The organism is Vibrio harveyi NBRC 15634 = ATCC 14126 = KCTC 12724, assembly GCF_001591145.1.
Taxonomy (GTDB): Bacteria; Pseudomonadota; Gammaproteobacteria; order Enterobacterales; family Vibrionaceae; genus Vibrio; species Vibrio harveyi.
The window spans coordinates 1-57,671 of the sequence record NZ_BCUF01000027.1 but is presented as its reverse complement, the minus strand read 5'-3'; the positions used below and the strand labels follow the sequence as shown (position 1 = coordinate 57,671).

Here is a 57,671-nt window from a genome sequence, read left to right as displayed (position 1 = left end):
TCTGCCTCCCCTGAATTTAACTTGAGAGGTTGAGCGCTCTTAACTTCAGTTCGACCAACGTGAATCTCATAGCCTTTCACGTCTGCTGTCTTACCGTTTAGGCAAAGCTGCGCTTGTGTATGCGTTAACTGTTTACTGTCGGTTAGAGTTGTAGTGATGTCTAACAAACCAAGACCTTCACTACAACCAGGCTGACCCTCTACGCCATTTGGGTCGTCAATTACGTTGCCAAGCATCTGGTAACCACCACAAATGCCAATGACTTTGCCACCCAGACGGATGTGACGTTGAATATCTTTATCCCAGCCTTGGCTACGTAGATAATCCAAATCGTCTCGAACTGACTTAGTACCCGGCAAGATCACGAGGTCGGCTTTGTCGATCTTTTCGCCCTTGCCAACGTAGCGAAGGTTAATGTCTGGATTAAGACGCAACACATCAAAATCGGTGTGATTACTAATGCGGGTTAATACTGGTACCACAACATTGAGTTTCACTTGTGAAGACAGCTCTTGCTGTGCCGTAATGGCATCTTCTGCTTCGAGGTTTAGCCCGTGAAGATACGGCAATACACCCAGTACAGGCTTGCCCGTTTTCTCTTCTAACCAATCAAGACCAGATTCAAGCAAGCTGATATCGCCACGGAAGCGATTAATCACAAAGCCTTTGACGCGAGCTTGTTCAGATTTGGATAGTAACGCTAGCGTCCCATACAGATGGGCAAACACACCACCACGGTCGATATCCGCGATAATAATAACGGGTACGTCGGCTTCTTCTGCAAAGCCCATGTTGGCGATGTCATTTTCTCTTAAGTTAATCTCTGCCGGACTGCCCGCTCCTTCAATCATGACGGATTGGTATTCATCCACCAGTTTTGAAAATGAGTCCAATACGGTTCCCATTGCCACTTTTTTGTAATCATGAAATCCGACAGCATCCATGTTCGACAAAGCTTTACCTTGTAAGATGATCTGTGCACCTGTATCGCTGTTCGGTTTGATTAGCACTGGGTTCATGTGAACGGTTGGTTCGACATTACACGCTTGCGCTTGCACTGCTTGAGCACGCCCAATCTCCCCACCATCTTTGGTTACTGCACTATTTAAGGCCATGTTCTGTGGCTTGAATGGGGCAACCTTTATCCCTCTACGGGCTAGTACACGGCATAAACCTGCCACAAGGACGCTTTTTCCGGCATCAGAAGTCGTGCCTTGTACCATTAATGAAGGGATTGGTGATTTCATGAACGTTTAATAAGAGAAAAAAGAAGGTGAACAATCATAACGTTATCTCAGTATCGGACTCAAGAAAATGAATCGAATATGAATGTTCGAATCAGTAATGGTTCAAATACGGTTTGTTTTAATAGCACCATCAAAAACGAACACCTATATAGAGAAACCAAATTATGAAAAATACTGTAATCGCTACTATCGCTGCACTTGCTATCGCTCCTACTGTTGCAATGGCTAAAGACCACAACCACGGTCAATCAAGCATCCAATTTAATGGACCTGTAACGGTAGAAAAGGTAGATGCGTTGATCAAAGAATCAAGCATGTTTACAGAGAAAGACGTTGTCGTAGAAGGCAATCTACTACGTCAAACTCGTGCTGACCAATTTATCTTCAGCGATGGCTCTGGCGAAATCATGGTTGAATTGGATGATGATATTCGACTAACAACTCCTATTGACCAAACGACAAAAGTACGTCTATTCGGTGAGTTTGAAGGCGGAAGCAAACCGGAAATCGAAGTCGAACATTTAGTTGTGATGTAGTTCTGCCCGTTCAACGCCAATTTGGGCAATAAAACATTGATCATGCGCACTTTGTCCTAGTGCATAGGGTGACGGGAAACACCTATAATGATATTTTGTAAATCTTGGTCTGCATTTTGCAGACCCTTTTTTCGTTCGTATTATTTTTTGCCGGAGACACCCATGCTAGGTAAAGCTCTAAAGGTAGCAACCTTTGGTTTGTGCGCTGTTTTGCCACTTGCCGCACACGCTAACAATTTCAATTACAACATGATGGAATTCCGCATGGGTACAAGCCCAGGCACGTTTGGCGGCGAAGTCACAACATACTTTACAGAAAACACGCATTTTATTGGACGCGCAGACAGTGAGTTCAGTGGTGACTGGGACATCGCCGGTGGTATTGGCTTTAATGGTCCGGCAGGTCAGTTTGCTGATATCTATGGTCAAATGCTGGTTCACAACATTAAAAAAGACAGTGGTGATCTTGTCGGTGACGAATGGAAGACCGAAGTTAACATCGGTACTCGCGTTTGGTTTATGCAGAACATCGAATTGCACGGACGAATTGGCCAATTAATCGATAATGATGATTCAAAAACGATTTACAACCTTGGTGCAAGGTTCCATTCGACTCAACAGTTATCTTTAGGTGCTGATTTGAAAGATAACGGTACTTACGGTCAACAACTTGTGTTGTCAGCGCGTTTCGCTTACTAACTTCTACAGGTTAACCAAGCGAACTAAAACTCGGTTAACTTATTGAAAAAATCAAAAAAGCCTCTCAGTTGAGAGGCTTTTTTTTGTTTCAGTTTCCAAACGATGAACTACTTACCGCTTGGTTTGTTTTGAACGTATTTTTTTGATACATCCACAACAGCGACATCTCGGAAAAAGCTACGTCCTAAGAGCATCGGAAACTTCATATGTCCACGCTCTGTTAGAGTAAACTCGGTTTGCTCTTTTAGGTCGCCTACCTGGATGTAAGCAACAACAACTGGACGTTTATCAACATCTTCCGAAGAAGACTGACGTATCTTTGCCCAACGCTCTACTGGAAGTTTAAATTCTTTACTTGCTTTACCGTTGATATCGATTTTGAACTGAACCCAATCTTTACCATCACGCTCGAACGGAACCACTTCGGTTGCGCTGATAGAAGACGTTGTTGCTCCTGTATCAATGCGAGCTTTAAATGTGCGGTCAATCGCTGGTACGTAAACCCATTCTTCTGCACCAAGGACCAGCATGCCATCAGGCGTTTTTTGAACCTTAGCTGGCTTTTCTGGTTTTGGCTCCGGCTTTTTCTCAGGTTTTGTTTCCGGTTTTTGTTCCGGTTTCACCTCAGGTTTTGGCTCGATTTCAGGTTTTACGTCCGGCTTCTCTACCGGTTGCTCCACAACTGGCGTTTCTGGCTCAGCAGGCTCAGTGGTTGTCGGTGTAGATGTACAAGCAATAAGACCGCCGCTCATCATTAGCGGCAGAATCAGTTTCCAGTTCTTCATTAACTCTCCCAATTAACGTTGAGATACTTTTTGGATCGCGTCAGCAACGTAAGGAATATGAGTTTCGGTCAAACCAGCGATGTTAATACGACCATCACCGACACCATAAATGCCATAATCTTCACGCAGTTGCGCCATTTGGTTTTCACTAAAGCCTAGCACAGTAAACATGCCTTTGTGGCTCTCGATGAAATCAAATTGATCTGTATTATGGTTGTTTCTCAATTCGTTACACAAAGTTTGACGAAGATTCAGCAAGCGTTGCTGCATTTCGTTCAATTCTTGTTTCCAAACTGAAGTAAGGTTGGCATCTTGAAGAATGGTTTTCACCAATGCTGCACCGTGATCTGGCGGCATAGTGTAAGTTGAACGTGCTAACGTCAGAAGCTTACCTTTTGCATTCGCCACGTCTTGCGTGTTTTTACCGATCACAATCGCAGCACCAGTACGTTCACGGTACAAACCAAAGTTCTTAGAACATGAGGTTGTGATCAGCATTTCTTCTACGTTGTCAGCCATAAAGCGGAGACCTTTTGCGTCTTCCTCTAGACCGTCACCAAAGCCTTGGTAAGCAATATCCACAAATGGGGTAAAACCGTTCTTTTGCGAAAGCTCTGTAATTGATTGCCACGCAGAAAAATCAATATCTGCACCCGTTGGGTTGTGGCAACAGCCATGCAGAAGCACGACATCAGAAGGACCTGCTTTAGATAGGTCTTCTAGTATTTTCGTTGTATCAACTTGTTTCGTTTCTGGCGAGAAGTAATGGTAGAACTTCACCTTAAGTCCAGCCGCTTCCATCACTGGCTTGTGGTTTACGTAGCTTGGGTTTGAAATCCAAACCGTCGTATCTGGTTGTGCAACCTTCATTAGGTCACCCAGCATACGCAACGCACCGCTTGCACCGGGCGTTTGAATCGCTGCCACACGATCTGTTGCTGACGTACCCGTCAGAAGTAGATCGATCATGCTTTGGTTGAATTCTTCACAGCCTGCAAGCCCAACGTAGGATTTGGTCTTTTGGTTTTCGACAACCACTTCTTGTGCCATTTGAATGGCTTTCATGATTGGCGTTTCACCAGCGCTGTTTTTGTACACGCCAATACCAAGGTCAACCTTGTTTGGACGTTCATCGCCGCGGTATGCGACGGAAAGAGATAAAATAGGATCTAATACGGGAGTTGGTAGATTAGAAAACATGAAAGTCATAACCCTTTGAAATTCAAGTATCGAACCTCACGGTAACACTTTCGTTAAAAATGGCGAAATGATTTTTCACACATTTCGCCAATTAGAGTACAAAATTCTGGTGCCTAGGGAATTTTATGAACTCAATCGGTCATAAAAAGAACGATTCACTCATTGAAGTTTGAGTCTAGCTTACCGTTTTTCCTAAATTCGCGCGGAGTCATGTTGGACCAAGCTTTAAATCGTGTACTGAAATTTGCGCCTGTTGGGTACCCTACTATTTCACCGATGTGCTGAATTGACCACTCTGTTGAGCGCAACAAACGCGCGGCATACTCCATTCTCATACGAGTTAAGTGTGCCATTGGGCTTCGCCCAAACTGTTGCTGGGTCAAACGATGCAAGTGGGGTTCAGAACATGGGTACAGGGCTGCAAGTTGTTCTACCGTCCATTCTTTATGGAGTTGTCTCTGAACCAAATCGAATACGCGGCGCAACTTTAACTGGTTGCGTGATATGGAATCTGAGTGCGGCATATTCAGCATGAGCTCTAACTGGGCAACACTGTGTGCGCCAACTTCACTACCGTAATCGATAGGTAGATTGATACTTCGCAATAGAGTCTGAATACAGAAATACATCACTTCTGGCGCTGGTGTAAGTTGATACTCAATCTCGTCATTCACCATTGACCATTCTTTATCTTGGGAAAGAAACACCCACGCGATTTGCCACGTTTCGTCTTCCATTCCAAAGCCATTTTCGATACCTGCTGGCACGATCACTAACGATCCTGGCTCCAGTTCATAACGACAGGCTCCGCTCTCCAACCAGCCTTTGCCACGAACCGTGTACAACAACATGTGTTTCTTCTGGTTTTTTCGATAAACGGAAAAGAACTCTCGACAAGTAGCAATTCCACATTGGACGATGCCTCTTTCTTCAAGAGCAAGCACGCGAGTGTGGTCGATGAACTCTTGATAGGTCTTTTCTGAAATGGTGTAACGTTCTTGCTTCTCTTCCATGATTCGATGGCTCACAAATGCACTCACGGCAAACGTGTTCTATCAAACCACCGATAAACACTGGATAGTTTGACAAAACTTTTGGATGTCTTCGAAAAATACACCGCCAAATCATACGGATAAACTACTCGCATTGTTCTTAGAGGAGAAATGCGATGCTCTTAACACGTCAATACATAGACAAAGCATTTTGGAAAAAACTGATTGCGCTCGGCGTTCCTGTATCGCTGCAATCCATGCTGTTTTCACTGCTCGGCGCAGTGGACATTTTTATGGTGAGTCAGTTAGGTGAATCGGCAACAGCGGCGGTTGGCGTTGGTAACCGAATCTTTTTCTTTAATCTCGCCGTGGTGTTTGGATTGTGTGGTGCAGTAACGGTTTTAGCCTCTCAATATTATGGCTCTGGAAACCTCTCTGGCATACGCAGAACACTCGCCCAATCCTGGTTTATTTCGCTGGTAGTTACTTTGCCATTCATTTGGCTGTACGTGGTTTATGACAAAGAAATCGTCTCTTTTATGGCGGACGATCCTGAGTATGTTGGTTATGCGAGAGAATACTTAGTCATCACAGGCTTGAGTTTGATAGGCACGGCTGTTGTCGTTCCTATTGAGTCGGTGTTGAGATCCGTCGGTGAGGCAAAGATGCCGACTTACGTCAGTATTGCCGCTATCATCGTGAACGTTTTCCTCAATGCGGTTTTGATCTTTGGCTTGCTAGGATTTCCACAATGGGGTGTATTTGGGGCTGCAGTCGGTACTTTTATCTCACGCTTTTTCCAAACTGCGGTGCTGGTTTACTTCTTTTGTCGTCGGTATTCACATCTGCTCCCTACTCGCTCAGATTGGCGTGAAGGCACAGTAAAGAAGTATCGAAACAAATATTTCAAAGTTTCTATGCCAATGCTGATCCACGATGCGTTGTGGACTGGCGGTTTGATTGTCTACAGCATCATTTATGGTCAGTTGGGCGTAACAGAACTGGCGATTATCTCGTTCCTATCACCAATTGAAGGCGTATTAATTTCAACCTTTATGGGATTCGCTGTTGCCGCTTCTGTACTGTTGGGGAATGACATTGGTGCCCAACAATATGACCGTGTAGAGAAAACCGCTTGGTGGTATGTATTAACGAGCGCAGTGTTGGCAACCATTTTGTTCTTTGCCGTATGGATTTGTTCACCTTTGATTTTGAATTTGTTAGAGATGAGCCCGCTCACAGACAAACAAATGGCGTTAAATGTATGTTTGGTACTCGCATTAGGCATGATACTGCGAGTGTTTAATATGGTTGGTATCGGAGGCGTATTAAAGAGCGGCGCTGATATTCGCTATAGCATCTTCATTGACACGTTTGGTCAATGGGCGATTGGTATACCGCTTACCTACTACACTGGGATGGTGTTAGGTTTACCACTGCATTGGGTGTTGATGTCCCTACTGGTCGAAGAATTAGTAAAAGGCATTCTAACGACTCACCGAATTCAGTCTAAGCGATGGATTAATAACATGGTTGATGATGACACTAGTGTGACAGCGTAACTGCATCGTTATGCTATAGTTGTTGAGTTGAGCTCAAAACAGAACGACTTCATCAATCAAAGCTTAAAAAGAACTCACACCAAAAGGGCACATTCGAAATATCCGAATGTGCCCTTTTTATGTTTGGCTTTTCTTGAGTTGGAACGCTTAAAGCTCAGTAAATCGATGGATAATTTGATTCGAGCTGCCTCGCCATTCTAGGTTGAGGTCTCGTTTATCTTGCTCGTATTTGCCATCGATTAATGTGTCGATGTATTGCGTCACTTCGCGCTGCGCATCGTCTAGCTCTTCAAGCGTGTAACCTGTCCAAACCCAAATATCTTTGCCTGGGCACTCTTCTCTTACTCGTTTTACAAGCTTAAGAATGTGCGGCACGTTCGCTGGATGCAAAGGATCACCACCAGACAGAGATAAACCACGACGTTTGATGCGTGTGTCGTTTAGGTCTGCAATGATTTTGTCTTCCGCTTCTTGCGTGAAAAACACACCAGAATCCAAGCGTTGCGTCGACTGGTTATAACAGCCGCGGCACTGGTGTACACAGCCCGACACAAACAGCGTGCAGCGTGTACCTGGTCCATTAACAACGTCGATTGGATAGTATTGGTGGTAGTTCATAATCGTGCCTTGTTTTGCTGGCTAGAAAAGAAAATCAACCCACGACAGGTTGATTTTCATTATTAGGTTTGAGCTTAAGTGAACCTTACAGGTGCTTAACTCGACGCTTCACTTCTTCTTGCTTACCGAAGTTAAACGGACGCGCATCTGGGCTGCCTAGGTAGCCACAAACACGGCGTGTCACTGACACTTTGGTTGAATCGTGGTTGCCACAGCTTGGGCAAGTGAAACCTTTACTTGTACAGTCAAACTCGCCGTTGTAGCCACACTCGTAACACTCATCAATTGGCGTGTTTGTACCGTAGTAAGGTACGCGGGTGTAACTGTAGTCCCATACGTTTTCTAGTGCTTCAACGTTACGTTGCATGTTCGGGAACTCGCCGTAACAGATAAAGCCACCGCTTGAGATTTCTGGGTAAGGCATCTCAAAGTCGATCTTGTCGTACGGGTTCACCTTCTTCTCAACATCTAGGTGGAAGCTGTTGGTGTAGTAACCCTTGTCTGTTACACCTTCAATTACGCCGAATTCTTTCGCGTCGATGCGGCAGAAACGGCTACATAGGTTCTCACTTGGCGTTGCGTATAGGCTGAAACCGTAACCAGTATCTTCTGCCCAACCGTTTACTGTGTCTTTCAAGTGCTTGATGATTGCTACTGCTTTTTCACGCAGCACAGCGTCATCGTAAACGTGCGCTTCTGTACCGAATAGCGCGTTAATTGTCTCGTGTACACCGATGTAACCAAGAGAAATAGACGCACGACCGTTTTTGAAGATATCTGCGATTGAGTCGTCAGCTTTCAGGCGAACACCACACGCACCTTCCATGTAAAGGATTGGTGCAACACGTGCTTTCACGTTTTCTAGACGAGTGATACGTGTCTCTAGCGCTTTACGAGCAAGACGTAGGCGGTCGTTTAGAAGCTCGTAGAATTTCTCTTCGCTGCCGTTTGCACGAATAGCGATACGAGGAAGGTTCAAGCTTACTACGCCAAGGTTGTTACGACCTTCGTGAATCAACTCGCCGTTTTCTTCGTAAGTACCAAGGAAGCTACGACAGCCCATTGGCGTTTTGAATGAACCCGTTACTTCTACTACTTTGTCGTAGTTAAGAATGTCTGGGTACATACGCTTAGACGCACACTCAAGCGCAAGTTGCTTGATGTCGTAGTTTGGATCTTCTGATTTGTGGTTCAGACCATCTTTGATACCGAATACCAGTTTAGGGAATACCGCCGTTTTACGGTTCTTACCTAGACCTGCAATACGGTTCTTCAGAATAGACTTCTGGATAAGGCGTGATGCCCAGCTTGTACCAAGACCAAAACCAAACGTAACGAATGGGGTTTGACCGTTCGCTGTGTGTAGCGTGTTTACTTCGTATTCTAGAGATTGGAACGCGTCGTAACATTCTTTTTCAGTGCGTGCTTTTGCGAACTCTTCTGGTTCAGCAATGTTCCACTCTTTTGCGATCTCTAAGTGTTTCTCGTAGCTTGTGATTACGTACGGTTCTAGAACTTCATCAATACGGTTGATGGTTGTACCGCCGTAAATGTGGCTCGCTACTTGAGCAATGATCTGTGCCGTTACTGCTGTTGCAGTCGAGATTGATTTTGGCGTATCAATCTCAGCGTTACCCATTTTAAAGCCGTGCGTTAGCATGCCTTTAAGATCGATAAGCATACAGTTAAACATTGGGAAGAACGGAGCGTAATCCAAATCGTGGTAGTGAATGTCACCCACTTCGTGTGCTTGAACCACATCGCGAGGAAGGATGTGTGTCTTCGCGTAGTGTTTCGCTACGATACCAGCCAACAAGTCACGTTGAGTCGGAATCACTTTACCGTCTTTGTTCGCGTTCTCGTTGATTAGGTCTAGGTTGCTTTCTTCAATCAGACCTTCGATTTCGCGAGTCAATGCGCTTTGTTTTTCACGAGCGATGTCGCGATCGTGGCGGTATTCGATGTAAGAACGTGCTAGGGCTTTGTAAGGACCTTGCATGAGTTCATTCTCGACTAAGTCTTGAATCTCATGGATGTGAACTTCATCGTGATCCTGAAGCTGTAACTCAACTGCCAGAGCAACATTTAGTGCATAAATGGCGACATCTTTGTCTTTGTTTTCCGCTGCTGCTTCTACTGCTGCTTGAATACGGTCCCTGTTAAACGGAGCTCTTGAGCCGTCACGCTTGATTACGATTGGTTTCACTTTTTCTCCTTACCCCAAAATACTCACAGACTTATCCACAAATACACTATATGGGGTTATTTCTTATTCTGATGACACAATATATTGTGGCGTATTTAACGAGAAGCACCAATTGAAAACATTGATTTTGATCAATAAAAAATGGGTAGCGAACAAGAACAAATCGATCTTATTGGCGTTGATCTCAGTTGCGAAGAAAACTGTGAAAATTGCAAAATTGGAGCGAAATCCACTTGCTTTTTTTCGAGGTCTTATAGGATAAAGGATGGAAAGGAATGCGCTAAATAATAGGAGTGCAACAGACCAAAATGCGATCACTTTTTGTTACGACGATATTACTTTTTAGTTCTCTTTCATTCGCTCAAAATTCCATCAACTTAACCAGTTGGAATATTGAATGGTTATCTATAGATGGTGGAAAAGTTTCGAGAACACCACAAGATTTTGAAAAACTGACCCACTATGTGGATAAAACACAAGCCGACATTCTTGCTTTTCAAGAAGTCGAAAGTGCTGCTGCCATCCAAAAAGCCGTTGGCAATGATTTCACTATTTATCTGTCCGATCGTTCAAACGCCTCCAACCGACACCTTCAGTTCAATGACACCAATCAATACACCGGTTTTGCGGTACGTAATGGTATGAGCGTGTTGGACAAACCAGACTTTTCTATCACACGAGGCAACAGCAAGCTCCGCTTCGCCAGCTACCTTGTTTTGAATCCAAACCAAGACAACGAGACTCACCTACTCTCTGTGCATCTAAAAGCGGGTTGCAGTGGCGCATATCGCAATAACCGCGACTGTAAGATAGTGAAACAACAAGGACAGGCACTAGCTAAGTGGATAAAAGCGCGCGAAGACAACAAACAACAATATGTGGTGCTTGGCGACTTTAACCACAATTTGGGTTACCGAGGAGATTGGTTATGGGAAGTACTATCGGACAATACCGATGCTAAGTTAGTGACCAAAAATACCAAAGCGGAATGTAAAGTGCGTTCTAATCGTAATCCGAATAAAACCCACCAATTCCGCTCGGTGATAGACCACATTATTGTGAGTGGTGATTTAAAGGCGTCGTCTGGTGTTCAAACTGTTTTCAAAACACAAGATGTGCTCGACTACAAACTGAGTGATCATTGCCCGGTATCTACGACGCTCTCTTTTTAACGTTGATACTTTCTTTAGCGATGAACCATTCTTTTAGCGGTGAATGACCCAACCAACATTGCCGCTATAAATAGCAGGACTTGTGTATTGCCAGTGAAAAGGCTGGCAACCGCAGGACCAGGACACACACCCAATAAGCCCCAACCAATACCAAACAGTGCTGCACCACCAACTAGCTTTTTGTCTATCGTTTTAGAAGTTGGACATACAATCTCATCACCAAACACAGATTCGCTTCTTGGCTTTATTAATAAAAGATAAGCAGGAACGAACACCGCAAGTGCTCCGCCCATAACGAAGGCTAAGCTTGGGTCCCACGCGCCGGTAATATCGAGGAAGCCGATCACTTTTGCCGGATCAGCCATACCGGAAATCACCATACCAATACCGAAGAGCGCACCAGAAAATGCAACGATAGAAATTTGCTTAATACTTTTCATTACCTGAGTTTTCATAACGACACTATTCCTTACGAGACTAGTAAGACGGTTAACATGGCGGTTGCCATAAAAGTACACGTTGCGACTACAGAACGGATAGAGAAACGCCCCATCCCACAAATGCCATGACCACTTGTGCAACCATTACCGATACGTGTACCGACCCCAACCAGTAAACCAGCAACGACAACCAAACCAAGAGAGCCGCTGTACTCAGTTGGTACATACCCGCCAAGAGCATAAACAGCAAACACACCGCCCAATGCCATCGCAATTAAGAAGACAATTCGCCAAACTCGGTCCGCATTCTCAACGGCACCATTTAAGATCCCGCTGATTCCAGCGGTCTTGCCATTGAAAAGCATCAATACTACCGCTGATGCGCCAACCATGACGCCGCCCAAAAGCGACATCCAAGGAACTTCAAACATAACAATCACCCGTATAAAGTTTTGAATTACTGCTTACAGAAAACTTGGTTAAACGCCTCGATCAGCGGACCAACTCTTTCATCAGAAATCGAATAGAACACCTGCTGAGAAACCTTTCGAGCTTTGATGATGTCGTGTTTTCTCAATACGGTGAGGTGTTGTGAAAAGGCTGATTGGCTTAATGTTGAGCCTTCAAACAGTTCCCCGACCCCTTTTTCGCCTTCAATAAGCTTGCACATCACGATTAAGCGCTCTGGATGAGCCATTATTTTAAGTAGCTCACTCGCTTCGGTCGCACTTTGTAGCATACTGTCGCCCATTCTTATGCCTCTTCATCAATACGTTAAGTTTTATTAGATATTACTAATTAATGTTATTAAGTCAATGCTAATGTAGTTAAATTAACATTAGACACAGCTAAATTATTTAAGTAAGGTGTAGGCGTTTTCGATCATTCAGTAGGAGAAATCCATGAGCAAAATCGTGATTATTGGTGGTGTTGCTGGCGGTGCATCTGCAGCAGCACGCGCTCGTCGTCTTAGTGAAGACGCAGAAATCATTATGTTTGAACGCGGTCCATTTGTGTCATTTGCAAACTGTGGCTTGCCGTACCACATTGGTGGCGATATCCAAGAACGCAGCAAACTGCTTCTTCAAACGCCTGAAAGCTTTTTAGCGCGTTTCAATGTTGATGTTCGTGTGATGAACGAAGTGGTTTCAATTAACCGCCAAGATAAAACGGTTACGGTTAAGAACCTGCTTGATGGTTCAGAATACCAAGAGAGCTACGACTTCCTTCTACTGAGCCCTGGTGCAGGTCCAGTTGTGCCACCTATTCCGGGTATTGATAACCCATTGACGCACTCGCTGCGCAATATTCCAGATATGGATCACATCATTAAGACGATCGAAACCAACAAAGTGGAACACGCTACGGTCGTTGGTGGTGGTTTCATCGGTTTGGAAATGATGGAAGCCTTCCACCAGCTTGGCGTAAAAACCACATTGGTTGAAATGGCGGATCAAGTGATGACGCCCGTTGACCGAGAAATGGCCGGTTTTGCTCATGCAGAAATCCGAGAGAAAGGCGTCGACCTGCGCTTAGGCGTTGCTCTATCTTCTGTTGAATTTGTGGCGAACCAATCTGTCGCTAACATAGAAGCGGGTGAAGATGACACACACCAACACCTTCAAGGAAAACTGACGCTGTCTCTAAACAATGGTGACCAGCTTGATACCGATATCCTGATCATGGCAATTGGTGTACGCCCTGAAACAAAACTCGCGCAAGAAGCCGGTCTTCAAATTGGTGCACTAGGCGGTATTTACACCAACGAATACATGCAGACCAGCGATCCTTCTATCTATGCCGTTGGTGATGCGGTTGAAGAGAAAGACTTTGTCACTGGCGAACAAACCCTTGTTCCGTTGGCGGGACCAGCAAACCGTCAAGGTCGTATGGCTGCAGACAACATGCTTGGTCGCCAAGAAACTTACCAAGGTACGCAAGGCACGGCGATCTGCAAGATCTTTGATTTAGCCGTCGCTTCTACTGGTAAAAACGAGAAACAGCTAAAACGTGACAACATCACTTATGAAAAAGTGTATGTCCACACAGCCAGCCACGCGAGTTACTACCCTGGCGCAGAAACTGTGTCGTTCAAAATGTTGTTTGATCCAGCAACCGGAAAGATTTTAGGTGCACAAGCAGTAGGTAAAGATGGCGTTGATAAACGTATCGACGTAATGGCAGTTGCTCAGCGTGCAGGTATGACCGTAGAACAACTGCAACACCTTGAACTCACTTACGCGCCGCCGTATGGTTCAGCGAAAGATGTGATTAACCAAGCGGCGTTCGTTGCGAACAACATCATGAAAGGTGACGCAACAGCGATTCATTTTGATGAAATCGACAACCTGTCAGAAGATCAAGTGCTGCTTGATGTTCGTAATCCGGGAGAATTGGAATCCGTAGGTTTCATTGAAGGCGCGATCAATATTCCTGTCGACCAACTTCGTCAACGCATGAATGAACTGCCGAAAGACAAAGAGATCGTGATTTATTGTCAGGTCGGCTTGCGCGGTAACGTCGCTTATCGTCAACTGGTCAATTCAGGATTTAAAGCACGTAACCTACTTGGTGGTTACCGTACCTATAAGTTCGCAAGAGCTTAATCTCTGATTATAAATATCTAAGTTTAGGGCTGAAAAAAGGGGCACATAATGTGCCCCTTTCTACATTTCAGATTCGACTAATTGAATAATCTTGGTCGCTTTTTCGAAGTGATCGAGTTGATGAATTTGAATCCACCAAGTCGCCGCTTCCATCAATAACTCAGGATTGTCATTCTTATTAGCGAAAAAGGCATAAAAGGACACGCCAACATTGTCGCCTTTCTGCTCTATTTTCTTCTTACACACCTGAATGATTTTGTCTCTTAACGCGATGTTCATTGCCTTTCCCTTTCTCTTTGCGACAGCAAAATTAGCCCAAAAAATAGAATAACTGTATTTATATACAGTTATTCTTAGTAAGGCAAATAAACATAATCATCTAGATGAATATTCTCGCACGAAGACCTAATACCCAAGTGCTGCTTTTGTTCGAAAATGCTGGGTCTTTGATGTATTGAATATCCGGTGTGATTTGGATGTAGTCGTTCAACTGCATGTTGTAGTAAAGCTCGGCAGTGAACTGTTCAGAGTCATCCACACCATAAGCGTGCTCTAGGTTATCGTTAACATGGCTCCAGTTAACCGCGAAGCCTAGGTTGTTGGTTGGTTTACCTAAACCAAAGTAACCAATCCCCACCGTTAGGGAGCGATCATAAAGTGCCACATCGCCTTCCGAGAAGCCACCACGAACAAATGGCATTAATTGCTCTGTAGCAAAGTAGCTTGCTGAAAAGTTAATACCCTGCCCGCTGTCCTTATTCGTCAGGTTATGTTGCGTGTCGCCATCCAAATGCCAAGCGGTTAAATGAACGTTGTCGGTATAGATTTGGTCTTGTGACGCCGTCCAACCCAGTTCGAACGTCGTAAACAGTTTATGATCGTTGAATAAGGTGTCGAAGCCATCAAATGGTTCATCTGAACGCCCTTTACCATCGGCCACACCTGCAACCATATAGAAGTTATCAGTCAGCATGTGACCGACAGCTAAGCCGAGAATCCCATCATCCGGTAGACCAATGGAACCACCACCAGTACTGAATGCAAGGTTACTGAATCCGGTCCACGGACTGGCTAAAGCGTATGTATCAACATAGTCAGTGGTATCTAAGAAACCCACCATGAACGAGGTTTTGCCACCATTGAGCTTTTGTTTCCAATATAGGTTAGTTAGGCGAGCACCTTGATCACTGTACGCAGGACCAATCATACCTGCATAACCTAAACCGTTACCGATAAAGCTAAACTCTTTTGGTGACAAATCACTATAAGCATGGCGGTGTTCGACTTTCCAAACCAATCCGCCCGTATTTCCAGACTCAAGACCAACCAGATTCCAGCTACCATAAAAACGAGCAACACCAGCACTTGCGGTATCTTCACCGCCAGTTTGCGGGTCAGACGCCGTTAAGCCGAGCGCTTGGTAATCCAAACCAAACGTTAAGTTATGATCTTCCGCTAGTGACTCTCGCCAAGTGCGTTTTTCACGAGCATTTTCAGCAATGGTATTATCAACCGTATCAGGGCTACCAAAGTTCGCCGCGTTAATTGATGACGCCATTACAAGTGAAAGAGCGATAAAACTAAGCTTTGGAACAGTTACTTTCATGTCTGGTTTCTCATTAAATTGATTTCTAGAAAAAGAGTTTAATGATTCAGCGTTTTGAAAATTGCCATTAAGCGACAGCTCACTGCTTTTTGTATTTTCGGTGGTGTACTCTTATCGATAAGGTCGAATTGAAACCTCGTCCATCTGGTAGATGGTTTCTACGTTCGAAGCTCCGTCGGAGTATGAAACATCCGCCTTAGTCTTTTTCACATGCAGATCCCCTTTCACCCAAATTGGCTCGTAAAGAGAAGTCAGTTTCAAACCTTTCGGATAATCGACCAAAACAATCTGGTTTGCAGGTGGCGGTGGTGTATGGATGCAAGCGCCCATAGTTGGAACAAGGAAAAATTTTGTGACAACGTCATTATTAAATTCTACCGGCGTTACAAAGCCAGGAATTTCATAAGTATCTTCAGTAAGTGTTGTGTTTGGCATTGATGCCAACATACGACGATGCTGAGTAATCTCTTCGCGCTTTTTGAACAACCATTCAATGTCTAAGTCGTCAGCTTTTAAGCTGTCTTCTAATTCCTTCATGGTTTGTTTCTGTTGCTCATTAAGATTTTGAGCATCACGGTATCTTGCAAGAGAACCAAGTTCAAAAAGTTGTTGGTCTGTGAGTTTTACAAATGGGTCTTCAATCTGAGGGACATCCACTGGCAACAATTGCTCCCAGCTTAATTGATCGGCGGATACATTTGATGAAGCCAGCAAAACTAAGCCAGCCAATAGGTACTTCTTCATACGTTCCCTTGAATAGTTCTTTGTCTTTTAGAGAAAAATTTGGGGACAGTAGCGTCCCCAAATAGTCGAAAGAGTTTACTACAAGGTATTCTTGTGGATCTTGCCGTCTTTCATAATTACTTTGAATTTATCTTGGTAATCGTTAAGAATTGTGATGTCTTGCAGAGGATTCCCATCCACCAGCACTACATCAGCGTAAGCGCCCGGCTCTACAACGCCGAGTTTTCCGTATTTATATGGATTCATGCCACCCGACCAGCTTAGTACTTCTGCGGCATTCGATGTGCCCATCTTCATGATCTCATATGGTGTAAATCCGACTTTCTCCATCCAAACCATGTTATCTGCTTGGCGTGTATTGTAAGCCGGGCCAAACATATCACCGCCAGTCACAATCAACAGATCGTATTTACGCGCCCACTCAAACATCTGTTTTGCGCCTTCGTTTACTTTGGTCGCTTTGGCTTTTTGATCTGGACTGAAGAAGGTGATCTTTTCTGGTTCTGCAAAGGCTTCGAGAGACATCACCGCTTGCGCAGAAAGTGCCACGCCCTTCTCTTTCATTTTTTTGATGGTTTCCTCAGAGATAAGGAAGTTATGCTCGATAACTTTCACGCCTGCATCAATGGCACGGTTAACCGAACGATCATGATAAGCGTGAGCCATGACATAAGTGCCATAATCTTCCGCTACACCCACGATCGCTTCCATTTCTTCTTTGGAGAATTGCGTCATATGGATTGGGTCAAACTCACTTGCGACACCGCCGCCAGCCATGATCTTGATTTGAGTTGCCCCCGAACGTAGGTTCTGACGCGCAGCTCGACGAGCCTCTGTTTCACCATCAACGATATAGCCAAACCCGTGGCGTTCGAGATCGTCAACGCGTCCTGGCACATCATTGAAGCTGCCGGTATCTGCGTGACCGCCGGTTTGACTCAAGAAACCGCCCGCTGGGAATAGTCGTGGGCCTTCTAACAAACCATTGTTGATGGCTTTTGCCATACCAAGAATGTTACAGCCAGCGTCACGAGCTGTGGTAAAGCCTTGGTCGAGGTACTGCATCATGGAAACGTGAGCACGAGCCCCCATTGCCATTTGATCGTAACCATCTCGACCTACCAACATGCCTTCCTGAATACACATGTGTGAGTGCATGTCGATCAAGCCAGGGATCATGGTTAAGCCTTCGCCATTAATCGTTGTGGTTTGCTTGTCGGTTTTTATCGGTTTAGCCGAAATCTCTTTGATTAAGTTATCGACAACCAATACGTTCTGGTTTTGCAGTAGCTTCTCATCCGTGCCATTGAAAACATCAACGTTAGTAAACAGTGTCGATGCTGCATTCGCGTTTAAGGCAAATGCACAAGATAGCGCAACAAAAGAAAGGTTCTTCTTAGAAATTGTCATTATTACACCTATGTTTTTGGATAGTTGGGGTCCATTTCCTATAACCTCCCTGTTTAAACAGTGGCGTTATGAGGGCATCTATTTCAGTGATCACCAAAAACAACTGATCAGATAAAAATAAATATGAAACAGACGACTTACGTTAAAACATAGAAGTCATAATGACGACTTTCAAGGCGGTTTAATTGCCTTTACACGACAACATGCGGATATTGTTATAGAAATGTGAGTTGAGACGAAAACCTCCGATCATTCAGAGGTTTTATGTGTCAGGGTCTGTTGACCTTTCGTAATGATTTTTGCAGCAGTTTGTAGGTGTTTTATGCAAGGCAGAGGCTTTAATGTAGTTATTCTACCTGATAAGCCGATAACGCAGTAGAAAGCACCTACAAACGCTGCCCAAAGGGTTCGGCTAAAAGCGTTTTACTCTTTGTTGAGTCAATTTTACTTAGAACCACTAGGCTTCAATCGACTCGTCGCGATTAAAACACTTTTATCTCGAACAAAATTTAACCACGAAAGATAAACAGACCCTCATAATTACAACAAAGATTGGCGGTACGCTTTAGGCGTGAGATTCATCATTCGCTTAAATGCACGGGTGAAATGAGCAGAGTCTGAATAGCCTGTTTTGAGTGCAATGTGCGTAATACTCAGGTCTCGGTCCGCTAACAGTTCCAGCGTTTGTTTAAGTACTAACCCTTCGATCACTTTTCGATAAGTTGTGTTCTCGCTCGCCAGCCGTCTTTGAATGGTTCGAGCATTCATATCAATCAGTTCACCAGCAAACTGGATAGAGATCTTTCCCATCGAGAGATAAGGCGTCAGCGCCCTTGCTAATGCATCACTAAACTTATCATTCTCACCACGAAAACTCGTGTTTGGCGCCGTTTGAGATGGCGTGAAAGCAATCGGCTGGTTAATCCATTCGTTCGGAATCGAGATAGCAGTAACCGGTCTTCCAGTAAAGAACTGGGCACTTTTCATCCCAGGTAATAGATTGAATGGCTCGGCTTCTACGTCTTGAATCCCGACCTCCGCTAATCGCCACTGTGAACCCACAAGCTTTTTGAGTAGTTCATTCATAAACATGGCGGAGAACATTTCCGCGTAACGAAACCATTCTCTCTTTGCGTCCTGTTTTTCTCTGACAAGCCACCATTTACCGCCACTAGATTGGACAGAAATACTGACATTATCGGAGATCTGTTTCAGCAGTTGGGAGACTTCTTCTAACGCTGCTTTAAGTGAATGCGTTTGAGTAATTTGATTGGCAAACCTAGGAACGTAGATATCGTGACAAAGCGTCCAAGTAAGCAAGGCAAACTTCTCGGACGATGCTCGTTCACCTAAGGTTTGGAATACCGATTTTAATGCACTTTCTGGCACAAACGCATTAGAGGATTGGCTGGATAAGATATCCTGTGGCATACGTGCGGTTTCAAGTAAAGAATGAATATCACCATCAAGCTCATTGAGCATCGTGGCAAACAGTTTTACTTCTTCCGAGTGGACCAAAGGAATATCTGTATTGGGCATGCAAGCTATCATCTTAAAATACCAAGGATTATTTTAGTTTAAGCACAAACTTCCGGGCTGTCATTAATCACAATCCAAGTGCAATTTGATAATGAGAGACGACTCACTCTGAACAGAAGAGCCAACGCACATTGACATTCAACATAGAGCATTGCCTGTTCAAGAACTTGCCAATTCACGCCACAGATACGTTCTATTCACATTTAAAGCACTATTTAAAGCGCTATTTATACTTCTATGAATGTGATGATTTTCACGCTTTCTTAATCAGCAATCGTTTTCTAGGAATTTTTCCTAGTCGATCTAAGCCCTCCTCTCATGTAGTTAAAAAGAGGACTCTCTACAATCGCCAGCAGTTAAAAGAAAGCGAGCACGCAAGTGCATCACACTAATACAAGAGAGTTCACGATGTTAAAATTCCTTGAACAAGTCCGGAAGCCTACCCTAGACCTTCCAGTCGAAGCGCGTAGAAAAATGTGGTTCAAACCATTTATCCAATCTTACCTAGTGGTATTTATTGGCTATTTGACGATGTACCTGATCCGTAAAAACTTCAACGTCGCACAAAACGACATGATTTCTACTTACGGTTTGTCGATGACAGATCTAGGTTTGATTGGTCTCGGTTTCTCGATTACTTACGGTATCGGTAAGACCGTGGTTTCCTACTATGCCGATGGTAAAAACACCAAGCAGTTCCTTCCTTTCATGCTTATCCTTTCTGGTCTGGCAATGCTTGGTTTCAGTTTCAGCATGGGCGGTGGCAGCGCGAGCTTGTTCTTGATGGTAGCGTTCTACGCACTAAGTGGTTTCTTCCAAAGTACTGGTGGTCCTTCTAGTTACTCGACCATCACTAAGTGGACACCGCGTAACAAACGAGGTTCTTACCTAGGTCTTTGGAACATGTCTCACAACGTAGGTGGTGCGGGTGCTGCAGGTGTGGCTCTGTTTGGTGCTAACTACTTGTTTGACGGTCACGTGATCGGCATGTTCGTGTTCCCTTCTATCATTGCGATCATCGTTGGTTTCATCGGTATGCGCTATGGTAACGACTCTCCTGAGGCTTACGGTCTAGGTAAAGTAGAAGAGCTATTTGATGAAGCAGTCAGCGAAGAAGACGAAGCGGCTGAAGGCAATCAAATGACTAAGAAAGAGATCTTTGTGGAATACGTTCTGAAAAACAAAGTGATCTGGCTACTTTGCTTCGCAAACATCTTCCTTTACATCGTGCGTATCGGTATCGACCAATGGTCAACGGTTTACGCATACCAAGAACTTGGTCTATCAAAAGAAGCAGCAATCTCTGGCTTCACCCTATTCGAAGTGGGTGCGTTAGTCGGCACATTGATGTGGGGTTACTTATCTGACCTTGCGAATGGTCGCCGTGCGCTAGTGGCTTGTGTTTCTTTGGGTTTGATCATCGTATCACTTGAGTTCTATCAACACGCAACCAGTGAGTTCATGTACCTAGCGTCCCTATTTGTTCTTGGCTTCCTAGTATTTGGTCCTCAACTGCTTATCGGTGTTGCGGCGGTTGGCTTTGTTCCTAAGAAAGCAATCAGTGTGGCAGACGGCGTAAAAGGCACATTCGCTTACCTAATTGGTGACAGCTTCGCGAAATTGGGTCTTGGTATGATTGCAGATGGCACACCAATCTTTGGTCTTACGGGTTGGAAAGGCACGTTCGCTGCCCTAGATACCTCAGCAATGATTTGTATTGTTTTGCTTGCTTTCGTTGCTATTGCAGAAGAGAAAAAGATTCGTCAAAACAAGAAGAAGCTTGAACTCGCAGAAAACCAAGCTTAATCAAACAGCGCGCTTTGCTAGTCAAAGCGCGCTAGATCATTAAATAAACTTGGTCAATTTAGTATCATAGTAGGTTTTTATTGAGCTCTCTATATCAAAGGTGCCAAAGGATTGTCTCCTATCTAGCGCCGATTGGTATTGAGCTCATTTTCGTTTGTGTATTGCTGAAGTTTGGTATTTAAGATGATTAACGTAGCGCTTGTTGATGACCATGTCATTGTTCGTTCTGGATTTGCTCAGTTGTTGAGCCTTGAGCCAGACATGAATGTTGTAGGTGAATTTAGCTCGGTAGCAGAAGCTCGAGTGGGATTACCTGCGTGCAAGCCAAGTGTAGTTATCCTAGATATCTCGATGGCAGACGAAAGTGGGCTTACCCTACTCTCCGAAATCCCTTCAGGCATTGCTTGTGTCATGCTTAGCGTGCACGACTCTCCCGCAATGGTTGAAAAGTCACTTAAACTCGGCGCAAAAGGTTACCTAAGTAAACGTTGTAGTCCTGACGAGTTGATTCAAGCCGTACGAACCAGTGCTTTGGGCGGTTGTTATTTAACGCCTGATATTGCGTTGAAGCTCGCGACACCAAGTGACAAAGCGGCAACGCTGACTCAACTGACTCGCAGAGAAAACGAAGTGTGCCAATTGTTGGCTCGTGGTTTGGATGTGAAGTCTATCGCTACTGAGCTTGGATTAAGCCATAAAACCGTTCACGTTCACCGTGCAAACGCCATGGATAAGCTTGGCGTGAAGAACAACGTTGAGCTCGCCAAACTGTTCTCGCAAGAGTCGTTTTAATGCGTAGCTACACCATCACCTCCATTTGCGGTTTATTCATGACAGGATGCTCGTGGTTCTGTCTGTGGGTGATCGCTTATTACTTTGTGAACGATGCAGAGCTTGCGATCTTGTTGTTCCCCTTCGCGTTGCGTTTGGGACTAACACTGCACACGCGTACAAAGTATTGGGCAACGATTTATCTCGCCGAATGGGGATTGACCGTTGCTCTTGCTCTACTTCTTGAACAGCCGCAATGGCTAATGGTGTTGGTTGCCAGCTTCCTGAGCATGCCGGTTGTTTACCTTGCTAAGCGTTATTGCAAAGGCGATCAGAACCAGCATTTAGCGGTTATGGCGGTCGTGTTGCTCGTGACGTCCTGTATTAACGTACTAGCGGTTGGTTATCATGTTCAATCTGTCTACATGGCATGGTTAGCGAGCATTGCTGGCGGTTTGTTAGTTCTGCCAATGTGCTATTTGCTTTGGAACTATCTCTTCCAAAGCCCTTGGTCACCGCTGACCTCGAATTTGTTAGCCAACGAAGTTCAGTTCAAAGTTCGTCATATTCTGCTATACAGTGTGTTGTTGATTGCCAGCATTTTGGTTCAAACCAGCCTGCCGGATGAGTTAAAACGCTTCGCACCTTTCTGCATGGCAATCCCAATCATTGTGCTTGCGCTACGCTACGGCTGGCAAGGTGCACTGCTTGCGACCATGTTAAATAGTATCGCGCTGATTGCTGCGCGAAGCGGTGTTTCGAATCTGGAAATCACTGACCTTCTGTTATCCCTTTCGGCACAAACCTTAACTGGCATCATGCTCGGTTTAGCGGTGCAGAAACAAAAAGATCTTAACCAAAAGCTTCGTGGCGAATTATCGAGAAACCAAACCTTGTCTCGACAGCTCATTCAAGCGGAAGAGTCGGTGCGTCGTGACGTGGCAAGAGAACTGCACGATGAAATTGGTCAGAACATCACAGCGATCCGTACCCAAGCGAGCATCATTAAGCGGGTCGATAACGCTGAAATGAACACACGCTGTGCCGATATGATCGAGAACCTATCACTCAATGTTTATGACACCACCAAACATCTGCTGAGCAAACTGCGTCCGAAGATGCTCGATGATTTGGACTTAAAAGACTCCGTTAACCAGTTAACCCGTGAAATGGAGTTCGACAATCATGGCACTCGCGTTGTGCTTGATTGGCAAGGTGACTATGAGTCTTTGGGCGACACGCTAAAAGTCACCCTATTCCGTTTATGCCAAGAAGCATTAAACAACGCAGCTAAATACGCGAATGCGACGTCTATCGTTATCGAGCTCTCTATTAAGGAGAACATTTCGTTGAACATCGCTGACAACGGCATTGGTTTCAAAACCGAAGACTGCATGAAAGGCATGGGCGTTCGCGGCATGCAAGAACGCGTGCAAGCACTTGGCGGCAAAATGTATATCTACTCTTTGAACGATCATGTGGATGGCACGCAAATCGCCATCACATTACCTAAGGTGTAACGAGCATGTTTGGATTATTTCAGTCTCCGAGCTATAACCAAGCTCCCCTTAGCAAAGACCAAGTGGACGAACGCTACCGCTATTGGCGTCTACACATCATGCTGGGTATGTATCTTGGTTATGCAGGCTTTTACTTCACTCGTAAAACGTTTAACTACGCTGCTCCCGCGATGATTGCTGATTTAGGTTTAGATAAAGCCGATATCGGTATGATTGGTACGCTTTTCTACATCACCTATGGTTTATCGAAGTTTATCTCGGGCACCATTTCTGACCGTTCTAACCCTCGCTTTTTCATGGGTGTCGGTTTAATCGCGACGGGTCTTATCAATATTGCGTTTGGCTTCTCTAGCTCTTTGGTTGCACTCGCTGCACTTTGGGTGATGAACGCTTGGTTCCAAGGTTGGGGTTGGCCTTCGTGCTCTAAGTTACTTACGACTTGGTATTCGCGCTCAGAACGTGGTTTCTTGTGGGCAATTTGGAACACCGCCCATAACGTAGGCGGCGCTTTAATTCCCCTACTCGTTGGATTTCTTACATTCCATTACAGCTGGCGAGAAGGCTTTATCGTACCGGGCGTTATCGGCGTCATTCTTGGTGTCATTGTTTGTTGGCGCTTGCGCGATAAACCGACCACTCAAGGACTGCCAACGGTTGGTCAATGGCGTGATGACAAGTTAGAACTCGCGCAAGAAAATCACGGGCAAGGTCTGAGTTATAAAGAAATCCTCAAACAATACGTGTTCAACAACAAGTACATTTGGTTGCTCGCATTTAGCTATGTACTGGTTTACATCGTGCGCACCGCCATCAATGACTGGGGGAATTTGTACCTGACAGAACAACACCACTACAGTCTAATCAATGCCAACGCAGCATTGTCGATGTTTGAAATCGGTGGCTTTGTTGGTTCTCTAGTAGCTGGTTGGGGATCGGATAAACTGTTCGGTGGTAACCGAGGTCCAATGAACCTCTTGTTTGCTGCAGGCATATTCCTATCTGTCGCAGCGTTGTGGTTGATGCCATTAACCAACTTTGCGTTCCAAGCTGCGGGGTTATTCTCAATTGGCTTCTTCGTATTTGGTCCACAAATGTTGATTGGAATGGCAGCAGCGGAATGTTCACACAAAGATTCCGCTGGTGCTGCAACGGGCTTTGTTGGTTTGTTTGCTTACATGGGTGCCGCACTTTCTGGCTACCCATTAGCATTGATTCTTGAAGAATACAGCTGGACTGGATTCTTTATCACCATCTCGGTATGCGCAGCCGTTATTGGCTTGCTGTTGTTACCGTTCTTACAGGCTCAACCTTCAAGAAAGCCGCTCGCTCCCAAGCTTAGGTTGTAGACACCTGATTGTAGAAGCGACTTCTACACCTCTTAGGGTGAGTTAACCACTCACCCGCCCAATCTCCACTATTTTTTGCTTCCGATTCAGTTCGGAGGGTTTTCTACGGGTAAAATTCATGAATTCGAATACTATTTCATCAAAATGCTTCTTCAAAATGGACAATAAGATCCAAAACTACGACTGGGGAAGCCGCACGGCTATCCACGATTTATTTGGCTTTGCTAACGAAGCTCAACAACCTCAAGCCGAGGTTTGGATGGGTACGCATCCGAATGGTTGCTCTATCGTTAAACAAGGAAGTAATACTGCTTCGAGTACAATGGTTTCATTATCAGAATTGATCAATCAGGACCCGTCAGCGTTTCTATCCCAAAGTACGGCAGACGCCTTTGGTGACCTACCTTTCCTATTCAAGATTCTTGCAGCAGATAAAGCCTTGTCAATTCAAGTGCACCCAAACAAGCAAGATGCTGAGATCGGTTATGCAAAAGAACAAGAGTTAGCTGTACCGCTGAGTGCATTCAATCGGAATTACAAAGATGCCAACCACAAGCCAGAACTGGTTTACGCCCTAACGGAATATCAAGCAATGAACGGCTTTCGTCCGTTTGATGAAATCATCGCTGAGTTCCGCCTGTGTGACATTCCTGAAATCAACGGCTACTTAGAACAACTTGAGCGCAATCCCAACCAAGAAGGGTTGTGTCAGTTCTTCGTAGAGATTCTTTCCATGGAAGAAGCACGCAAGGTTCACGCAGTAGATCACTTATTAAGTTACGCAGCAGCTAACCAAGTACGCCCGGTGTGCGAATTGATTTTAGACCTTGCTGCTCAGTACCCGAATGACGTGGGTTTGTTTGCCCCTTTACTGCTGAATGTTATTACGCTTAAACCCGGTGAAGCCATGTTCTTAAGCGCAAGAACACCTCATGCTTACATTAAAGGCACCGGTCTGGAAATCATGGCGAACTCAGACAACGTACTTCGCGCTGGTTTAACACCAAAACACATGGATGTGGAAGAACTGGTTAAGTGTACCGACTTCATCCCAAAACCAATGAATACGCTACTAACCCATGCAGCAATCAACGGCTGTGAGCATTACTTCCCTGTTCCTGTACAAGACTTCAAATTCTCTGTCTTCCAACAGCCGAAAGATCAACAAGTTGAGATGAGCAGTGCGGAAATCTTGATGCCGATCGATGCGGACGTGACGCTACTTGCAGAAAGCGGTGAAACATTGGTGCTTGGCAAAGGGCAATCGGCTTTCATTCCAGCTTATGTAGGAAGCTACACAATCCGTTGTGAAGGTCGCGTCGCTCGTGCATTTAACGGCTAAGTTCATTTCATCTTAAAACAAAAATGGCGGAGACTTTTCAGCTCCGCCATTCAAACCATTCATTTGTTTGCTAACTCTGGGCTTGAGCCAAACGAATACTCACCAAACTTGCCACCATGATGGCTAGGTAAAAGCTCCCTACTATCGCCTCGAAGAAAACAAAGAATTGAGCCACTGGAACCGTTGGTGAAATGTCACCATAGCCCACTGTCGTTAATGTGATAAAGCTAAAGTACAAAGCATTAAACAAGTTCGACAGCCAAGGTTTTGCTTCTAATCCAGTGAAAGAGCTTGGGAAAAACTCCAACACCAACAAGTAAATCACCGCCCACGCAAGCCCTAGTAGCAGATAGATACAAATCGAACCGATGATGTGGTTTGTCGTGACCGACTTGGTTAACACCACCTGCTTTAGCGCCGAGTATATATGTGAAAACAAGAAAACCAGTAATGCACCTAGCGTCAAAATGGACAGGTCTAAATGCTCTAAAAACGACATGCCATAGGAGATGACGGCCACAATCAGTAACACACCATACCATGTACGATTGGATTTGTTCTTCTTGTTGATGCCTGCAATCGAAGCGCCTAGCGTCACCACCAAAAGAGCAAGAACAAATTCCTGCCCATCTGGATAAAACTGATGCATCACGGCACAGCCAAAAAACAACGCAATAAGTGCAAAGAACAAAAAGTAAAAGTTATCTTCCCTGGTCATCGGTTTCATGATGCCACCTCTGCTTTGTCTTCCTCCTTCGCTTTTTGGTCCATGCTCAGTGCTTTGTTTGCTTCAGTGTCATCTTCATCTAACCAGTTCACCATCAACTGGTAAGTCAGGCTCAATACCACAGCACCAACAAACAGACCTACGATACCAGACATTGCCATACCACCCAGTGCACCCAACAGTGTCACAAGCATCGGTGTGTCAGAACCACGGCTTAGAAGTACTGGTTTCAGTACCGCATCACTCGCGCTCACCAAAATACACCAGACTAGGAAGATGCCAGCAACCAGTGTCGATTCGACGCTAAACACGTAAATAATCGCAGGAATCAATGCCAGAATCGGAGGCAACTGAACAATCGCAATCAGTATCACAGCAACCATCCAAAGCGCAGCAGCAGGAACGCCAACTGCGACCATACCAACACCCGCCATGACAGATTGAATCAGTGCAACGCCAATCACACCTTGGACGACACTGCGAACGGTCGATTTTGAAAGATCAATCAACGCTTCGCCTTTCTTGTTGGTAAGGCGGTCTGCTAGCTTGGTAAAACCTTTTTGGCAAACTTCAGCATTGCTCATGAACGCACCTGCAATCATGGTCGAAATGATGAACTGGATGAAACCACCACTTACCGAGCCAACAATAGATGCTGCTTGAGAAAGGAAGCCTTTCACTTGTTCGCCATACTTAACCAAGAAGCCTTCCATGTTGGTCGATGCATAGTTAATCGCAACGAACAGCTTGTCGCCCACGACAGGGATCTCTTTCAAGCTTTCTTGCGGCTTGGGTACAACTAAGGTACCGTCTTGCAGCCCAGTGACGACCTCGGTACCACTGGTATATAGACCGGATGAGAGCGCGATAAGTGGGATTAAGAGTAACAGCACACCAATAGTGCTGAGGAGTGCGCTCGCCTTACCTTTTGAAATACCTAAGCGATTATGAAGGGACATCATGACTGGGTAGAGCGCGATGGCAATAATGCCGCCCCACACGACCAACATAATGAATGGACTGAGGATAGAGAAACACCACCAGATCAGTAACGCTACGGCTCCGATCTTGATAGCGGCGTCTATCGCCTGTTTAGAGAAATCATTTGAAGCTTTCATAGCGTTACCTTTTCACTGTCTGTTAAGTGTTATGTTTGCAAAAACTTCCATTGTCGGGTTTCCAAAAAGAGTGATGCGAGGATCATGTACGTCCCGACCAACACCAATTGGAAGATTCGGATAAATGTATTACTGTCGATATCTCCGGAGCTCATTAGCGTGCTGCCGATCAAGACAAGCAAGGTACTGAACGCCGTAGCGAATATCGGTGCCTTCTCTGGCACGGTGTAAATCTTCTTCCCTATCAATACCGCCAATAACGCAATAAAGGCGGTGTAAAAGAATATGCTTGGCACAATGGCGAGAATCGAGAAAGCCAAGATGGCAAGTATCCCGCCGATACCGTTACTAACGATTAAGAACGCGCTTAATTTGACTGACTTCTCTGACGTAATCATCAAAGACAGCAACGCGACAAACATCATGGTGAGCAGCGCTTCTGAAATCTGAAAGACAAAGAAGAAGCACACCACAGGAAACGAAATCAACATGGCTCGAAATGACGCATGCCAACGTTGTTCTTTACCAATTGGTGGAGCCGCATAACCCGCGAACTCACTGTCTGGCTCTGGTAGATAAATATGAACCAGGGCAAAAATCGCCACCGATACCGCACCGGAAATTGCCAAGCCACTCGCGAGCACAACAGAAATTGCTGGGTTATTTATTGCCATAAACGGCAACATCAACACCGCAATCAACAAAATGGTCGCGAACAGATTCCATTTGGGGTCAGTAAACAAGTAGTAACCCCATGCCATCATCAAACCGACGGCAATCAGTAGAACAATTGGGTACTGAGTAATGCCTCCTGAAAGAAGCAACCCCAACCCCATGGTGGCAATCAATGCCAGCAGCAACTCGTAAATCGTTTCTCTATGAAGGTTTGGCTTATCGACCAAGAACTTCGCGGTAAATACCGGCGCGACAAACGCCAGTTGCCAATTAATCCAAGCAGCGAGAAACACCGCCAGACCTACACCAATGGTGAAGCGCAGAATCCGGCGTTGAGTTGCGTTATCAATGCTCAGATTATCGGACATAAGACAGTACGCTCAGTAGACGAATCCAAAGTTTGCCAAGGGTGTTGAACACGAAGTTGTCACCGCTGTATACAATCACGTCTGCTTGCCCGCCAACACGTAGCATTCCCGTTACCTCTTCACGATCAAACTCGATAGCGATTGGTAGCATCTGTGTTTGGCGTAACCAGCCTGTTTGTTGGTTGGCTTGCGCGAGCTTACCCGCTTGTTGGTTTTGTCCCCAATCAACACCCCAGTCAATGCTGCTCACTTTGCCTTTGATGACTTTGCCAGGAACAAAATCGAGGGCGATTTCTACTTCGTCACCAATGCTAACGTTGCCTAAACTGTTTTCACGGAAGTACGCTTCAATCCAAATATCTTCTGTCGACACAAACGTCATGATTGGCTGACCGGCTGAAGCGTAGAAGCCTTCGGTCAAACTGAAGTTCGAAACACCACCTTGAGTTGGCGCACGAATCACAGTACGTTCTAAGTTCAGTTGAGCTTGCTCAAGTGCCAGCAATGCTGCTTTGACTTGGCTGTTTTCTTCACCTTCTGCGCCAAGTTGTTGTTTCGCTTTTTCAAGATCCGCTTCTGCATTTACTACGTTTGCTCTCGCCGTTGCCAATGATGCTCTGGCTTTGTCTGCATCCGATTTAGAAACCACACCTTTCTCTGCCATGGCAAGAACACGGTTGGCTTGCGCTTCAGTGTTTTGGCGTTCAACAATCGCAGACGTTAACCTTGCTTGAGCCGAAGCGATTGATGCGGTTTGCGCGCCAACGTTTTGCCCTGCGATTTCAAGATTCTCTTCGGCTTGCTTTACCGCGATTTCATAGTCAGATTTATCGAGAACGGCGAGCTCATCGCCTTCTTCAACAAGTTGGTTCGGACGAACATTAATATTGAGGACATTGCCAGAAACCTGGGGCTTTATTGGCACGATATAACCTTTAACACGCGCATTGTCGGTCACTGGAATGATGCGATCTGACACAATGCTGAAGCCGAGCATGACAACAATAAATAAAAGCAGATAGTTGGTGACCGTCTTTACTTTATCTTTTTTATTCGTCTCTTTGTTTTCCGCCACTTCCGTTGGCTGTTTCTCGTTTTCGTTCTCGGACATGTTATCTCCTTGCCATTGAATAGATTGAACATTTTAAGAATATACCGTCCTGTCCAACCTGCCATTAATTGAAGAATAAATAGCGAGCTATATCAAAAACCGTGCGTTATGCGCTAAGATTGGTTGAAGGTCACTTGGGCATACATGGAGTATTCGCTTGATGCCAAATCAAACATTTCATCTACCCGTTATTCAGACTAACTATGCTCGTATTCTGGTCGAGGTCTTTGCTGACTATGGCTTGGACAAACACAAATTGCTCAGTGATGCCGGTTTGCCTGCGGACTTATTCCAGACCGAGAGTGACTACATCCCATCTGAATCGATAAAGCGTTTGATTCATTTAACTTCTTCTCAACTGGGCATTACAAAATTTACCGACTTATTAGTGTTAGTCTTCCGCCGCCGCGTCATACCTAATGTCCTGCATCAGTTTGTGTCGTTTCAAACCATCGGCGAATCAATGCAGCACATTGATGAGATATTCAGTTTAGACTCCCCCGGCAGTAACGTTTGTTTCGAAACCCATCATGGTCACGCTTGGTTCTGTCGTTTCTCTGAACAAAAAGACACACAAATTGCGGACTGGTCTGAAGCATTTGCTGTCATTTACATCACGGAACTCATCAGCATTTTGACCAAAACCACTTGGTATCCAAGCAAGGTTCGCCTACAAGGAAGCAACAGTGACATCGTAAAAAGTGTTGTACCTAGCCAGTGCCAGATATTCGTAGGTCAAGAGAAGACTGGTGTTTACATTCCCGATGACATTCTTAACGTACCCATTCAAATATCAGACTCACAGTTAGGCACTGAACCAAGTCAGATTCAGTGGCATACGAGTTTTACCGATAGCGTGTTTGAACTCCTGCGCCCTTATGTGCGAGAGCGTAATTTGTCGATAGAAGAAGCGGCTCAATTGCTGAGCTATTCTGTTCGAACCTTTCAAAGAAAGTTAAAGAATGAAGGGACTTCTTTTCGACATATTAAGGAGTCATTGATGTTCTCTGTTTCTTGCGAATTGATGGAAGAAGGACACTCTCTCACTTATATATCCAATCAACTTGGCTACACCAGTATTTCGCACTTCTCGCGCGCCTTTAAAAGAGTGTCCGGGTTATCTCCTAAAGTGTATAAACAGTCTATTGCGCTGAACGCATCCAGCACTTCGTGACGTTATACTGCTCAGTCCATTTGAGGCTTGGTACTTGGTAATTGCTTGAGCTTGGCTTGCATCAGTGTTGCGAGGTCTATCTCATCACACAGCACTTCTACGTCCTGAACTCGAAAGTAAACAATCATACGTTACCCTCAATTGAAAACGTGGGGCTATTATGCCGTGGTGCAAACCAAGTTATTTACCATTTTACGCCACTCAAACACATTTCAATCCAATCATTTTGAAGTCTCAAATTAGAGTAATTCATCCACTTTGCACAATCTTTACAATAGGAAGAATTTACCGACTTGCCCGTTTCTTACCTTCCTACGTCGACGTTATGCATGCTTTATAATGCCGTATTTTCAATGCGTTATATTAATACCCCATCGTATTCCTTATTTGTTATCTGATCGATATCAAGCAATCTTCCGCTCAAGCCGCGCATTGTTCAATTTGAAGCTGAGCAGCCTTTTGTTGCAAAACGTATACACGGGATTGTAATCACGTTTTGTATCACTACAATTCCAAACCAAATGAATAAAGAAACGTTTGTATGCCGAAATTAAATTTAGACAGCGCAAGGAAAAGCTCTGCACTTTCTGAGAATGGAACCTGCGAAAAAGTACAATCGGCATTAGAACCGAAATACCACAAGCCAGGAAAGAAACTTTGCCTCAGTGCAGGTCTGACGAAGAAGCACATTCAACGCCGTTGGAACGTGCTGGAATCGATGACAGACAAAGATCTTCTCTTAGATCCTTTCACGCAATCGCATTACCACCAATACGCCAACAACATAGAGCACTTTATTGGCACGGTAAACGTTCCTGTTGGTGTTGCAGGTCCTTTGCGTATTAACGGTCTGTACGCAAGCGACGACTATTTAGTACCACTTGCAACAACGGAAGCTGCATTGGTGGCGTCTTACAACCGCGGAGCCAACTTAATTACTGCTGCTGGTGGTGCGAGTACCCTTTTAATCAGCGAAGGTGTGAGCCGTACTCCCGTGTTTGGTTTCCAATCACTTGCAGAAGCCGCGCAGTTCGTCAGTTGGGTAGTGACTCAATACGATATCTTCCGTAAAGAAGCGGAATCAACCACTACGCACGGCAAACTCAAAGACATCAACGTTAACATTGAGGGCAATCATGTTTACCTCGTGTTTGAATACGTGACGGGCGACGCGTCTGGTCAGAACATGGTGACCATCGCGACGCACAAAGTATTCCATTACATTCTTGAACACAGTCCAGTCACTCCGCTTGATGCTTACCTAGATGGCAACTTGTCTGGTGATAAAAAAGCCAACGCACACACGTTGCGTTCAGTCCGCGGTAAAAAAGTATCCGCTGAGGTTACAATCCCTGCGGCATTGGTTGAGAAATACCTGCACACGACACCAGATGCCATGGTGAAATTTGGCAAGATGAATACGGTCGGTGGATTACTAAGCGGCACTATCGGTATTAATGCGCACTATGCCAATGCCCTCACCGCTTTGTACATCGCATGCGGACAAGACGCGGCTTGCGTTGCAGAATCAGCAGTTGGTATTACTCGAATGGATGTGGATTCTAACGGCAATCTATATGCCTCCGTAACTTTACCAAACATCATGGTTGGAACTGTTGGCGGCGGTACTGGCTTACCAACTCAGAAAGCATGTTTGGATATACTTGGCTTGCATGGAAATGGCAAAGCGAAAGCGTTGGCAGAAGTGGCAGCTGGTCTGTGTTTAGCGGGTGAGCTTTCTATTGTTGGTGCTTTCTGTGCCGATCATTTCTCCCGCGCGCACCATAAGCTAGCAAGAAAATAGTCACACGAAATCCAATAAAACCACTCTTTTTTAGGCTCTGTTAACCTTTCGAATTGATTTTTGCAGCGAATTGTTGGCTACTTTTACAAGGCAAAGACTTTGCTGTGTAGCTAGCCTACACGAGAAGTTGATAACGCAATACAAATGACCAACAAACGCTGCCCGAAGGGTTCGGTTAGTCGCTCCCGGCGAAAATCGTTTTATGCTTTGTTTAGGAATATTTGCTTAGAATAACTAGGCGTCCAATCCGAACAAAATTTAACCGCGAAAGAGCAACAGATCCTCATCGTAGAGTGGTTTCTATTATTAAACCCAAGAAACTACGGTTGCAGCGCACTACTGTATAAATACACAGAACACCTAAAACCCTCATCTTTCGTGAACGGTTTAACTCGTCACGCTTGATGGTTTCATTTCTTATTCAAAATTTCTTTAAAAGCTCATAAAATCACAACTAAGTGTTATATCAATTTGCACTTTTCGGTCAAACCTGACTCAAACGTTCTCGTTCTCAAAGTATGAATTCAAAAAAGTTTCATATTTTATTTGAGATGGCTCACATCACATTGCTCACCGATTATTCAGTCACTTATTATTTTTTCTCATTAAAAATTAACCTTCAGCAAGACTATTTTCTGCAATTAACAACTTTGATAGTGATTTTTACCGTCTATAATCCGTTCTGCAGCTGCTTGATTTAACTGAATTTATTAATTAGCTCATTAAGAGCTTCATTACTCCCGTTAAATGGATTTAAGTCGTTCCTTTGGGTAAGAGAGTTAACGATGAAACGTCAGAAGCAAAATGAAATTTCTTGTTGGGTACTGGGCTTTGTTGCCATGCTGCTGTTCTTTGTGGGACCAGTGTCGGCTGACGAAGACGACACTGACCAAGCGACCGCACGATTTTTATATCAAACGACATTTGGTCCAACTCCTGCTTTGATAGACCAGATAAACCAAACCAGTTATGACACGTGGATTACAGAACAAATACTTCTCCCACCCACCTATCACAGTGATCTTTACTTCACTCCTTTCAGCAAAGGAGCCCAAGCAAATAGAGAAAACGCTTGGTATCAAATTGTTTTAACCTCCGAAGATCAACTGCGTCAGAGAATGGCGTTTGCATTAAGTCAGATTCTGGTGGTCTCAAAAAATGGCGGTTTCTTATCGAGCAAGCCAACCGGACTAGTCAGCTATTACGACTTACTCGTTGAGAATGCGTTTGGCAACTATAAGGATTTGTTGCTCAAAGCGGCTAAACACCCTGCAATGGGAAATTACCTATCTATGATGGGGAGTACGAAAGAAAACCCAACAACCGGCGCACTACCTGACGAAAATTTTGCTCGCGAGCTGATGCAGCTGTTCACTATTGGGTTATATCAACTCAACCTCGATGGCAGTGTTAAGTTTAATCATGACACCGGGCAACCCCTTGCTACCTATTCACAAAACGATATTCAAGAACTCGCTCGAGCTCTAACTGGCTGGAATAAGTCGGATGTCGACTTTGTGTTACCAATGCGAGTGGTAAACAGCCTTCATGATACCAACGAGAAAGTCGTGCTTGGGTCCACTATCCCTGCTGGTTTAAATGCAGAAGAAGAGCTCGAACTTGTCATTGATATCTTAATGGCTCATGACAACATCGCCCCTTTTGTTTCTAAATTGCTCATTCAGCGATTTGTCACCTCAAACCCAACGCCAGAGTATATTGCTCGCGTTGCTAGTACGTTCAATAACAATGGCAAGGGCGTGAAAGGCGATTTGCACGCGGTAATTAAAGCGATTCTTCTCGACGACGAAGCACGAGGATTGACATCGAACCAACCAATTAAAGTTAAAGAGCCAATCTTGGTCATCACTAATTTCCATCGCGCTGCTGGTTTTACTCTGACAGCGGCACGTTACGACAACGCAGTATCCTTGATGAATATCGCGAATCAAGGACCATTGCGCTCTCCATCCGTGTTCAACTTCTACTCTCCTGATTATCAGCCGTCAAAAGACTTTGTCTTTAATGGTTTAGTTGCACCGGAATATGAACTGTTTGATTGGTCGGTATACACCGAACTGGTGAACTTCATGCTTTATAGCGTGCGCAAAGGTTCCGAATCGACTTACACGCTCAATATGGATGAACTTTATCAACTCCTCGATGACCATAACGCTTTAGTTGATCGTGTCGACATGCGTTTCTTTGCTGGAACCGCTTCACCAGAGCTAAAACAACTCATGATTGAGGTGCTCGATAATTACCAAGCCAGTTACGTACCGAAAACCAAACTTGCTTTAGTGATTTTCACAGCAATTTCGGGCAGCGAATTCTACATTCAAGATTAGGAGCGAATTATGAAACTCTCACGACGCAACTTTATGAAAGGTACCGCTTCTTTGGGTGCTTTTGCTTCTGTCGGCTTATCAGGCTACGCACTAGCGACACCGAGCAATGACTTCCGCGCTTTGATCTGTGTTTATATGGATGGCGGTAACGATGCAATCAATACCTTCTTGCCACTCTCCGACTTTCATTATGATCAATATGCCAGCGTGCGCGGTAAGTTATCGGTCGCAAAAAATACCGTCATTCCGATTGGCTTAAACGCCAGAGATAATCGAGGAAATGAGGTGCCTTTGGGGGTGCACCCTAAGTTGGCTCGATTAACGGAGGTCTTTGAAAATGGCGATGCGACGGTCGTCCTGAACAGTGGCGTACTTGAACAGCCAATGTCAAAGCAGATGATCGAGTCTGGCGAAGTGCCCTTACCGGATCAACTCTTTTCTCACAACTCGCAGACCAAAACTCTGATGCGTGGCGGTATGGATACGTTTTCAAACCTTGGTTGGGCAGGACGTATGCTCGACATAATGGGACGAACGTCTGAGATTACTCCACTCTACAGTGTTCATGGTGACTCCTTATGGTTGCGCTCACTTGAACATAGGCAAACAGTTTTGAAAAAGGACCGCGCCGTTCAGTTGAGTGCGATTGGAAACCCGCTTTACAAAGAAGTGTACGATCAGTTGTTAGCCACTTCTCCCGATAATCCATTCAGCGGGCATTTTAATCTCATGGTGGATGAATCAATGACCATGAGTGGTGTGTTAGCTGAGCAACTGCATAACGTCGACAATGCGCCACTTTTTACCTCTACAACGCTAGGGAAACAGATGCAGACGGTTTACAAGCTTATCGCAAGCCAGAGCCAATTAAACCAACAACGACAAGTGTTCTTTGTTAAACATACTGGTTACGATGTTCATGATTCACAGCTTTCAAAACATCCTGCATTGCTAGAAGACTTGGCGACTAACCTGTTCGCTATGTATCGCGCTATTGATGCACTTGGAATGCGTGACAATGTCACTACATTTACCATGTCTGACTTTGGGCGACGCATGACAAATAATGGCAATGGTACCGATCATGGCTGGGGTGGACATCAATTTGTGATGGGAGGCGCGGTAAATGGTTTTCAACCAATTGGAACTTGGCCCGAATTGATACTAGATGGTGAAGATGATTACTCTAAAGGGCGTTTGATTCCAAGAATCGGCACTGATCAAGTAGGTGCAACCTTAGCTCAATGGATGGGCATTACTGATGGGACAGCAATGGATTACGTGTTCCCAAATATACGCAACTTCCCTTCCTCTAACCTTGGCTTTATGTCATAGCTGCTGCAATCCAGTACGCAAAAAAGGGAGCATTATGCTCCCTTTCATTTATTGAGTTTGATATCTCATTTAAGCGTCTTCGCTGCGTGGTCGTTCATTACATAGCTTGATTGCACGCTCTAGAAGTTCTAATGCGGTCTTATCGCTTTCTGGTAATGCCGCTTCACTTTCGCCAATTGGCGTTACGCGGTCACCCCATTTCAATACCGCCGCACCCCATGTCAAACCAGCGCCAAATGCAGCCAATAACATGTTATCACCTGGCTTCACGCGACCTTGCTCAAGAGCTTCACACAATGCGATTGGCACTGTTGCTGCTGATGTGTTGCCGTAGTTTTGAATATTCACGAACGCTTTTTCTTGTGGGATACCAGAAAGGTCACACAGCGTTTGGATGATACGGATGTTCGCTTGGTGCGGGATTACCACGTCGATTTGATCTGTAGTTAACTCTGAAGCTTTCAGAACCGTTTTCGCAGCCAGCCCCATGCCTTTAACTGCGCGCTTAAAGATCTCTTGACCAACAAAGTTGAAATCCCAATAACCGTTGTCTTCAGCGAAGCGGTCCATGCATGTACCAAACTTAGGAACAGAGAGAATGTCTCGCCCTTTTGCATCACAACCAATTTGTGATTGCAGAAGACCCGTTTCTTGCTCTGTACGTGTCAGAACGACTGCACCAGCGCCATCACCGAACAATACTGCCGTATCACGCATTGCCCAGTCGATGTAGAAAGAAAGACGTTCCGCACCAATGATGATCGCATTACGGTAGTTGCCCGACTGGATCAAACGCGTACCAGTTTCAAGACCGTAGACAAAACCCGTACATGCCGCGTTTAAATCGAACGCGGCAGCAGAGCGAATACCAAGGTTTTGTTGCACCTTAGAGGCAATGTTTGGAATAAGAGAATCAGGAGAGCATGTCGCAACAATGATAAGGTCGATGTCACTCGCTTCCACGCCAGCACGAGCCATCGCATGTTGCGCAGCTACCGTTGCCATGTCCGACGTATTTACGTGGCTAATGCGACGGTTTTCAATACCAGTACGGGTGCGAATCCATTCATCTGAAGTTTCAAGGAAAGTGCTAAGGTCGTCGTTAGAGAGCGAAGCTGGTGGAAGGCATTTTCCCCAGCCAGTAATTTCAGCGTAGTAATTTGTCATCGCAGACCTATTTATTGTTGTATTTTAATGAAATTTCTTAGAACCTGTTCGGGTCCAAATACAAACCTGTCATATCGTATTTCGGCAGGCTAAAAAATAAGTATACAAATTATGAAGCAGACTGGTAAGTCATGTTTTCATCAAGTTGTCATAAAGGAAGAAGTCATGTCATCGTTTAAAACTCGTTGCCCGTCTTGTGGCGGTTTAAATCGTGTCCCTAATGAGCGAGTTGCAGAAGCTGCAAGTTGCGGTAAATGTAAGAACGCTTTATTTGATGGTGCGCCTGTAGAAGGCACCATCGATAACTTCTCAGCACTACTAGAGAGTGACACTCCGGTTGTGGTTGATTTCTGGGCGCCATGGTGCAATCCATGCGTTGGTTTTGCTCCTGTTTTCTCGGATGTCGCACAAGAACAGACCGGAAACGCTCGTTTTGTCAAGATTGATACTGAAGCTCAACAACAATTGGCGGCTCAATTTGGTATTCGTAGTATCCCTACCATCATGGTTTTTAAGAATGGACAACGCGTTGACATGATCAACGGAGCATTACCAAAAACTCAATTCGATCATTGGCTAAATCAAGCACTTAACAAATAAACCCCGTCGCCAGCCTCGCTCTCGGGCTGGCGTTTTTATGCAGCATTTCCTCATAGAATTTCGATAAATAACTTTTGTCGAAACGACTCAAATATATCGTTTTACTTGCCTATTAATTAGCCTCATATTCGCGCCGAATAACCCCTGATTTTTACTTAACTTATAGGCGCAAAACATTGGAAAACACAGCCATTCCTGCAGCATCACCACGAGTCACAGTTCCTGTCGTAGCACTGTCTCTTTATGCAGTGGCATCAGGCTATTTGATGAGCTTGATCCCTCTTATGCTTGGTGAATACAACATCTCTGCTGATTACGCGAGTTGGTTGGCGAGTGTGTTCTATGGCGGTCTATTGTTTGGCGCCATGTTCTTTGAGCGAATCGTTCGCAGCGTTGGACACCGTAAAGCGTTTGTCGGTAGCTTGGCAGCCTTTTCTCTGACGATCATCGTTTTGCCAATTATTCCTAATGGTATGGTATGGCTATTTTCACGCTTTATTGCTGGCATCGCAGTAGCGGGCGTATTCGTCATCGTAGAATCATGGCTAATGTCTGGCGATGAATCCTCACGCGCTAAACGTTTGAGTCTATACATGCTTTCTTTGTACGGCGGTTCTGCGCTTGGTCAATTTGGCATTGGCATTCTTGGCGTAAGTGGTGGCGTCCCTTTTGTTGCCATCACGACACTGATCTTGATGGCGATGCTAGTGCTACTATTCATCGACTGTGAACAACCAAACAGCCATGAGTCTACTGCACTGTCGTTCAAACAGATTTCAAAACTAAGCCACGCAGCAATCATTGGTTGTGTTGTTTCTGGTCTTACTCTGGGAGCAATTTACGGTCTGATGCCAGTAGAGCTCGCAAACCGTAAAATCAGCCACCAAGACATTGGTACTTTGATGGCGTTAGTGATTCTGGGCGGTATGTTGGTTCAACCTATGGTGACAACCTTAAACAAGTACATGGCACGTACTGTACTAATGGCGTTCTTCTGCATCCTTGGCATTTTCTCTATCGGACTGACTTTCATTTCTTCGTCAGCGGTGGTGTTGGCAGTGGCGTTGTTCCTATTGGGCATGGCGACATTTGCTCTATACCCAATTGCGATTAACCTAGGTTGTGAAGGCTTAGACGAGCGTTTCATCGTGTCTGCAACGCAAGTCATGTTGTTTAGCTACAGCGTGGGCTCAGTAGCAGGTCCAGTGGTTGCTGATAAATTTATGGGTCAAATGCACGGTTTGTTGGGCTACTTATTTGCAGCATTACTTGCAACTTGCATTTACATGCTAATCGCAGCAACTAAATCCAAGCACCAAATGGCGGCAGGTTTGTAATTTTTAACCTGTCCCAACCAGACAAAAGAAACGAGGGTTCATGCCCTCGTTTTTTTGTTTCTGAAATACTCTACTGTTTAAATCATTGGGGAATTAAACCGGCTCATTAGTTTTGATTCTCCAATAATTTCTTGCGATAACGTGTTGGCGAACTGCCGTAGAACTTTTTAAATCGGTGCGTGAAGTTGTAAGGATCACGATAACCCAATCGGTTTGCTATCATGACAACCGACCAAGCTGGATACTGTAATAAGTCCGCCGCTTTGTGCATGCGAAGCTCAATTAACTTGCTCCTCGGACTCATGTTGAATAATTGCTTGGACAGTCGGTTAAACTGCTCTTCACTTATAAAACATCGCTTTGCCATCTCGGCGACCGTCCAAGGTAGGTGCAGTTGCCCTTCCACTTCATTAAATAATGTTTGAACGCGAGAAAGCGAGCTACTGATAGGCGTTTCGACGCTTTTGACTAAACGTTGTACTTCGCTGATCAATAACTGACGAAAACCAGTACGACCGCCTATCTCATTGTAGAGCAAGGTCATTAACGCCCAAATTTGCTCTGAACCTTGGAAAGGCATGACCGTCTGACCAAGATCCGACAGATGCCGCCAAGAACCTGCATTCTGAGGTAGTAGCCAAACCATTTTCCAATGATCTTTGTCAGGATTCATTTCAAACCGAAAGCACGTATCGACAGGCAAAATGGTCAGCGTATAAGGTTCTATCTCTTTGACAGAATCGGGGGTTATCAGAACGCCACCACCTTCAACCGTAAACAACAAAGTATGCACACCAACTTTGTTTCTTTCGACATGATAACCATCACGTAACTCAGCCAAGCCTGCCATAAAAATGTCTGCACGATGCCACTCAGGAATCTCTGTCAAAGTGAGAAAGCGTTCCTTACATGCAGGAGCCAAGTACACGTCATCTTGCCATTCCGTTTTGGTTGTAAATTGCCCGATGACGGATTTGCACAGCTTTTGTGGTTTTTCACACATGTATTTCCTTTCCTATACGCTTTATATTCCTCTCAAAATTTGAGGAGTGACTATGGCAAACAACATTGGTATCAAAAATAGTGCTAACCCTTTATATAACCGGCTACTTAAGCAGATTGTCCGTTTGGGTTTTCCTGTCGCTATCCAGAGTACTTTGGTAGCAATACTTGCCTTAGCCGATGTTCTCATGGTTAGCGATTTTGGTAAAGAAGCAACCGCAGCTGTGGGAATTGCATCAAAATGGCATTTTGTCGCCATTATGATCATGGCAGGTTTAGCATCTGCAAATGGCACACTTGTTGCGCAATATTGGGGACGAGACGATGCCGTAAGTGCAAAAACCGTCACCGGTATTGCGATTCGTTTTGGTCTAAAGGTGCTTATTCCTATCACTCTAATTATCACAGTTGGCAGCGAAGTGATCATGCGCCTGCAAACCAGCGATATTCGAGTCATTGACCTTGGTTCTACCTACCTTTGGTATGCGTTCCCTGTGTTGCTACTGACTCACATCATTATTGTATTAGAAGCCAGCATGCGCTCTTCTGGTGACACCGTCACTCCGCTATCAATGGGAGCAATGACTATTGTGCTCAATATCGCTCTGAACTTTTGGCTCATTAAAGGCGGGCTAGGTATACCTGCAATGGGTGTTGCAGGTGCGGCATTAGCGACGACGATTTCTCGCTTATTCCAAGTGCTAGCCATGATTGGCTATATGCGTTGGCGTAAACATTGGTTATTGGAAGTAAAAGAAGGGGTTGAACGCCCCTCTTTGTGGCTCTCTTATCGCCGTTTGGCATTACCAATGACCTTAGGCGCGCTACTTTGGGCCATTGGTACGATGGTGTATCAAATGATTTTTGGTCACATGGGCACGACAGAACTCGCGGTGTTTAGCATGTTAGGTCCATTTGAATCTCTGTGTTACTCCATCTTTTTTGGAATCTCTGTTGCGTGTTCAGTGATGATTGGGCAGTCGTTAGGGCGTGATGAGTTTGAACAAGCTCAGCACATGGCAAGCTTCTTCATTAAAGCGGTGTTTGTGTTTGGTATTTCGATTGGCGCATTACTGCTACTAAATCGAGAGTTAATCATTGCAGCATTGAACCTAGATAACTCAGAACTTTACCCACTCGCGGCACCCGCAGTCGTGATTTTATGTAGCGCGATTTGGCTCCGCATGCTCAACATGATCATCATAAACGGCATTATTCGAGCGGGTGGCGATAACGTCTTTTGTTTACGCATGGACTTTATCGCGATGTGGATGACTGGATTGCCTTTGTGCGCCGTCGCCGCGTTCGTCTTAGACTGGGAGTTTAAATACGTTTACGCACTAATGATCGCAGAAGAAGTAGTGAAATTGGCACTGTGTTATCGTCGATACACGCAAAAGTATTGGATCAAGAATCTCACCGTTGTTACGACTTCTTAGTACGTTTTTAACTAGGCTTCTTGGCTTCGCGTTCAGCACTCATTCGTTTGTGGCGATTCGACACATTGGCAGCTGGTTTATTTGGAACCTCACGCTTCTCATGCACCAAGTGCCGAATCGCTAAGATCGGATGCTTGAGTAACATTCTCGGTCCTGAATAACGCATCACTAAACGCATTTGCTCTTTAGGCTCGGGTTTGTAGCAATGTATTGGGCATTTATTGCAAGTCGGCTTATCTTCTCCGTAAGGACAACGATCAAGCCGAACTTCCGCATATTCTAACAATTCGCGACATTCCGCGCATAGCTCACCTTTTGTGCCATGGTGGTCTTTACAGTAAACCTCGACCATCGCCTTAACGGTTTTAAATTCAGTGGCGAGTTTACCTAACAAAATGTCGCTCATTTTTTTCCTCTAACTAAAACAGCTTCATACCCAAGTGACTTCAAGATGCAGGATTCAGAGCCCTGTCATTGATTCGAGAGCAAGGAAAACTACGCCGTGTAATAGCAAGCTCTCTCCAAGTTGTTTGACGTAGCCATTTGTTTGACTAAAAAACCAAGTCATTCACGCTGAACCTAGTATCTCGGGTTACTTGGTATAACCCAGAGACCTTAACAATAAGGCTTTAACTAAAAGGACCTTAGTTACTTATCTGGTTACAACTCCTTCGTATAGAGCTGTAAAGTTCGACCATTATCGTAAGTCTGCTCAACGCGTTCAAACTGAAAACCCAATTTTTCTAGCAAACTTATACTGCGAATATTGTCATTATTGGTGATAGCGACCAAGTTTTCTATATTCATTTCCTCACGAGCAAAATCCACGACGACACTTGCGGCTTCTTTCGCGTAACCTTTGCCATAAGCGCTAGGCAGATAACCGTAACCAATATCAAACGCTGTTAATGTATCGCGTTTAACCAAACCACAAATGCCAACTGGCTGTTTATCATGGTTGGTTTCAACCACCAGCAAACTGACACCCTTAAGTTCCTGCATTCTTAACATGTTATCTTGGATGTAACGCTTGGCTTCTTCTAGGGTTCGAATTTGTTTGTCACCGACGAAACGATAAAAGTCTGGCTGGTTGTAGAGTTCTAAAATAAACGGCGCATCTTCTACACTGACAAGACGCAGTGTGAGGCGCTTGGTAGTAAGTGTTTTCATAGGGAATCCATTAGGGTTGTAACTTGGCGGAAAAATCACTATCCTGCCCCGCTAAATTAAAGGACCAACACCATGAACCGCAAGAAGAAAATTAATTCGATTTTAAAAGCGAAGCAGAAAAAACAAAATGCAAAGCTTCATAAGAGCAATAAGCCTCGCTACATCTCAAAAGCAGAACGCGCGAAGATGGAAGCGGAACAGCAAGCTAATGAGCAAACTTCACAAGCCACTGAAGAAACTCAAGCAACAGACGAAGCATAAAAGAAAAGCCGCATAACGCGGCTTTTTTTATCCAAATTTAACGTGCTTATTTGTATCTCAGATACGGACTTTTAGTACTCAAGGCTGTAGTTAAGCGTGAACGTACGACCTCTTCCCTTATAGTCATAAGCAGCAGACTCATAGTGAGTTGCGTATAGGATTTGCGCACGTTGTCCCCACACCGTGGTGTAATCCTCGTTAAACAGGTTTTGGATTCCGAATCCTAATTGACCAACAGGCAGTATCACGCTGCCTAGCAAATCAAATGTTGTGTATCCATCTAACTTGTTGTTCGCATCATCTTCGTAATCGAACATAGTTTGGCTTTGTAGACGCACAGAGTAATCGTTTTGGTACCATGCTGCCCAAGCGTTCGCTTTAGATGTACTTGCCTTACCAGCACTCAAATCTTCCCATTTACCATTGGTCTTCAGTTCAGATACGACATAATGACCAGAAGCACCAACAAGAATATCGCTGGTTACCCAGTAGTTAATGTTTGCTTCCGCACCATACACACGTTGCTCGTCATCCACACTGGTAATCAGCAAAGTTTTACGGTCGTATTTGATTGAGTTATCTGACAACGAGTAATAACCCGCTGCTTGAAGAGACAACGCTTCCTTATCTAAACGGTAACCAATTTCGTAACTGTCCGTTTTAATGCCTGACAATTTAGAATCAGATACATTGATGCTGTCCTTTAGTGCGTAATGACCATTTGCATCTACTGCATCGTAACTGCCCTGACCATAGTATTTCGCTGGGTCCGCCAGTTGGAAACCTTGGGAGAAGTTAGCCCAAACTTGCGACTCATCATTCAACCGATAGATAGTGCCAAGGTTGAATAGGTTAACTGAGTAATCTGTACTGCCACCTGGCACTGAATCAGCCGACGTTCCCGCTCCTGCAGCAATCTTCTTCTGCACACTATAAGCGACAAAGTCATCAACTTTGTTATCCATGTATTGATGGCGATAACCTGCTTCTACAGACCAATCCGAAGTAATTTGGTAGTCCCCTTGAATAAACAATGCGTAAGAAGACACGTCTACGCCAGGGTAACGACCAACTTGTGCATACGTCTTGTTTATCAAGTTTCCAGAATTATTAGCAATCGTCGAATCGAAGAGTGCTTGGTTACTGTCGAAACGATCAAGATAAGCATCAATACCATAGATAAGATTAAAATCGTTCCAATTCTTCGCTAACGCCAGACGCCCTGCAAAAACCTCTGTTTCTTGCTGAGAAGCACTTTGGAAATATGGTGTGAAAGTTTGGTCTTCACTTCGATAGGACAACTCACCAATCAATTGATGACCTAATACAGACTCATGGCTGTAACTTGCACTAAGAAGAACACGTTCTGTGCCGTGTTGGCGATCAGATTCAAATCCTTTACGTACATCGACGAAATCGCGCCCCACAATGTACAGACCATAAGGCGAGTCTTGTTGACTATCATAGTATTGCGCAACTAGGCTAAGCTGGCTTTCATCTGACGTTTGAATCTCCGCAGAGCCCATCACATCAAGCGTTGAATTGTACTGCAGTGAACCTTGTGAGATGTCCGGCGTGACAATGTCACCATTACCATCATAGAAACCCTGAGTTTCGCCGTACACCACCGAACCACGCGCACTTACTTTATCGTTTCCGCCAGAGACAGATTGGGCAACCTTATAATCAAAATCGTCACCACCATTAAAACCGGTCGTACCGCTCACGTAAGATTCAAATGCAAGTTCATCTGACGTCGCTTTCTTTGTGACAATATTTATCACACCACCCGTTGCGCCGGCACCGTATATCGATGTCGCACCGGATAACACCTCAATACGTTCAATATTGAATGGGTCAATCGCGTCGAGTTGACGACTGATTGGGCGTGAGGATTGTAATGACACCCCATCGATCATAACCAACATTGCACGCCCACGGAGGTTCTGCGCGTAGTTAGTTCGACCACCCGTACCAACGTCTAATGACGGAATCGTTGCCGATAAGATGTCACCAAGGTTTTTTCCTGCTCGGTATTGTTGAGCGATCTGCTCTTGATCAACGAACCAAACCGTACCCGGAATGTCTGAAATGGACTTAGGCATAACACTGCCAACCACCACTACTTGTTCATCTGCATTACTTTGTTCGCTTATGTTAGATTTTTCTGCAAGCGCTTGAATTGCATAGCCACTGCTCATCGCAAGCATGATGAGATTTAAAGAAAACTTCCTTTTTATCATTGTCTTTATCTTTTTATAAATTACAGAGTCGACAATAATACTCATTCTCAATCATAGATCGAGCACTGTTACATATGTTATACGTTTGTTACCTTGCGACACTTCGAGATTTGACGAGTTGCTTATTTTCCTCTGTTCGAGGGCAATCTTCGCACAGTTTTCGCCCTTCACATTTGTAGACTAAACAGCAGCTTTTTCGGACTAATTTCAAAGGACGCTCGTCTGAAAAAGCGTACAGGGATGATGTATTTTCAGAACTTAACCCAAGCGCTTCCAACCACAACTTTGCATGCTGGTGAATGAGCTCGTCACTAAATTGAGGAAAATGTTGCTGGAGTCGGATCAAGCATGCCATCACACCATCAGACATCAATTGATGAGTAAAGCCCGGGCGTATGCGAGTCCAATCACTCATTTGAATCTGATAGAAGTCATAAAGTGCACGTATTTGCTTACCAGCTTCGACAATCAGTTCTTCAATTTCACCATGAATATGCTGTTCATCAGCAAAGCGGTAACCCGTGACAAACCCTTGCTGCACGTATTGCCCCATCCCCCGTAGATTTGGCAAAGTGTGAAATCCATAGATCGAAATGAATGCTACATACATAGGCTGCCAACAAAGCAGGTCCCATGTTCGAGTTAGCCAATAGGCTTTACCCGCTTCAGGATGCGCTTGAGAAAGCGATTGGTAGAGTGATTGTACAATTGGATTGATGTTGTTATCGATATGGATTGCACTAGCACCAATCTCACCAATACTGCCGTGTAAGAATGGCGTGACTTCCTTTGAGTAATGGAAGAGTTGCGGAAAAAACTGCTCAGACATTGTTGTGTTTACGTACGTTTTTGTTTGAACGCAGTTATACGCAAGCCAAGCACTCAATGCAAATAATTATCAGTAATGTTTACGCCGTATCACTTTGACGTGCTACAGAGCATTAAAATCAATAAAAAGCCGCAAATAAACGGCAGCAAAACAAACCATTATACCGCGAAGATGCACCAAAATGGTTCGGTTTAACGTCAGAACTAGTGGATAAAAACATTCCAACAACACCAGCTCAAAGGCAGCGTAACACTTTGGCTCCGTAGCGTGAGTTATTCCCAATTATTAGACATTACTATTTCCTATGAAATGGAATGTGAACAAGGCTAAGTATTTTTTTCTTGAATATAGAAACAATAAAAGTCCCTGTTTCTAATAAGGAAATTAAACATGTTGTATCTTGAGTTTCTATTTTTGCTCGTGATGCTGTATATCGGTTCACGGTATGGCGGCATTGGTCTTGGTGTTGTTTCAGGTATTGGTTTGGTCATTGAGGTTTTCATCTTCAAGATGCCACCAACCTCCCCACCCGTCACTGTAATGCTGATCATCCTTGCGGTAGTTACTTGTGCTTCCATTCTTGAAGCCGCTGGCGGTTTGAAATACATGTTGCAGGTAGCCGAGCGCGTACTGCGTAAGAACCCTAAGCGCGTTACCCTCATTGCACCGTTCGTCACTTACTTTATGACCTTTCTACTTGGTACTGGTCACGCGGTATACTCCATCATGCCAATCATTGGCGACGTTGCGTTGAAAAACGGTATTCGCCCTGAGCGTCCGATGGCTGCGGCATCCGTTGCTTCTCAAATCGCAATCACGGCATCACCAATTTCAGCCGCTGTGGTTTACTACCTAGCACAGCTGTCTGACATTCAACACGAAATCACCTTGCTATCGATTCTTCTCGTAACAGTACCAGCAACTTTGTTTGGTACGCTGTTGATGTCGCTATACAGCTTAAAACGCGGTAAAGAGCTTGAAGATGATGAAGAGTACCAAGAGCGTCTAAAAGATCCGGTTTGGCGTGAGAAAATCTTAAACACAACGGCAACTTCTTTGGACGAAGTGCTTCCAGCGAGCGCACGCAACTCTGTTTTGCTGTTCATTCTGTCGATTCTTGTGATCGTCGTTATTGCGATGTGGCCGGAAGTGCGAACCATCGTCGATGGCGCGAAGCCAATCAGCATGGCGGTGGTTATTCAGATGATGATGCTCTGCTTCGGCGGTATTATTTTGCTTGCGACCAAAACCGACCCACGTGACGTGCCAAACGGCGTAGTTTTTAAATCCGGCATGGTGGCAGCAATTGCTATCTTCGGTATTGCATGGATGTCAGATACCTACTTCCAATACGCGATGCCTCAATTCAAGTCCGGCATTGTTGAAATGGTAACCAACTATCCTTGGACGTTCGCACTCGCGCTATTCATCGTATCAGTAGTAGTGAACTCTCAAGCAGCAACAGCGCGTATGATGTTACCTGTTGGTCTCGGACTAGGCTTGGACCCTGCACTGCTTATCGGCTTAATGCCAGCGGTTTACGGCTACTTCTTTATCCCTAACTACCCTTCTGATATCGCGACAGTAAACTTCGATACTTCAGGTACGACTAAGATTGGCAAGTGGTACTTCAACCACTCATTCATGTCTGTGGGTTTAATTGGTGTGATTGGTGCTTGTTGCTTGGGTTACGTGCTAGGACAAATGATCATTCCTTCGTAACTAACCAACTTATAGTTCGGGGCGAGTCATTGTACGTTAACGTACAGCCTGAAGTGACTCGCCCTTTCTTTATTCTCAAAGCTATACAGCGAGAAGAAGTTAAAGAAGAAAGTCGTCATCGACAGCAACAAAATGGTCCGCGCAATCAATCAAGGTTTGGGAAGTTAACTTTGGTACGCCATACACTGTGACTTTCTTGTTAAAGCGTTGCTGAATGCGTTCCACCAACAAACTAAAATCGCCATCGCCAGATACCAGAACCACTTCATCCACTTCCGGCGCAATCTCAATCGCATCTAGCGTGATACCTACATCCCAGTCGCCTTTCGAGCTCCCGTCACGACGTTGAATATAAGGTTTAAGCATCACCTCAAACCCAACACCACGCAAAATATGGTGGAACTGACGCTGTTTTGGGTCATTGCTCGCAATGGCATAGGCACGCGCACTCACCACTTCTTTTCCTTGTGTCGCGACATACCAAAACTGGTTGTAATCAAAATTGCTGCGGTACGCTTCACGACAGGTGTAATACACGTTCTGTACGTCGACTAAGATTGCGATCTTTTGTTTGCTTTCAGAGTTCATCTATTTAATACGCTTTATTTGTTTGCCGCATACCCTATGCCACTTTGGACCAAAGCACAATGAGCTAATTCCACTAAACTTACCGTATAACGTGATAAACGAAGTCTCACGTTTCAAGGAGGGAGCCATGAACAAGTCGACGTTAGCCCTTTTGCTTGCATGCCTCATATCAGGCAATGCGTTTGGTTATCCAGCACACTCACAGTACTGGCCACATCGCAGTGTCCTATACTTTGCCCCTGCGAATGACGACCACGTAAAACAGTTTTTGCTCGAAGCTTTGATGAATGAATGTGAATTGGAAGACCGCGATGTGATCACTTTAGTGATTGCAGAGGACGGTTTTACTGAACCTTCATGGTTAAAAGAAGAGTTCGATTTGAAAATGCTGGCTGCTCTCTACGAAGTCAAAGCAGGTCAACACACTGCGATTCTTTTGGGTAAAGACGGAGAAGAGAAACACCGCTGGGGTGCGAAGACTGATTGGCAGTTCATCAACGATTTGATCGATGAAATGCCAATGCGAAAAAGAGAGATGCAACAGAAACGCAGTCCTTGCGCGATCTAATGCTTAAGACTAAGTCTTCAGTTATTTTCCAAACCAATCCAATTTGCTGTGCAATTGCGTCACGCTGCCAACCACAATCAACGCAGGGCTCACTGCTTGTTCTGCCATATTAGATAGCTCGTTCAGATTACCTTGGAATACGCGCTGCTCTGTACGTGTGCCGTTTTCAATGATCGCGCATGGCATCTCTGGGTCTAATCCATGTGTGATAAGCTTATCCATGATATGACCGCTTTGCTTCAACCCCATATAGAACACAAGCGTGTTGTTTGACTGCGCTAGCGAGTGCCATTCAATTTCACGACCATCTTTTTGTACGTGGCCAGTAATGAACTGAACGCTTTGCGCGTGGTCACGATGCGTTAATGGAATACCTGCGTAAGCCGTTGCACCCGCAGCAGCTGTGATACCCGGAACCACTTCGTATTTGATGCCGAATTCTGCTAGCTCTTCTAGCTCTTCACCGCCACGACCAAAGATAAATGAATCGCCGCCTTTTAGACGTACAACGCGTTTACCTTCTTGCGCTTTTTGCACCAAGATTTGGTTGATTTGATCTTGAGGCACGCAGTGAAAGTCCAACTTTTTACCTACGTAGATCATCTCTGCTGATGCGTGAGCCAATTCTAGAATGTCTGTCGACACCAATCGGTCATACACCACAACTTCGGCTGCTTGAATGGCTTTTAAGCCCTTTACTGTCAGTAAATCTGGATCACCCGGACCTGCACCAACAAGAGAAACAAAGCCGCTGTTTAAAGATGAGTTAACAGTTGTCATATCAACGCCTATTGAAAAATTTAGATATAAAGAGAGACTCTGACAAAGAAACGCTTTTTATAGCCAAATAGCTTATTAGTATATGGGAACGAGGTTCCCTGCTCTGGAGTCCTTCATCTAAGGAATGACAGGCTTTTCGCTTTGCTTGTTATCGCATTAGATGAGCAGTACTTGTTGAATTGCTCCTATTTGAGTCATTCCCGAAAGCGACGAAGGAGCGTAGTCGGGAATCTCTCAGTTCAAGTCCAAAGAGAGTCCCGACTTGTTCATTACCTAATATTGGCAATAAACCTCAATTACTTAGCCATTGCAGGCTGTGCTTTTACTTCTTCTTCAGCATTGATAGAAGGCGCAGTTTTAGCGTGAGTTAGGTACAGTGGAATACAAGTCATCACTAGACCACCAACGATGTTACCTAGGATGGTTGGGATAAGGTTGAAATTCAACCAAGTCGCAATACCGAAATCAGCACCTAGAATCATACCTAGTGGGAATAGGAACATGTTTACCACTGTGTGCTCAAATACTAGTGCGAAGAAGATGAAGATTGGGAACCACATCATTGCTACACGACCAGACACTGAACGTGCAGTCATGTTGCCGATAACGCCAAGACACACCATTAGGTTACAGAAGATGCCGCGTACGAAACACGTGATCCATCCGTCCATGCCCATATTTTCGAAACCAAGACTACGTGCTGTAGAAACAGCAACGAATTTCTTCGCTACTGCGTTCAATTCTAGAGAGAAGTTACCTGTTAGAGAGATAGCCACTAGGTAAGCAACGATTAGAGAACCGATTAGGTTACCCAAACCAACCAAACCCCAACAACGGAAGATACGACCCCAAGTGATACCAGGACGGTTTGCAAATTTAGCTAGAGGAGCCAGACCAAAAACACCTGTTACTAGGTCGTAACCCATCACACTTAGAATCACGAAACCAACTGGAAAGACAAGCGCACCCACAACGCCCACGCCCGTTTGTACGATAGTCGTAATAGCCACAACCACCGCCAGCGACAGGATGATACCCGCCATTGTACCGCGGAGTAACAAATCGCGAGTACTGGTGTTGGTTTTCGCTTCACCCACGTTGATCATGGTTTGAACGAATTCTGCAGGCTTAAAATCAGTAGACATGAATGTGTCCTTATTCAAAAAGTGAAAGTTAAAAAATTAAAGATTGAATAGAGAAAGGCTTCCCGTTAACTCAGTAACATCTCGCTTCCCTGTTCCCCGCAGATGACTCTGGAAAGCCTTTACCTATTAAATCTAGATCTCGTTTCATTCCCTCCCCCTTAGAGGAGGGAATGGAAACCAAGCTTATGCAGAAATCTCTACTTCGCCGTTGGTTACGCGCGTTTTGTACGCTTTCACGCTAAAACGCTCGTCTTCCATGCACGCACCTGTAGTCAGGTTAAAGCGCTGCTTTTTAAGTGGGCTTGCCACCCAAAGCTCGCCTTGGTGCTCACAGATCAAACCGCGAGAAAGCACGTTTGATTGGAAGAACGGGTCTGTGTTGCTGATTGCCAGCACTTCTTCTGCTTGTGTTGGGCGGAATACCGCAACTTGCTGACCATCAACCAGTGCACAAACACCCGTGCCCGGTACGATGTCGCTGATTTGGCAAATCTTTTCAAATGACATAATCAACCTTCCCTTATGCTTCAGTGATCGCTACGTGTAGGATGTCGCCTTTCGCTTCAGGGTGTTTTTCCGTGAAGGTTGCTGGGCGGTGCTGTTCACGCTCTTGTACAAACACGACGTTTTCATCGCGCTTGTCAGAGTTGATGAAGTGCGCGAAGCGTGTCAGTTGTGATTCGTCGTTGATAGTCGCAGTCCACTCACACTCGTATTCGTCTACAAGTTTCGCTACGTCTGCTTCTAATTGCGCGTTGATGCCAAGTTTGTCGTCAACAATCACTTCGCGTAGGTAGTCAACGCCACCTTCCATGTTTTCCATCCAAACTGATGTGCGTTGTAGTGGCGCAGCAGTACGGATGTAGAACATCATGAAGCGGTCGATGTACTTGATCAGCGTTTCTTTATCTAGGTCGCTTGCTAGTAGGTCTGCGTGACGAGGTTTCATGCCGCCGTTACCACATACGTACATGTTCCAGCCTGCGTCAGTCGCGATGATACCAAGGTCTTTACCTTGTGCTTCCGCACACTCACGAGTACAGCCAGAAACACCGAACTTCATCTTATGAGGAGTACGAATGCCTTTGTAACGGTTCTCGATGTAGGAACCTAGACCAACAGAGTCTTGAACACCGTAACGACACCACGTTGAGCCAACACAGGTCTTCGCCATACGAAGTGCTTTTGCGTACGCTTGACCTGTTTCGAAACCAGCGTCGATAAGCTTGCGCCAGATCTCTGGAAGATCGTCTTTTTGTGCACCAAACAGACCAATACGTTGAGCACCGGTTACTTTGGTGTATAGGTTGTATTCTGCAGCAACGTTCGCTAGCGCACCCAGTGCTTGAGGCGTTACTTCACCACCCGCCATACGTGGGATCACAGAGTAAGTACCGTCTTTTTGGATGTTACCTAGGAAGTTGTCGTTCGTGTCGTGCAGCTTAACCAGTTGTGGCTTAAGAATGTGCTCACCCCAACAAGAAGCCAAGATAGAACCAGCCAATGGTTTACAAACTTCACAGCCGTAACCTTTACCGTATTTTTCTAGAAGCTCATCAAACGTTTTGATCTCTTCAATGCGGATTAGGTGGAATAATTCTTGGCGTGAGTATGCAAAGTGCTCACACACGTCGTTCTTCACTTCGATACCAGATTTAGCAAGCTCAGCATTTAGAACAGAAGTGACTAGAGGAATACAACCGCCACAGCCTGTACCTGCGCCAGTCACGGCTTTGATGTCGCCCAATGTGTGGTGACCATCAGCAACCGCTTGTGCGATCTTGCCTTTGGTCACGTCGAAACAAGAACAGATTACTGCGCTTTCTGGTAGAGCGTCTGCACCTAGTGCTGGTTTCTCAGCGCCTGCGTGTGCAGGAAGGATCAACGCATCCGGGTGTTCTGGTAGGTCGATTTCGTTCAACATAAGTTGAAGTAGGTCGCCGTAATCAGAGGTGTCACCGACCATAACCGCGCCAAGCAGTTTCTTGTTGTCTTCAGAAACGATAAGACGTTTGTAAACTTCTTGCTCTTCGTTTTGGTAAACGTAACTCTTACAGCCTTCGGTACGACCGTTCGCGTCACCGATTGAACCTACTTTTACACCAAGAAGTTTCAGCTTCGCAGACATGTCAGCGCCTTCGAATTTGCTTTCTGTGTTACCTAGTAGATGATCAACGGCAACTGTCGCCATCTTGTAGCCAGGAGCAACAAGACCGTAGAACATTTCATTCCAAGACGCACACTCACCGATGGCGTAGATGTTCTCATCAGAAGTCTGACAATGGTCGTTGATAGCAACACCGCCACGAGGTGCCACTTCTAGCTCCATTTGGCGTGCTAGTTTGTCTTGTGGACGAATACCTGCAGAGAATACGATGAAGTCTGTTTCTAGCTCTGAACCGTCAGCAAAACGCATAACATTGCGTGCGTTTGTGCCTTCTGCCGCAATCTCAAGCGTATTTTTGCTGGTGTGAACGTTCACGCCCATACGCTCGATCTTTTGACGAAGTTGGTTACCACCAGCAAGGTCAAGTTGCTCAGCCATTAGCTTTGGTGCGAACTCAACAACGTGCGTTTCTACTCCCAGAGCTTTCAATGCGCCTGCTGCTTCAAGACCTAGCAGACCACCACCGACAACAACGCCTGATTTGCTCTTCTTCGCACACGCTTCGATCGCTTTAAGATCTTCGATAGTACGGTAAACAAAACAGTCTTTGCTTTCGTGACCTTTGATAGGTGGAACAAATGGGAATGAGCCAGTAGCAAGAATCAGCTTGTCGTATTGAACTTCGCGACCAGTGCTTGAGTAAACAATGCGGTTTTCACGGTTAATGTTAATCGCGCGTTCGCCGATCAGCATGTTAATACCGTGTTTCTCGTAGAAGCCTTCTTTCACTAAAGAAAGTTCATCTGCAGTATGGTGAGAAAAGTAAGAGGAAAGGTGCACACGGTCGTATGCGACACGAGGTTCTTCACAGAAAACCGTAATGTCCATATTAGACATATCAGCTTTCTCGACTAAGTCTTCGATATAACGGTGGCCTACCATACCGTTACCGATGACTACTAGCTTCAACTTGCTCATTGTACTTCCTAAGGGTTAGGTTCTTATAACTGAGCGCATTGTTAAATGTGAAAGAAAATTAATACATGATGTAAATCAATTACGGAATCAAACTACCCTAAAGGGGTAGATAGGTTAAAACCCTCGATTTAAAAGGGTCTAACGGTAAATTTGCTACATCTTTGTGTAGTAATTCATCACCGAGAAGATAAACTCTTAACATTTCTTCATAAATGAAATGAATCTATTTGGCTGGTACGTGTTGAAAACGGTTTAGCAGTATTGAATTTGTTTGAAAAAATTCAACATTTTATGATGCGATAGAACTAGATCAGAGTAAGCCCTACTCTTTTACACCATTAGGCTCTGCTGATTATATTTCAATTGGTTTGTCCATAATCACAACGTTACGTCCTTTATCTTTGGCTAGGTATAAGTTCTTATCCGCAACCTCAAAGGCTTGTTCGAGTGCTTTCTCGCATGCATCCCCACTCGGATAAGGCGTTATTTTTGTCAAAGGCACCGCCCCTACTGAAATGGTCACAACCTGTGATGGAAGGTTTTTGGCATGTGGAATAGCTAAAGCCTCAACGGCTTGTCTTAAATGTTCTACTTTTGCTTGAAGCACATCTAAGGTATTCCCGTAAACAAGCAAGGCAAACTCCTCGCCGCCTAATCGAAACGACGGTTGGTCCTTACCTAAAAACGAGCGAAAGAGTTCAGCAACATCACATAACGTGTTATCCCCTTCGATATGTCCGTATGTGTCATTAAACTTTTTAAAGTTATCGATATCGCACAAAACGAAGCAGGCATAACTCATATTACCTACCGTTTGCTGAACAAACAGTGGTGCAGTACGTTTGTACAAGTAACGCGACCCTAATCCCGTCAAGGCATCAGTATCAGTTTGTTGACGAAGAACGCGCAACTGGTTTTTGATTTTCGTAATCAAGCTGGAATATGAACGAGCTAAGTCACCAATTTCATCCGATCGCTGAATTTCAGGAATATACGATTGGTCGATCTTTTCAATGTCTTTTTTCATCGACATTGAAAGACGCTTGAGTGGGCTAACAATCCACATGGTGACCATGTATATCATCACCATAGAGATTAACGAAGCGATTAACGCCTCATTAAGCAGCTCTTTAATTAGCGTCGTTTTGATAGTGTCGAGTTTACTTGCATCTAATACCGCCCAAATGTAGCCACCGTTTACGTTTCTTAAAGGCAGACAAACATGAAGCACCGATAGATTGGCATCGTAGTAGAAGTCGGTTTGTCGAAGATAATCTTTTGTCCATGGCAGATTGGTATCTTGATTGAGCCCCTTGCTGATTTGTAGTGCCTCTAAATCAACCTTTGCTTTGTTGATAAGGTATTGGAGCTTATTACGCTTAATTTCATCTGTGTCAGGCGTCGCCGCCAAGATGTGCTCAAGGTTTCCCTTTTGCGCTTGGAGCGCCCTTACCTCCTGATCGCTGACATCAATTCGCCACACTTGATTGGATTGTGCCAAATATCGAACTGCCACTTTTTGTTCTTTGTAATCTGACGTGCCGGAGACCTCAACAAACAGTAGACCATCGATGGCTCTGAAGTTCTCTTTGGTCGAAGGCATCATCAAGTTTGCGTAATTACGACCCGCTATAGAGCCGGAGAGAAACGTCATTTGTGAAGACAGGTGCGTTTTCGCCATAATCACTGCATGTTCGATACGCATATCCCATTCACTTTGGAAGCGCGTATAGGACAACCCAGAAATAATGGAAATCACTAAGACCAGATGCGATAAAAAAAGCATCTGGTTTATCGTCAACCAACCGAAAACTCGATTACTCACTTTGGACTACTGCTTATCTTTGTACACATCCAAAACGGGCTCTGCGCAAGTACCGTTTATACAGATGTCCTGATAAGTAGTATGGCAACTTTGACAAAACGAAGGCGCCAATGAAGGATGTGAATGGCTAATGTCTTTTCCTTTACGGTCATAGCTGCCATAAATTGCCATACCTCCAATATGTTCTGTCACCCACACGATACCTTCTACTTCTGAAATCGCCACCGCCGTCGGTCCATCTGTATACGGACCGTGAGTTTTGTATTGCTCTATTTTGGCCGGATTCACTCGGATAGTAAGTGGTGACCCCTGACCATTGTTGATCCAGCTGTAGGCTCTTACGGATTCTTGAATAAATAGTGAAGTATCTGGCGGCAGGACAGTATCTGCAGGTAGGTTTTGTGACTCTTTAACAACGGGCCAATCTTGCCACCCTTCTGGGTAACTTGCCATTGACGCTGCAAAAGCAGTATAAGATGCAGTGCTCATCATCAAGACTACGATTTGCCTGCTCAATTGTCTTAACACGTGTGTTTCTCCATAAACCGAATACGCTCTTCCTGAGCAAAAAGACTAACACTTTCATATATTAACAAGTGTTAATATATGATGCTATCAATTAGCCCTAAGTAATGCACATAGTTTATAGACAACAACGTTCTGTTAATACAGTTGAATGATCAAATTGGGATCATTGAGCAGTTATGCCCAGTCGAAAATCAGGGTGAAATAGAATTAAGAGTTAGATGTAAAGGTTATTGATACTTTTATCGAAGAATCACAACGAAAAGGCGAATTCTCATGACCGATTGGTCAGAGGTCTGAATTGAAACAAGAAAGAGAATGGAGGCGCCTCCCGGAGTCGAACCGAGGTCCACGGATTTGCAATCCGCTGCATAGCCACTCTGCCAAGGCGCCATAGTGTTTCGTATTGAAACTTTGAAAGGTTCGTAAGAGCGTTTGCTCTTTCGATTATCACCACGTTACTAAACCGAGATAGAGTCGTTTATCTTCAACGCCTTCGTTTTAATAAGCAGCAATTATACAGTAAACATTCAATAGATATGTAATGGTACTTTATTGAATGGAGGCGCCTCCCGGAA

51 protein-coding genes and 1 tRNA gene (1 of these 52 running past the window's edge) are annotated in these 57,671 nt (G+C 44.8%); 20 read left to right on the top strand and 32 right to left on the bottom strand.

The genetic code is table 11. The annotated features are described in order from the left end of the window. On the bottom strand, nt 1–1,247 hold the 5' portion of the coding sequence (locus VHA02S_RS14960) for a cobyric acid synthase (protein WP_038898948.1). The gene continues 205 nt to the left of window position 1, outside the view; 1,247 of the gene's 1,452 nt are visible here — the first part of the coding sequence; it begins with the start codon at nt 1,245–1,247; the stop codon falls past the left edge of the window. Nucleotides 1,248–1,411: 164 nt separating this feature from the next. On the opposite strand from VHA02S_RS14960, the gene VHA02S_RS14955 reads away from it, so the two are divergent. Both VHA02S_RS14955 and VHA02S_RS14950 read left to right on the top strand, forming a co-directional pair. Then, entirely contained in the window at nt 1,412–1,783 is a 372-nt protein-coding gene (locus tag VHA02S_RS14955) for a YgiW/YdeI family stress tolerance OB fold protein (RefSeq protein ID WP_005446886.1), read from the top strand. Between the two features lie 162 nt (nt 1,784–1,945). Further along, on the top strand, nt 1,946–2,482 hold the full coding sequence (locus VHA02S_RS14950; RefSeq protein WP_005446887.1) for a hypothetical protein: 537 nt from the start codon (nt 1,946–1,948) through the stop codon (nt 2,480–2,482). Between the two features lie 107 nt (nt 2,483–2,589). Here the strand turns inward: VHA02S_RS14950 and VHA02S_RS14945 are convergent, their stop codons facing one another. The 3 genes from VHA02S_RS14945 to VHA02S_RS14935 form a co-directional block, all read right to left on the bottom strand. Beyond that, the gene (locus VHA02S_RS14945; protein ID WP_005446888.1) at nt 2,590–3,267 is read right to left on the bottom strand and encodes a putative ATP-dependent zinc protease; all 678 of its coding nucleotides are present in this window, start codon (nt 3,265–3,267) and stop codon (nt 2,590–2,592) included. A gap of 12 nt (nt 3,268–3,279) precedes the next feature. After that, a complete protein-coding gene (locus VHA02S_RS14940; protein WP_038898949.1) occupies nt 3,280–4,467 on the bottom strand; it encodes an amino acid aminotransferase in 1,188 nt (395 codons plus the stop codon). A gap of 155 nt (nt 4,468–4,622) precedes the next feature. Beyond that, nucleotides 4,623–5,480, bottom strand: coding sequence for an AraC family transcriptional regulator (locus tag VHA02S_RS14935; protein WP_038898950.1), 858 nt, complete (start codon nt 5,478–5,480; stop codon nt 4,623–4,625). A gap of 155 nt (nt 5,481–5,635) precedes the next feature. Between VHA02S_RS14935 and VHA02S_RS14930 the strand changes: the two genes are divergently transcribed. Next, the gene (locus VHA02S_RS14930) at nt 5,636–7,021 is read left to right on the top strand and encodes an MATE family efflux transporter (RefSeq protein WP_038898951.1); all 1,386 of its coding nucleotides are present in this window, start codon (nt 5,636–5,638) and stop codon (nt 7,019–7,021) included. A gap of 147 nt (nt 7,022–7,168) precedes the next feature. Here the strand turns inward: VHA02S_RS14930 and nrdG are convergent, their stop codons facing one another. Continuing rightward, nucleotides 7,169–7,639 (bottom strand): anaerobic ribonucleoside-triphosphate reductase-activating protein, encoded by a 471-nt coding sequence (nrdG, locus tag VHA02S_RS14925; protein WP_005435220.1) that lies wholly within the window; start codon nt 7,637–7,639, stop codon nt 7,169–7,171. A gap of 85 nt (nt 7,640–7,724) precedes the next feature. Continuing rightward, a complete protein-coding gene (gene nrdD, locus VHA02S_RS14920; protein ID WP_005435223.1) occupies nt 7,725–9,845 on the bottom strand; it encodes an anaerobic ribonucleoside-triphosphate reductase in 2,121 nt (706 codons plus the stop codon). 308 nt (nt 9,846–10,153) lie between these two features. Between nrdD and VHA02S_RS14915 the strand changes: the two genes are divergently transcribed. Continuing rightward, the gene (locus VHA02S_RS14915; protein ID WP_038898953.1) at nt 10,154–11,017 is read left to right on the top strand and encodes an endonuclease/exonuclease/phosphatase family protein; all 864 of its coding nucleotides are present in this window, start codon (nt 10,154–10,156) and stop codon (nt 11,015–11,017) included. Nucleotides 11,018–11,031: 14 nt separating this feature from the next. Here VHA02S_RS14915 and VHA02S_RS14910 read toward each other — a convergent pair whose 3' ends face one another. From VHA02S_RS14910 to VHA02S_RS14900, 3 genes are read right to left on the bottom strand one after another with little or no spacing between them, the layout of a single operon-like run. After that, entirely contained in the window at nt 11,032–11,472 is a 441-nt protein-coding gene (locus tag VHA02S_RS14910) for a YeeE/YedE family protein (protein WP_038898955.1), read from the bottom strand. Nucleotides 11,473–11,486: 14 nt separating this feature from the next. Beyond that, entirely contained in the window at nt 11,487–11,888 is a 402-nt protein-coding gene (locus VHA02S_RS14905) for a YeeE/YedE family protein (protein WP_005446896.1), read from the bottom strand. Nucleotides 11,889–11,914: 26 nt separating this feature from the next. Further along, nucleotides 11,915–12,208, bottom strand: coding sequence for an ArsR/SmtB family transcription factor (locus VHA02S_RS14900; protein ID WP_009700376.1), 294 nt, complete (start codon nt 12,206–12,208; stop codon nt 11,915–11,917). 151 nt (nt 12,209–12,359) lie between these two features. Here VHA02S_RS14900 and VHA02S_RS14895 point away from each other — a divergent pair, with 151 nt between their 5' ends. Beyond that, nucleotides 12,360–14,063, top strand: a complete 1,704-nt coding sequence (locus VHA02S_RS14895) for an FAD-dependent oxidoreductase (RefSeq protein WP_038898956.1) — start codon at nt 12,360–12,362, stop codon at nt 14,061–14,063. 60 nt (nt 14,064–14,123) lie between these two features. Here VHA02S_RS14895 and VHA02S_RS14890 read toward each other — a convergent pair whose 3' ends face one another. The 5 genes from VHA02S_RS14890 to VHA02S_RS14870 all read right to left on the bottom strand — a co-directional run bounded on the left by VHA02S_RS14890 (nt 14,124) and on the right by VHA02S_RS14870 (nt 19,362). After that, nucleotides 14,124–14,342: a DUF6500 family protein gene (locus VHA02S_RS14890; protein ID WP_017189071.1), complete on the bottom strand. Its 219-nt coding sequence runs from the start codon at nt 14,340–14,342 to the stop codon at nt 14,124–14,126. Between the two features lie 100 nt (nt 14,343–14,442). After that, a complete protein-coding gene (locus tag VHA02S_RS14885; protein ID WP_038898957.1) occupies nt 14,443–15,669 on the bottom strand; it encodes a carbohydrate porin in 1,227 nt (408 codons plus the stop codon). 111 nt (nt 15,670–15,780) lie between these two features. Next, nucleotides 15,781–16,413 carry a DUF3299 domain-containing protein gene (locus VHA02S_RS14880; RefSeq protein ID WP_005446901.1) on the bottom strand — a complete coding sequence of 211 codons (633 nt, stop codon included), beginning with the start codon at nt 16,411–16,413 and terminating at the stop codon, nt 15,781–15,783. Between the two features lie 78 nt (nt 16,414–16,491). Beyond that, nucleotides 16,492–17,823: a metal-dependent hydrolase family protein gene (locus VHA02S_RS14875; RefSeq protein ID WP_038898958.1), complete on the bottom strand. Its 1,332-nt coding sequence runs from the start codon at nt 17,821–17,823 to the stop codon at nt 16,492–16,494. A gap of 540 nt (nt 17,824–18,363) precedes the next feature. After that, the gene (locus VHA02S_RS14870; protein ID WP_038898959.1) at nt 18,364–19,362 is read right to left on the bottom strand and encodes a helix-turn-helix transcriptional regulator; all 999 of its coding nucleotides are present in this window, start codon (nt 19,360–19,362) and stop codon (nt 18,364–18,366) included. Between the two features lie 408 nt (nt 19,363–19,770). On the opposite strand from VHA02S_RS14870, the gene uhpT reads away from it, so the two are divergent. The 5 genes from uhpT to manA all read left to right on the top strand — a co-directional run bounded on the left by uhpT (nt 19,771) and on the right by manA (nt 26,147). Continuing rightward, nucleotides 19,771–21,168, top strand: a complete 1,398-nt coding sequence (gene uhpT, locus VHA02S_RS14865; RefSeq protein WP_005446907.1) for a hexose-6-phosphate:phosphate antiporter UhpT — start codon at nt 19,771–19,773, stop codon at nt 21,166–21,168. Nucleotides 21,169–21,351: 183 nt separating this feature from the next. Further along, complete coding sequence (uhpA, locus tag VHA02S_RS14860) at nt 21,352–21,960, top strand: response regulator transcription factor UhpA (protein ID WP_005446909.1); 609 nt, start codon at nt 21,352–21,354, stop codon at nt 21,958–21,960. After that, on the top strand, nt 21,960–23,459 hold the full coding sequence (uhpB, locus tag VHA02S_RS14855) for a signal transduction histidine-protein kinase/phosphatase UhpB (protein WP_038898961.1): 1,500 nt from the start codon (nt 21,960–21,962) through the stop codon (nt 23,457–23,459). Before uhpA ends, uhpB begins: the two co-directional genes overlap by 1 nt. A 5-nt stretch (nt 23,460–23,464) precedes the next feature. Next, on the top strand, nt 23,465–24,805 hold the full coding sequence (locus VHA02S_RS14850) for an MFS transporter (RefSeq protein ID WP_005435249.1): 1,341 nt from the start codon (nt 23,465–23,467) through the stop codon (nt 24,803–24,805). A gap of 118 nt (nt 24,806–24,923) precedes the next feature. Continuing rightward, nucleotides 24,924–26,147, top strand: coding sequence for a mannose-6-phosphate isomerase, class I (gene manA / locus VHA02S_RS14845; protein WP_038898962.1), 1,224 nt, complete (start codon nt 24,924–24,926; stop codon nt 26,145–26,147). 70 nt (nt 26,148–26,217) lie between these two features. Here the strand turns inward: manA and VHA02S_RS14840 are convergent, their stop codons facing one another. Genes VHA02S_RS14840 through VHA02S_RS14825 form a run of 4 tightly spaced genes read right to left on the bottom strand, consistent with a single transcriptional unit; the run spans nt 26,218 to nt 30,146 of the window. Continuing rightward, nucleotides 26,218–26,874 carry a potassium channel family protein gene (locus VHA02S_RS14840; RefSeq protein ID WP_005446913.1) on the bottom strand — a complete coding sequence of 219 codons (657 nt, stop codon included), beginning with the start codon at nt 26,872–26,874 and terminating at the stop codon, nt 26,218–26,220. Beyond that, nucleotides 26,871–27,992 carry an AI-2E family transporter gene (locus VHA02S_RS14835; RefSeq protein ID WP_009701207.1) on the bottom strand — a complete coding sequence of 374 codons (1,122 nt, stop codon included), beginning with the start codon at nt 27,990–27,992 and terminating at the stop codon, nt 26,871–26,873. The genes VHA02S_RS14840 and VHA02S_RS14835 overlap by 4 nt, the downstream gene beginning before the upstream one ends. 29 nt (nt 27,993–28,021) lie before the next feature. Beyond that, the gene (locus tag VHA02S_RS14830; RefSeq protein WP_038898963.1) at nt 28,022–29,035 is read right to left on the bottom strand and encodes a DUF2955 domain-containing protein; all 1,014 of its coding nucleotides are present in this window, start codon (nt 29,033–29,035) and stop codon (nt 28,022–28,024) included. Beyond that, nucleotides 29,025–30,146, bottom strand: coding sequence for an HlyD family secretion protein (locus tag VHA02S_RS14825; protein WP_005446916.1), 1,122 nt, complete (start codon nt 30,144–30,146; stop codon nt 29,025–29,027). The genes VHA02S_RS14830 and VHA02S_RS14825 overlap by 11 nt, the downstream gene beginning before the upstream one ends. Nucleotides 30,147–30,306: 160 nt before the next feature. Between VHA02S_RS14825 and VHA02S_RS14820 the strand changes: the two genes are divergently transcribed. The 4 genes from VHA02S_RS14820 to VHA02S_RS14805 all read left to right on the top strand — a co-directional run bounded on the left by VHA02S_RS14820 (nt 30,307) and on the right by VHA02S_RS14805 (nt 36,807). Next, nucleotides 30,307–31,320 carry a helix-turn-helix domain-containing protein gene (locus VHA02S_RS14820; RefSeq protein WP_017189079.1) on the top strand — a complete coding sequence of 338 codons (1,014 nt, stop codon included), beginning with the start codon at nt 30,307–30,309 and terminating at the stop codon, nt 31,318–31,320. Nucleotides 31,321–31,861: 541 nt separating this feature from the next. Beyond that, entirely contained in the window at nt 31,862–33,124 is a 1,263-nt protein-coding gene (locus tag VHA02S_RS14815) for a hydroxymethylglutaryl-CoA reductase (protein WP_038898964.1), read from the top strand. 785 nt (nt 33,125–33,909) lie between these two features. Continuing rightward, a complete protein-coding gene (locus tag VHA02S_RS14810; RefSeq protein ID WP_038898965.1) occupies nt 33,910–35,472 on the top strand; it encodes a DUF1800 domain-containing protein in 1,563 nt (520 codons plus the stop codon). A gap of 9 nt (nt 35,473–35,481) precedes the next feature. Next, entirely contained in the window at nt 35,482–36,807 is a 1,326-nt protein-coding gene (locus VHA02S_RS14805) for a DUF1501 domain-containing protein (RefSeq protein WP_038898966.1), read from the top strand. 69 nt (nt 36,808–36,876) lie between these two features. On the opposite strand, the gene VHA02S_RS14800 is transcribed toward VHA02S_RS14805, so the two are convergent. Then, nucleotides 36,877–37,974: a ketoacyl-ACP synthase III gene (locus VHA02S_RS14800; protein ID WP_017189083.1), complete on the bottom strand. Its 1,098-nt coding sequence runs from the start codon at nt 37,972–37,974 to the stop codon at nt 36,877–36,879. A 165-nt stretch (nt 37,975–38,139) separates the two neighbouring features. Between VHA02S_RS14800 and trxC the strand changes: the two genes are divergently transcribed. Continuing rightward, the gene (gene trxC, locus VHA02S_RS14795) at nt 38,140–38,574 is read left to right on the top strand and encodes a thioredoxin TrxC (RefSeq protein ID WP_038898968.1); all 435 of its coding nucleotides are present in this window, start codon (nt 38,140–38,142) and stop codon (nt 38,572–38,574) included. 176 nt (nt 38,575–38,750) lie between these two features. Beyond that, on the top strand, nt 38,751–39,911 hold the full coding sequence (locus VHA02S_RS14790; RefSeq protein ID WP_038898969.1) for an MFS transporter: 1,161 nt from the start codon (nt 38,751–38,753) through the stop codon (nt 39,909–39,911). Nucleotides 39,912–40,017: 106 nt separating this feature from the next. Here VHA02S_RS14790 and VHA02S_RS14785 read toward each other — a convergent pair whose 3' ends face one another. Next, complete coding sequence (locus VHA02S_RS14785) at nt 40,018–40,914, bottom strand: helix-turn-helix domain-containing protein (RefSeq protein WP_038898970.1); 897 nt, start codon at nt 40,912–40,914, stop codon at nt 40,018–40,020. A 52-nt stretch (nt 40,915–40,966) separates the two neighbouring features. Here VHA02S_RS14785 and VHA02S_RS14780 point away from each other — a divergent pair, with 52 nt between their 5' ends. Further along, complete coding sequence (locus VHA02S_RS14780; RefSeq protein ID WP_038898972.1) at nt 40,967–42,352, top strand: MATE family efflux transporter; 1,386 nt, start codon at nt 40,967–40,969, stop codon at nt 42,350–42,352. Between the two features lie 7 nt (nt 42,353–42,359). Here the strand turns inward: VHA02S_RS14780 and VHA02S_RS14775 are convergent, their stop codons facing one another. Next, nucleotides 42,360–42,758, bottom strand: a complete 399-nt coding sequence (locus VHA02S_RS14775) for a nitrous oxide-stimulated promoter family protein (protein WP_005446930.1) — start codon at nt 42,756–42,758, stop codon at nt 42,360–42,362. A gap of 254 nt (nt 42,759–43,012) precedes the next feature. Beyond that, complete coding sequence (locus VHA02S_RS14770) at nt 43,013–43,522, bottom strand: GNAT family N-acetyltransferase (protein ID WP_017819651.1); 510 nt, start codon at nt 43,520–43,522, stop codon at nt 43,013–43,015. A 72-nt stretch (nt 43,523–43,594) separates the two neighbouring features. On the opposite strand from VHA02S_RS14770, the gene VHA02S_RS14765 reads away from it, so the two are divergent. Beyond that, on the top strand, nt 43,595–43,783 hold the full coding sequence (locus VHA02S_RS14765; RefSeq protein WP_005446933.1) for a DUF2986 domain-containing protein: 189 nt from the start codon (nt 43,595–43,597) through the stop codon (nt 43,781–43,783). Nucleotides 43,784–43,854: 71 nt separating this feature from the next. Here the strand turns inward: VHA02S_RS14765 and VHA02S_RS14760 are convergent, their stop codons facing one another. Both VHA02S_RS14760 and VHA02S_RS14755 read right to left on the bottom strand, forming a co-directional pair. Then, a complete protein-coding gene (locus tag VHA02S_RS14760) occupies nt 43,855–46,026 on the bottom strand; it encodes a TonB-dependent receptor (RefSeq protein WP_038898973.1) in 2,172 nt (723 codons plus the stop codon). A gap of 88 nt (nt 46,027–46,114) precedes the next feature. Continuing rightward, nucleotides 46,115–46,855 carry a siderophore ferric iron reductase gene (locus VHA02S_RS14755; protein WP_038898974.1) on the bottom strand — a complete coding sequence of 247 codons (741 nt, stop codon included), beginning with the start codon at nt 46,853–46,855 and terminating at the stop codon, nt 46,115–46,117. A 390-nt stretch (nt 46,856–47,245) separates the two neighbouring features. Here VHA02S_RS14755 and VHA02S_RS14750 point away from each other — a divergent pair, with 390 nt between their 5' ends. After that, a complete protein-coding gene (locus VHA02S_RS14750) occupies nt 47,246–48,577 on the top strand; it encodes an anaerobic C4-dicarboxylate transporter (protein ID WP_005446939.1) in 1,332 nt (443 codons plus the stop codon). A gap of 99 nt (nt 48,578–48,676) precedes the next feature. Here VHA02S_RS14750 and VHA02S_RS14745 read toward each other — a convergent pair whose 3' ends face one another. Further along, complete coding sequence (locus VHA02S_RS14745; protein WP_005446941.1) at nt 48,677–49,165, bottom strand: LabA-like NYN domain-containing protein; 489 nt, start codon at nt 49,163–49,165, stop codon at nt 48,677–48,679. A 127-nt stretch (nt 49,166–49,292) separates the two neighbouring features. Between VHA02S_RS14745 and VHA02S_RS14740 the strand changes: the two genes are divergently transcribed. Further along, on the top strand, nt 49,293–49,733 hold the full coding sequence (locus tag VHA02S_RS14740; protein WP_009696657.1) for a DUF4174 domain-containing protein: 441 nt from the start codon (nt 49,293–49,295) through the stop codon (nt 49,731–49,733). Between the two features lie 21 nt (nt 49,734–49,754). Here VHA02S_RS14740 and cobA read toward each other — a convergent pair whose 3' ends face one another. From cobA to VHA02S_RS14705, 7 genes are all read right to left on the bottom strand, one after another. Beyond that, nucleotides 49,755–50,513 carry a uroporphyrinogen-III C-methyltransferase gene (gene cobA / locus VHA02S_RS14735; RefSeq protein ID WP_038898975.1) on the bottom strand — a complete coding sequence of 253 codons (759 nt, stop codon included), beginning with the start codon at nt 50,511–50,513 and terminating at the stop codon, nt 49,755–49,757. Nucleotides 50,514–50,809: 296 nt separating this feature from the next. Beyond that, on the bottom strand, nt 50,810–51,658 hold the full coding sequence (locus VHA02S_RS14730) for a formate/nitrite transporter family protein (RefSeq protein WP_005446948.1): 849 nt from the start codon (nt 51,656–51,658) through the stop codon (nt 50,810–50,812). 183 nt (nt 51,659–51,841) lie between these two features. Beyond that, entirely contained in the window at nt 51,842–52,165 is a 324-nt protein-coding gene (gene nirD / locus VHA02S_RS14725) for a nitrite reductase small subunit NirD (RefSeq protein WP_005387969.1), read from the bottom strand. 13 nt (nt 52,166–52,178) lie between these two features. Then, the gene (gene nirB / locus VHA02S_RS14720) at nt 52,179–54,743 is read right to left on the bottom strand and encodes a nitrite reductase large subunit NirB (RefSeq protein WP_009696659.1); all 2,565 of its coding nucleotides are present in this window, start codon (nt 54,741–54,743) and stop codon (nt 52,179–52,181) included. A 352-nt stretch (nt 54,744–55,095) separates the two neighbouring features. Beyond that, nucleotides 55,096–56,448: a sensor domain-containing diguanylate cyclase gene (locus VHA02S_RS14715; protein ID WP_080640381.1), complete on the bottom strand. Its 1,353-nt coding sequence runs from the start codon at nt 56,446–56,448 to the stop codon at nt 55,096–55,098. Between the two features lie 126 nt (nt 56,449–56,574). Then, nucleotides 56,575–57,060, bottom strand: a complete 486-nt coding sequence (locus tag VHA02S_RS14710; RefSeq protein ID WP_050567828.1) for a hypothetical protein — start codon at nt 57,058–57,060, stop codon at nt 56,575–56,577. A 352-nt stretch (nt 57,061–57,412) separates the two neighbouring features. Beyond that, nucleotides 57,413–57,486, bottom strand: a tRNA-Cys gene (locus VHA02S_RS14705). Nucleotides 57,487–57,671: the final 185 nt, after the last annotated feature.

Excerpts from the sequence above, each read along its gene's own strand:
- VHA02S_RS14910 (WP_038898955.1), bottom strand. The coding sequence starts at position 11,472 with ATGAAAACTCAGGTAATGAAAAGTATTAAGCAAATTTCTATCGTTGCA.
- VHA02S_RS14825 (WP_005446916.1), bottom strand. The coding sequence starts at position 30,146 with ATGTCCGAGAACGAAAACGAGAAACAGCCAACGGAAGTGGCGGAAAAC.
- VHA02S_RS14770 (WP_017819651.1), bottom strand. The coding sequence starts at position 43,522 with ATGAAAACACTTACTACCAAGCGCCTCACACTGCGTCTTGTCAGTGTA.
- uhpT (WP_005446907.1), top strand. The coding sequence starts at position 19,771 with ATGTTAAAATTCCTTGAACAAGTCCGGAAGCCTACCCTAGACCTTCCA.
- VHA02S_RS14740 (WP_009696657.1), top strand. The coding sequence starts at position 49,293 with ATGAACAAGTCGACGTTAGCCCTTTTGCTTGCATGCCTCATATCAGGC.
- VHA02S_RS14810 (WP_038898965.1), top strand. The coding sequence starts at position 33,910 with ATGAAACGTCAGAAGCAAAATGAAATTTCTTGTTGGGTACTGGGCTTT.
- VHA02S_RS14835 (WP_009701207.1), bottom strand. The coding sequence starts at position 27,992 with ATGAAAGCTTCAAATGATTTCTCTAAACAGGCGATAGACGCCGCTATC.
- VHA02S_RS14745 (WP_005446941.1), bottom strand. The coding sequence starts at position 49,165 with ATGAACTCTGAAAGCAAACAAAAGATCGCAATCTTAGTCGACGTACAG.
- VHA02S_RS14780 (WP_038898972.1), top strand. The coding sequence starts at position 40,967 with ATGGCAAACAACATTGGTATCAAAAATAGTGCTAACCCTTTATATAAC.
- VHA02S_RS14885 (WP_038898957.1), bottom strand. The coding sequence starts at position 15,669 with ATGAAAGTAACTGTTCCAAAGCTTAGTTTTATCGCTCTTTCACTTGTA.
- VHA02S_RS14905 (WP_005446896.1), bottom strand. The coding sequence starts at position 11,888 with ATGTTTGAAGTTCCTTGGATGTCGCTTTTGGGCGGCGTCATGGTTGGC.
- VHA02S_RS14850 (WP_005435249.1), top strand. The coding sequence starts at position 23,465 with ATGTTTGGATTATTTCAGTCTCCGAGCTATAACCAAGCTCCCCTTAGC.
- VHA02S_RS14890 (WP_017189071.1), bottom strand. The coding sequence starts at position 14,342 with ATGAACATCGCGTTAAGAGACAAAATCATTCAGGTGTGTAAGAAGAAA.
- nirD (WP_005387969.1), bottom strand. The coding sequence starts at position 52,165 with ATGTCATTTGAAAAGATTTGCCAAATCAGCGACATCGTACCGGGCACG.
- VHA02S_RS14950 (WP_005446887.1), top strand. The coding sequence starts at position 1,946 with ATGCTAGGTAAAGCTCTAAAGGTAGCAACCTTTGGTTTGTGCGCTGTT.
- uhpA (WP_005446909.1), top strand. The coding sequence starts at position 21,352 with ATGATTAACGTAGCGCTTGTTGATGACCATGTCATTGTTCGTTCTGGA.
- VHA02S_RS14870 (WP_038898959.1), bottom strand. The coding sequence starts at position 19,362 with ATGCCCAATACAGATATTCCTTTGGTCCACTCGGAAGAAGTAAAACTG.
- VHA02S_RS14815 (WP_038898964.1), top strand. The coding sequence starts at position 31,862 with ATGCCGAAATTAAATTTAGACAGCGCAAGGAAAAGCTCTGCACTTTCT.
- VHA02S_RS14880 (WP_005446901.1), bottom strand. The coding sequence starts at position 16,413 with ATGAAGAAGTACCTATTGGCTGGCTTAGTTTTGCTGGCTTCATCAAAT.
- VHA02S_RS14935 (WP_038898950.1), bottom strand. The coding sequence starts at position 5,480 with ATGGAAGAGAAGCAAGAACGTTACACCATTTCAGAAAAGACCTATCAA.
- VHA02S_RS14930 (WP_038898951.1), top strand. The coding sequence starts at position 5,636 with ATGCTCTTAACACGTCAATACATAGACAAAGCATTTTGGAAAAAACTG.
- VHA02S_RS14715 (WP_080640381.1), bottom strand. The coding sequence starts at position 56,448 with ATGCGTATCGAACATGCAGTGATTATGGCGAAAACGCACCTGTCTTCA.
- VHA02S_RS14800 (WP_017189083.1), bottom strand. The coding sequence starts at position 37,974 with ATGACAAATTACTACGCTGAAATTACTGGCTGGGGAAAATGCCTTCCA.
- trxC (WP_038898968.1), top strand. The coding sequence starts at position 38,140 with ATGTCATCGTTTAAAACTCGTTGCCCGTCTTGTGGCGGTTTAAATCGT.
- VHA02S_RS14955 (WP_005446886.1), top strand. The coding sequence starts at position 1,412 with ATGAAAAATACTGTAATCGCTACTATCGCTGCACTTGCTATCGCTCCT.
- VHA02S_RS14765 (WP_005446933.1), top strand. The coding sequence starts at position 43,595 with ATGAACCGCAAGAAGAAAATTAATTCGATTTTAAAAGCGAAGCAGAAA.
- VHA02S_RS14915 (WP_038898953.1), top strand. The coding sequence starts at position 10,154 with ATGCGATCACTTTTTGTTACGACGATATTACTTTTTAGTTCTCTTTCA.
- VHA02S_RS14830 (WP_038898963.1), bottom strand. The coding sequence starts at position 29,035 with ATGTCCGATAATCTGAGCATTGATAACGCAACTCAACGCCGGATTCTG.
- VHA02S_RS14730 (WP_005446948.1), bottom strand. The coding sequence starts at position 51,658 with ATGTCTACTGATTTTAAGCCTGCAGAATTCGTTCAAACCATGATCAAC.
- VHA02S_RS14900 (WP_009700376.1), bottom strand. The coding sequence starts at position 12,208 with ATGGGCGACAGTATGCTACAAAGTGCGACCGAAGCGAGTGAGCTACTT.
- VHA02S_RS14755 (WP_038898974.1), bottom strand. The coding sequence starts at position 46,855 with ATGTCTGAGCAGTTTTTTCCGCAACTCTTCCATTACTCAAAGGAAGTC.
- VHA02S_RS14895 (WP_038898956.1), top strand. The coding sequence starts at position 12,360 with ATGAGCAAAATCGTGATTATTGGTGGTGTTGCTGGCGGTGCATCTGCA.
- nrdG (WP_005435220.1), bottom strand. The coding sequence starts at position 7,639 with ATGAACTACCACCAATACTATCCAATCGACGTTGTTAATGGACCAGGT.
- VHA02S_RS14710 (WP_050567828.1), bottom strand. The coding sequence starts at position 57,060 with ATGATGAGCACTGCATCTTATACTGCTTTTGCAGCGTCAATGGCAAGT.
- VHA02S_RS14945 (WP_005446888.1), bottom strand. The coding sequence starts at position 3,267 with ATGAAGAACTGGAAACTGATTCTGCCGCTAATGATGAGCGGCGGTCTT.
- VHA02S_RS14805 (WP_038898966.1), top strand. The coding sequence starts at position 35,482 with ATGAAACTCTCACGACGCAACTTTATGAAAGGTACCGCTTCTTTGGGT.
- VHA02S_RS14750 (WP_005446939.1), top strand. The coding sequence starts at position 47,246 with ATGTTGTATCTTGAGTTTCTATTTTTGCTCGTGATGCTGTATATCGGT.
- VHA02S_RS14775 (WP_005446930.1), bottom strand. The coding sequence starts at position 42,758 with ATGAGCGACATTTTGTTAGGTAAACTCGCCACTGAATTTAAAACCGTT.
- nirB (WP_009696659.1), bottom strand. The coding sequence starts at position 54,743 with ATGAGCAAGTTGAAGCTAGTAGTCATCGGTAACGGTATGGTAGGCCAC.
- VHA02S_RS14760 (WP_038898973.1), bottom strand. The coding sequence starts at position 46,026 with ATGATAAAAAGGAAGTTTTCTTTAAATCTCATCATGCTTGCGATGAGC.
- VHA02S_RS14820 (WP_017189079.1), top strand. The coding sequence starts at position 30,307 with ATGCCAAATCAAACATTTCATCTACCCGTTATTCAGACTAACTATGCT.
- VHA02S_RS14785 (WP_038898970.1), bottom strand. The coding sequence starts at position 40,914 with ATGTGTGAAAAACCACAAAAGCTGTGCAAATCCGTCATCGGGCAATTT.
- VHA02S_RS14840 (WP_005446913.1), bottom strand. The coding sequence starts at position 26,874 with ATGAAACCGATGACCAGGGAAGATAACTTTTACTTTTTGTTCTTTGCA.
- VHA02S_RS14875 (WP_038898958.1), bottom strand. The coding sequence starts at position 17,823 with ATGACAATTTCTAAGAAGAACCTTTCTTTTGTTGCGCTATCTTGTGCA.
- cobA (WP_038898975.1), bottom strand. The coding sequence starts at position 50,513 with ATGACAACTGTTAACTCATCTTTAAACAGCGGCTTTGTTTCTCTTGTT.
- manA (WP_038898962.1), top strand. The coding sequence starts at position 24,924 with ATGAATTCGAATACTATTTCATCAAAATGCTTCTTCAAAATGGACAAT.
- VHA02S_RS14940 (WP_038898949.1), bottom strand. The coding sequence starts at position 4,467 with ATGTTTTCTAATCTACCAACTCCCGTATTAGATCCTATTTTATCTCTT.
- uhpB (WP_038898961.1), top strand. The coding sequence starts at position 21,960 with ATGCGTAGCTACACCATCACCTCCATTTGCGGTTTATTCATGACAGGA.